The sequence below is a fragment of the Parageobacillus galactosidasius genome (assembly GCF_002217735.1).
GTDB lineage: Bacteria > Bacillota > Bacilli > Bacillales > Anoxybacillaceae > Parageobacillus_B > Parageobacillus_B toebii.
This window is the reverse complement of record NZ_NDYL01000002.1, coordinates 691,618-748,188: the sequence shown is the minus strand read 5'-3', so window position 1 is coordinate 748,188 and position 56,571 is coordinate 691,618. Positions and strand designations below refer to the sequence as shown.

Here is a 56,571-nt window from a genome sequence, read left to right as displayed (position 1 = left end):
TTGGCGAAGTTTGCTTAGAGCATGACATTTTGGTCGTTTCCGATGAAATTTATGAGAAATTGGTGTACGGAAACGCGAGACACGTATCGATCGCGCAATTGTCGCCGGAGTTAAAAGCGCAAACCGTCATCATTAATGGCTTGTCCAAATCGCATTCAATGACGGGATGGCGGATTGGATATGCGGCGGGAAATAAAGAAATTATCAAGGCGATGACCAATCTTGCCAGCCATAGCACATCCAACCCGACCTCGATTGCGCAATATGCGGCCATTGCCGCGTACAGCGGCCCACAAGAGCCGATGGAAGAAATGCGCAAAGCGTTTGAAGAACGATTAAATATTATTTACGAAAAACTGATCCAAATTCCAGGGTTTACTTGTGTGAAACCACAAGGGGCGTTTTATTTGTTCCCGAACGCTCGTGAAGCGGCGCAAATGGCTGGTTATGATACGGTGGACCAATTGGTTGAAGCACTGTTGGAAGAGGCAAACGTTGCGCTTGTACCAGGCTCTGGATTTGGCGCGCCAGACAATGTTCGTTTGTCTTATGCCACTTCGCTCGATGTATTGGAAAAAGCGGTGGAACGCATCAAACAGTTTATGGAACAAAAACTTCAGCGCTCATGATCAAAAAGCGGCTTTGCTTATTGGCAGAGCCGCTTTCCTAATGAGGCGGAGTTCCTTTTCTATTGCTTCTCTTTTTGTCGAAATGTATAATATTGAATGATTGTACATACATTGTGTTGGAACAGATGTTGGAGGGAAAATGTACGTGAAAACAACGATTGCAGAGGTAAAAAATTACGTAGGACAAGAAGTAACCATTGGCGCTTGGCTTGCCAACAAGCGTTCTAGCGGAAAAATAGCCTTTTTGCAACTACGTGATGGGACAGGCTTTATTCAGGGAGTTGTCGAAAAATCAAAAGTAGCGGAAGACGTTTTTAAGATTGCCAAATCCATCACGCAAGAAACATCGTTATACGTCACAGGAACGGTGCGTGTCGATGAACGTTCTCCATTCGGTTATGAACTTTCCGTAACAAACTTAGAAATTATCCATGAAGCGGTTGATTATCCGATTACTCCGAAAGAACACGGCGTAGAGTTTTTAATGGACCATCGCCATCTTTGGCTTCGGTCGCGCCGTCAGCACGCGATTATGAAAATTCGTAATGAAGTGATTCGCGCAACATATGAATTTTTCAACAATCATGGCTTTGTGAAAGTCGATCCGCCAATTTTGACTGGCAGTGCGCCGGAAGGAACGACGGAATTATTTCATACGAAATATTTTGATGAGGACGCCTATTTGTCACAAAGCGGCCAACTATACATGGAAGCAGCGGCAATGGCGCTCGGTAAAGTATTTTCGTTCGGCCCGACATTTCGTGCCGAAAAATCCAAAACGCGCCGCCATTTAATTGAATTTTGGATGATTGAACCAGAAATGGCATTTTACGAATTCGAAGATAACTTAAAACTTCAAGAGGAATACGTTTCGCATATCGTTCAATCTGTATTGAAAAATTGCCAACTAGAGTTAAAAACATTAGGACGTGACACGACGAAGCTCGAGCTTGTAAAACCGCCATTCCCGCGCATTACATACGATGAGGCGATCCAGCTTTTGCATGATAAAGGGTTTAACGACATTCAGTGGGGTGACGATTTTGGCGCACCTCATGAAACAGCGATTGCCGAAAGCTTTGATAAACCTGTATTTATTACGCATTATCCAACCACATTAAAACCATTTTATATGCAGCCGGACCCAAATCGTCCGGAAGTCGTGTTGTGTGCGGATTTAATTGCGCCAGAAGGCTACGGTGAAATTATTGGCGGCTCAGAGCGCATTCATGACTATGAACTATTAAAGCAACGCTTAGAAGAACATCATTTGCCGCTTGATGCGTATAAATGGTACTTAGAATTACGGCAATACGGTTCCGTGCCTCACTCTGGATTTGGACTTGGTCTAGAGCGTACCATTGCTTGGATTTGCGGCGTCGATCATGTTCGCGAAACGATTCCGTTTCCACGTTTGCTCAATCGTCTTTATCCGTAAGGAAATCCCCCGAAAAAGGGGGTTTTTTTATCCCGTTATGTTATACTATAGTTGAGGTGCATCCGTATGGATAAAAAGAAAATGGTCGAATGGCTGTCGCAAGGAAGTTTTGCCATTCCAAAATTATTGTTGAATCACTATAAACATCTCGGTTTGTCTGAAACAGAATTCGTGCTATTATTACATATGCATTCCTTTATCGAAGAAGGAATTTTATTTCCTACTCCAGCTGAGTTAGCCGAAAAAATGACGGTCACTCCTTCCGAGTGCATGGAAATGCTTCGTAAATTGCTGCAAAAAGGGTTTATTTCGATTGAAGAGCATATGGATGAGCGGGAGATTCGCAGTGAAAAATATTCGCTGCAGCCGCTTTGGGAAAAGCTTGTTCATTATTTATACGCCGAGTCGCTTAAAGAAGAAAAACAAGAGCGGCAAGAGGAAGAGGAAAGTTTGTATACGGTGTTTGAACAAGAATTTGGCCGTCCTCTCTCTCCGTTTGAATGTGAAACATTATCGATGTGGATTGACCAGGACGGGCATAGTCCGCTCATCATTAAAGCAGCGCTTCGTGAAGCGGTGTTATCAGGAAAATTGAATTTCCGCTATATTGATCGTATTTTATTTGAATGGAAAAAGAATGGAATTCGCACGATCGAGCAGGCGCAAAATTACGGAAGAAAATTCCGAAAACATCAGCAATCAACGAAGTCGATTCGTCCTGTGCAAAATGAATATAAACAAACGATCCCATTTTTTAATTGGCTGGACTCATAAGCGAGAGCATTGTCTCTCGTTTTTCTTTGCAAGGAGAAAGGAGAGGGTTTGATGCTTACGAAACAACAAATTCGCTATTGCTTGGATAAAATGGGAGAAATGTTTCCCGACGCACATTGTGAGTTAGTGCACCGGAATCCGTTTGAGTTATTAATTGCTGTCGTCTTATCCGCCCAATGTACGGACGCATTAGTCAATAAAGTAACAAAACATTTATTTGAAAAATACAAAACTCCAGAAGACTATGTATCTGTCCCTCTTGAAGAATTGCAGCAAGATATTCGCTCGATTGGTCTTTATCGCAACAAAGCGAAAAATATTCAAAAATTATGCGCGATATTAATGGAAAAATATAATGGAGAAGTGCCGAAAGATCGCGATGAGCTAATGAAATTACCGGGAGTTGGACGGAAAACGGCGAATGTGGTTGTTTCTGTCGCCTTTGGCATACCAGCCATTGCCGTGGATACGCATGTTGAGCGCGTTAGCAAACGGCTCGGTTTTTGCCGGTGGAATGATTCTGTGTTAGAAGTCGAGAAAACATTAATGAAAAAAATCCCAAAAGAGGAATGGTCCATTACACATCATCGCATGATTTTTTTTGGCCGTTATCATTGTAAAGCACAGTCTCCGCAATGTCACGTTTGTCCGCTTCTTGATTTATGCCGGGAAGGAAAAAAGCGAATGCGCAAAAGGGGGACAAATGATGCGCATACCAAATGAGTTTGTGCATCCATTGTTTTTTCGTGAAGGAGAAGTCATGAAAATAAAAGATGAGAAGTCTTTTCCGCATATGATGAAAATCGTTTATTTTTATTATGATATGATCGAACGCGAACCGTTTCCTTGGAGCAATATCGAACAATCGATTCCTGCAGTGCTTCAGTTGTGGAATGAGGAGAAAGAAATGTTAGAGGGCTGTTTTGCCAAGCGCGACCGGCGTTCTGCTCGCGCCCCAATGATTCGCGGGCTTTCTTATTTGCTTTCTTGTTTATTTTGGCTAAATGGAAGGCGAGTAAAAAACGTGCGTCATTGGCAAGAAGAAATACGTGCGCTGCCGCTGAAGCCGGTAAATTGTCCGGAACGACTTCAATTTGTTTTTGACCGTTGCGATATATATCATTCATTTATTCAGTTGAGCGAATTATTTGAGGAAACGGCAAAATTAGCGTACAAACAAATGGCAATAAACAAAAGGATGTCTCGATAGGCGAGACATCCTTTTGTTATTGTTTTTTAATTTTCACTTTCTTGTTTTATGACATTGGAACGATAAGGATTGGTTCCAATAGCGTTGTTATGCTGGGTATTATGAGTATTACCATTATTTGCCCCATTAGGAGGGGTATTGCCGTTATTTCCCCTGTTGTTAGGCGGGGTATTTCCATTGTTTCCTCCGCCATTGTTGTTATTATTTTGCGGCGGAGGAGTTGTCGGATTGGTAGATGGCGGCGTCGGGGAAGTAGTGCCATCAGAATTGCCATTATTATTGCTATTATCATTGTTATTGCTGTCCTCGTTAGTTCCATTATTATTATTTTCATTTGGTTGTTGTTCGATATTTTCACCTTGATTTGTTTGATCAGAAGGAGAAGTTTGATCTTGATTTTCCTCTCCTTGTTGGTTTTGTTCTTCCCCTGGCACTCGTACGCTAGTCAATGCTGGTCTGCTTTGGATTTCTCCATCTTTTGCGTAAACGGCGAATGTGTAAGTGCCTGGTGTTGGATTATTGACAGTAATCGCTTTTTCTCTTGTCGTAACGACATTTTGCTCGCCTTTGTCATTTTTTATACGAACTTCAAAGATGGCGTTGTCGTTGCTATAGTTCCATGAAACAGAAATGGAGTTTGTTTCCGCGTTATACGCCGCTTGCAAATTCGTTACTGATGGCAATGTTTCCGGTTCGTCTTTCGCTGTTTCTGTCGGTTCCGTTCCTCTGACGAAACATTCGTAACTAATTTCGCTTTCTGGCGTATATTTGCTTGCTAGTTTTGGCGGATTAGTGCCTTTTTTAATCGGCAGTTTTACAACGCTATTCGGCATTTTAAAATCGCTGCCGCCATCATCTACGTAGGAAATGACCTGTTTAAATAAAAGGCGTGAAATCTTCTGCTCATATTGTGATAAATCAGCGGTGCTGCTGCGTTTGCTGAATCCGGTCCAAACCGCTGCCGTATAGTTTGGTGTATAGCCGACAAACCAGCTGTCCGGTACGGCGCGTTCAGATAGACCGTATTTTCTCGCCACTTCGCTAGGATAGTTCGTCGTTCCCGTTTTGCCGGCAACATGAAGCCCTGGAACGTTCGCAAGCGTACCCGTTCCGTATTGGACAACCGATTTTAACATATCTGTAATCATGTACGCTGTATAATCTTTCATCACTTTTTTCGGTTTTGGTTTTAAGTTCATCTCTGTGCCGTCCGGAAAGACGATTTTCGTGACAGCGTGCGGCTTAATATATACCCCATTATTGCCAAAAGCGCTATAAGCTCCAGCCATTTGCAATGGAGAAACACGGTTTTCCAATCCGCCGATCGCATACGCTTCATGCACTTCGTCCAATCCCATGCCGAGTCTGTTAGCAAATTCTTTTGCACGCTCTTTTCCAACAGCTTGAAGCGCTTTTAACGCTGGAATGTTGCGGGATTTTGCCAAAGCATAGCGTATGGTCATCGGACCTAAATATTTTCTATCAGCATTTCGTATCGGCTTTCCGTTAGAGTAAGAGTATGGTTCATCGACGATTTGATGGGCAGTCGACCATTTTAAGTATTCAATTGCCGGACCGTAATCTAAAATTGGCTTAATGGATGATCCAGGCTGACCGACTGGTTGAATCGCATAGTTAAACCCAAACGTTACCTTTTCGCGATGGCGTCCGCCGCCAAGCGCGCGAATTTCGCCTGTTTTTGTATCAACTAGCGCGATTGCCGACTGCAAGTCTTTTTTATCTGTAAACAACGTATCGGAATTTAATAAATCCTCCACATGTTTTTGCGCATCTTGGTCTAGCGTCGTATAAATTTTTAATCCGTCTTCAAACACGTTAACATTCGCTTGATCGGTAACTTCTTTAATAACTTCATCGATAAACGAGTCATACGGAATAGAGTTATCATGTTTTTTTCGTTCAACCAGCATCGATTTGATCGGTACTTGCTTTGCTTTTTCCGCTTCCTCTTTTGTGATAAAGCCATGTTTTGCCATTAGCGATAACACAAGATCCCGGCGCTTTTTCGCTGCTTCCGGATGGTCATATGGGTTGTAGTTGTTTGGGCTTTGCGGCATTCCCGCAAGCAAAGCCGCTTCAGGAAGCGTCAAGTCTTTTAAATCCGTCTTTCCAAAATAATATTCCGCGGCTCTAGCCACGCCATAAATGCTGTCTGAGTAATAAACTTTATTTAAATACATTTCTAAAATTTCCTGTTTCGAATACTTTTGTTCCAAACGAAGGGAAAGCCATAATTCTTGCGCTTTTCGTTTTAACGTTTTTTCCTGTGATAAGAAAGTAAGTTTGGCGACTTGCTGAGTGATCGTGCTTCCGCCTTCGGCCCCAAACCCTTCTTTTATGTTAGCAACAACAGCGCCGGCAAGCCGGATAAAATCCACGCCGTGATGCTTGTAAAAGCGAACGTCTTCTGTCGCCAAAACAGCGTTTTCTAACACTTTTGGAATATCTTTATAAGAAATATAGGTTCGTTTGTAACCGCCGAGCTCCGCCACTTTACGGCCATTCATGTCATAAACAGTGGACGATAAAGGGTCTTTAATTTTTGCTTCATCAAACGGCGGCGCATCTTTAATGAAATAGGCAAATGTGGCAATTCCCCCCACCATTCCTATCATCATGAACAATAAGACAGCAACCGTTAATTTTTTAAAGAGCGATGTACCTTTTTGTTTTTTCGCTTTCTTTTGCTTTGCTCGCTTGGATGCTTGTTTTCGTTCCACACGAGAACGATATTCACCAGACATAAGCGAATCCTGCCTTTCTTATGAAATTTACATCTGTTAATGAGAAAAGTAGACTTTTTCTACTACACTAATATAATCAATTCTCGGTTGGTAGCCAAGTGCGATGTAATGGCCGTACCGTTCGATTTCTCGTTTCGGGATGGATTTTCTTCCTCCTGATCGTTGTTGTTCCCAAAACATAATCAAATGGTTCGCATCAAGAAGATAAACTTCATTCAGTGTAGTAAAACGCAAAATGACAAAACAAATTCCCCCGTGCCGCAATACTTGTTGCATATGATGAATTTGGTGTTCATGGAAATTTTTTAATGGAAACGATGTTTTATTTTTCGTTTCTTTTGCTTCAAAATCAATGTATTTCCCACGATATACACCGTTGTAGTCAGTGGTGGATGCTTGTTTAAAATATGCTTCTTTAATGACTGCGGCACTTCGTTTTGGGTAGTCGACACGAACGATTTGCACCGGCGTCGGTTTTTTATAAATGACGGCAATCCCGTGTTCGCGGTAATATTCGTTTGTTGCATTCAAATCTTCTTCTAGCGTCATTCCCCGATTTCCGTAGTTTGTCTGAAATGGATGAATCGGCTTGTTTATTTGTTTTGTTTCATACGTTTTGCCTCCAGGATATTTAAACATAATCTTCATCTCCTTTGAATGTTTTCTATTATACCATAGGAAATCGAGAAACGGGTGCAATAAGCATCTCAATTCATCCTTTCACATACATGATTACGCAGACAATTTTTTTTCTTGACCGTATTTTACATATGTCGAAATTGTTCGAAGTAATGATTGCGGACACTTTCTTTGCCGAAATAGTTCTAGTTTTGTCATATAGGAAGGGAGTCAAGGTTTTATCGCGAATTGATTATCATCATGAAGATGGGAGGAGATAACAGTGGATCAGCGGTGGGCCAAAAAAGAGGAAGTGGAAAAACAACTATATGAAATTTTCCAATTAATACAGCAAGTAGACGCCAAAATGGAAAAAGTGATCGAAGATATCATTGAGGAGCGTTATGAACAAAACCAAACACAGTTTGAGCGATTAGAGCAACAATTGGCGAATGTCGAAGAGCAATTAGATGATTTTGCGGAAGGAGAGGATCCATCACTTCCATTTGCTTCAAAGCTTTACTTTGTTTAAGTTTTTCCCTTCAGCGTAAAAGGTATGGTATAGTAAAAAAGGACGCTTGGAGGGAAATCGCCATGGAAAAGCAGTTAAAAGTGTTGACAGAAAAGTTATTGGACTACAATAAGCAATTGCTATACATTTCTCAGCAAGCTCAAGAGCAACAAAAGGAACCGGATTTTTTTGAAGAGGTAAAGCCATTTGCTGATCAAGTAAAACAAGTAGTAGACGAATGGAAACAAATGGCGCTTTTATGGGTGAAAAAAGTACGACCAAAGCATATTTACGAAGTACAAATTGAAACGGCAGGAGAAAATATCGAAAAAATATGTGTGGAAGCATTTTATCCATCGGTCCCACATCGGCGCATCAAGCAATTTTGCCGATCGATTGAATATACGTTGTTGCTTATCGAAGAATGCTTAGAAGAGAGCGTTCAGCAATGATAGACGGAAGCTGTCTTCGATGTAAAAGAAGACAGCTTTTTTATTATAAATCTTTTTTCACCTTTACAGAAACAGGACCGCTGTTTTCTGTTGCGACGGTTCCAATTTCATATTCGACGCGCTCTGTCGCTTTTGGCGAAACATTGTTTCCATGCTTCGGTTTCTCATGGTCATGGCCTTTTAGCTTATGTTGAAAATGGACGCCTCTACCCATTGCAAACACCCCCTTGTTATTACTTTGGCAAAAAAAAAAAGAGAAGTATACAAAAAAAGAAAGGGAAAAGCAACCCTCTCAGGATTTATAAGCCGATATATTCGTTTTTATTATCTGGTTTATAAGCACCAGCAAGTTCCAATTCACGAACAAGATCGCGGTACTGTGCAATCGTGATCTCTCCGCGCAAATACATTTGGCGCGCAAAACAAAGCAACTCATTCATATCAGTCGGTTCATAGTCTTTTACTGCGATAAATTTGTTTTTTAATTCCGCCATGTTCATCCTGCTTTCCCCCTTCCCCCTTTTATATATAAATAATAGTACCATAAGAAGATGGGATTTTTTTAAATTCGGAAAATTAAAACTTCCGACAATTCATGACATGTCCATCCTCACGTTCATCTGTTTTTGCACATATACTATGTCAGCCTAGAAATTGGGGGGAGTAGATGTATGTATCGATATCCACGTCCTTTATCCACGCCATTTTCTCCTTATGCGCCATATCACCATGCGTGGCATCCATATCAATATGCCCCGCCGTTTCCTAGCTATTTGCCGATCGGGCATCAACAACATACCGCTGTGTCTCCGTACCCTGCGCCATACCCAAAACCTGATCCTTTGTTAACACCGCCATCACCTGGTATTCAGTCGTTAATGGCACAGTTTAAAAAATCCGATGGCACATATGATATTAATAAAATGATGAACACCATGGGGCAAATGATTAATACCGTTAATCAAGTAAACGGGGTGCTTAAAGGATTAATTAACACATTTAAAAAGTAAACTCCTCCGCGGACGTTCGTGGAGGAGTTTGCTTTTTAAATGAGCAGCTCATACACTTCATTTAATTGATATACTCGCTCAAAATCGCGCTCATCCATCGCGTAGCGAATTTCATGAGGCAAAATGCGGTCTAAAAAAGCGGCTTCTTTTTGCGACAGGTCGCGGACGAATTCGCTTTCACTTTTGTATGGTTTGCTGAGCAGTTTTCTATAAATGCGGCGTGGGGTGTCATCATGGTATTCTGTATAGTTCGATAAAATTTCCCGCAAATAAGCAAGCGTCTTTTCCATTACGTTTCCTCCCCTTTAAAAAACATTTCAAATGTTTTGCTGACGGTTTGTTTTCCATGTGTGTACGGGTTTTCTTCGGTAACTTGCTTCGGATCCAGATTCGTTTTTATGACTACCATCGGTTCATCAGATGGTTCATTAATGAGCCGGTCGGTTAATCGATCAAAATCAGGCAATGACTTTTTCATCATCCGCACCTCCTATAAGTAGAGTGAGTTAACCGTGACAAAAGTATGTATGATGCATAGCGGTTAATAAAATAGGAAACAGCATAAACTAACGAAGACAGATCCGTTTTTATGGAGGTGACTGGATGTGACAAATCGCAATGACAATCGCGAACGAAAAAACAAATATCCAAACAATCGTGAAAAAATCGCGAAAGAATGGGATATTCAAAAAGACCCGACTCCTGAAATCAATAATAAATACGGAAGTAAATCACATAAAAATTCATAATATAAGAAAGGGCTGCCCATGTTTTGGACATGCCCTTTTTCTTATTCGATATCGATATATTTTCGCTTTTGCGGCAGCCGGATGATCAGTTTGCCGTTTTTCCATGACGCCTTTACTTCTTTTTCACTTACTGCGTAAGGCAATGGGATTACGCGAGCAATATGTTGATGCATTCGTCGTTGTTGATAAAAATGACTTTGTTCGTCTATTGATTCGATCATTTCATTATTTTGGATGATAAGCTGTAAATGATTATCGATAAATTCCAACTGAATTTGGTTTCGTTTTACATTAGGAAGATGAGCGATAATCGTATATTCATCTTTCGTTTCGCGAACATCAATTGGAATATAGGTGTGGGAAAGCGTTTTCTGGAAGTATTCATCGAGCGTTTCCATCATTTTTTTTAACGGTCGTTCATCAAAAAATTGGTCGACCATTTCCCATAAATGTTGGAGCGGGTTACTATTTCCCTCTTTTTTCATCGGCGGCTGAAAATGATCGCTCATTCCCCCATAGCCCTCCTTTCGCATGGCATTCCTTAGTTTAAATGTATGTGCAGTAATGGAAAAAAGTCACTCTTATTTTTACTTGATGAAACCGACAAAGAACGTTATATCCAAATAGTACGAGGCGCTGGATATGTGATGCGGTCATGAAACTTTTTTGATCGGAAAACGTCTCATTAAAATGGAAGCTTACTTTTCTTTCTGCAATCGCCATTTTTATTACTTATTTTGTTTTCACGTTTTTGCAATATCATGTGGTGAAGCAATGGTTGTTAAACGAAGAAGAAAAAGCGATGAAAAAAACGGTTGAAGAAATTGAAACTTATTATGCGGAAAAACGTAATCTATCATGGAAGGATATTCGTCAAAGCAAACAGCTGCTCGAAGAATTAAACGAAAAATACCAATTGATTCGGGTGCTTGATCGTAAAGGAAACGTTGTTGTCTCTGTTTCTAACGGCGCTTCCATTTCCTTATCGCCAAGCGGTGCTCCAAAAGAGTTGCAAATGGATTATCATTTTGTAAACGATGAACGTTTCATTATTTTACGGGAGCCTTTACATACTTCGACCTTGAATGGAACGATTGAAATTGCACGCCGCCTTGTGAAATTTCAACAAATGATGAATATACTGTTTTTCATCATGACTGTCATTGGGGTCGTGGCAATGATTATGAACGCTTTCATCGGCAGGCTTGTTGCCCAAAATTTTGTTGGACGTCTAAAAACGTTAACAAAAACAATGATGGATATTAAAAATAAAGGGATGAAAAAGCGCATCGACGTTCCAGCTTCTAATGATGAAATGTCGGAACTAATGATGATGTTCAATAAAATGATGGACGAGATTGAGCGATTGTTTGATCAACAAAAACAATTTTTCAATTTGTGATCAATGATTTATCGAGTAAAGCGGCGCGAATTCGGATAACGAAATATCATTTTGAACAATTGTTGTTAATTGTATTAGATAATGCGGTAAAATATTCGCAACAAGCAAAACAAGTGACCATTTCGATCAAAGAAGAAGAGCGGTTTGTTACGGTTCCGGTAAGAGACTACGGGATCGGAATACCACGGGATCAATTAGAAAAAGTATTTTTGCGGTTCTACCGTGTGGATAAAGCGAGAAGCCGCGAAAAGGGCGGCGTTGGTCTTGGATTAGCCATCACAAAAGAAATGATCGATAAATACGATGGACAAATTACGATTGACAGTGAGGTCGGCAAAGGAACAACCGTTGAGTTATCGATTCCTAGAGGAAAGTAAAGAAAGGTGAGATCAAATGGAACATCTTCACGAAAGTACGATGATGCAGAAAAAAAATATCCAGCACGTCGTAGAAAAATTTCGCAAACGAGGAGTAAAAATTGCGACTTGCAAACCGCGGACAATGATGTCATTATCTTGCATGGAAGAAATCGAGGCGGAAAAAAATAGAGCATGAAAAAGGTGGAAAACGATGGATATTCGTTGTCAGAAGATCATCCCTGCGATGAAAACGATGAAAGATTTTGAGAAATTTTTAAATAGCCGCTATATTTATGGAGTGTTATTAGAAGTGCATATTTCTCAACTGAAAAGCGTGTTTCATTACGCGCGGCAGCATGGAAAAAAACTGATCATTCATACGGATTTAGTTCAAGGGTTGAGCCACGATGAGCATGCGGCGGAATATTTATGCCAAGAATTTCATCCGTACGGGCTTATTTCTACGAGGGGAAATGTCATCACCAAGGCAAGACAAAAAAAGGTGCTTGCCATTCAGCGCATTTTCTTGCTCGATTCACATGCGCTTGAAAAAAGCTATCAATTGATTGAAAAAACAGAACCTGATTGCATTGAGGTGATCCCTGGGGCAATGCCTCATATTATTCGGGAAGTAAAGGAACGAACAGGCAAACCGATTTATGCCGGCGGCCTTATTCGCACCGTGGACGACGTTGAGCGCGCGTTAGAAGCAGGGGCGGTTTCCGTAACCACTTCGAATAAAGATTTATGGAAACACTATGAGTGTTTTTTGTAAGAAACATGAAAACAGTCATTTCAAAAAGATACCATATTTCACTAGCCAAACAAGCTGTTTTTCGCTATAATAAAAGTAAGTTAATAATAAGTCAGGAGATCAGGAGAGACCATGCATGCATGGTAAGCGGAAGCTTATCGTGTTTGCAATGGTCTCTTTTTGTCTTTTAACAATAAAGGAGGAATTTTTTCATGACAGCGACATTGTTTTCAAGCAAACAACGTCGTCAACGTTTGGAAGAAATGAGCAAAGAATATTACGATGTATTAGTGATAGGAGGAGGCATTACCGGCTGCGGTATTGCGTTAGACGCAGTCACGCGCGGCATGAAAACGGCGCTTGTGGAAATGCAAGATTTCGCGGCAGGTACTTCCAGCCGTTCGACCAAGCTCGTACACGGCGGACTTCGTTATTTGAAACAATTCGAAGTAAAAATGGTGGCCGAAGTGGGAAAAGAGCGGGCGATCGTTTATGAAAACGGTCCGCATGTCACTACGCCAGAGTGGATGCTTTTGCCGATTCATAAAGGGGGAACGTTCGGCAAATGGAGCACATCTATCGGCTTATGGGTATATGATCATTTAGCCGGGGTGAAAAAAAGCGAACGCCGAATCATGTTAAACGCCCAACAAACATTGCAAAAAGAGCCGTTGATTAAACAGGAAGGTCTTCTAGGAGGCGGCTATTATGTCGAATATCGTACGGATGATGCCCGTTTGACGATAGAAGTCATGAAAAAAGCGGCGGAATTCGGCGCTCATGCCGTAAACTATACGAAGGTGGAAGAATTTCTTTACAATGAAAGCGGCAAGGTGATCGGTGCGCGATGCCGCGATCAGCTAAGCGGCCGCACTTACGAAATACGCGCGAAAAAAGTGATCAACGCTGCCGGGCCATGGGTAGATACGCTGCGGGAAAAAGACCATTCAAAAACGGGGAAAATGCTGCAGCTGACAAAAGGAGTTCATATTGTCATCGATCAAAAACGATTTCCGTTGAAACAAGCGATTTATTTTGATACGCCGGACGGCCGCATGGTATTCGCGATTCCACGCGATGGAAAAACGTATGTCGGCACGACCGATACGTTTTACAACGGAGATATTGCCAACCCGACAATGACAAAAGAAGACCGCGATTATTTACTGCGTGCGATTCGCTATATGTTCCCATCCGTAAACATTACCGCGGATGATATTGAATCAAGCTGGGCGGGTGTTCGGCCGCTTATATATGAAGAAGGAAAAGACCCATCGGAAATTTCACGCAAGGACGAAATTTGGCAATCTCCAACAGGGCTGATTACGATTGCTGGCGGAAAACTAACCGGTTATCGGAAAATGGCAGAAACGGTCGTCGATTTAGTTGCGAAACTGTTGGAAAAAGAAGAAGGACGAACATTCCGTCCATGCCAAACAAAACATTTACCGATTTCCGGCGGAGATGTTGGCGGCTCACAGCAATTGCCAGCCTTTATCGCGAAAAAAGCCGAAGAAGCGGTGCGCTATGGTTTTACGAAAGAAGAAGGGGAACGATTAGCGAAAATATACGGCACCAACGTCGATCAATTATTTGAACTAAGTGAACAATACGATGATTCATGCGGCCTTTCCCGCGAGCAGTTTGTTCGCCTTGTATATGCCATTGACTATGAAATGACCGCAAAACCGATTGATTATTTCATCCGTCGTACTGGCGCGCTATTGTTTGATATCGCTTCTGTTCGCCGCTGGAAAGACCGCGTCACTGCCTTTATGGCCAACTATTTGCAATGGACGGAAGAGCAGACGGCAGCCTATGCAGAAGAACTGGAAAAAGCGTTGCATCAAGCGGTTGTTCCGAGTGAACATGATTAATAAGATAAGTAAAAGCGTTTCGGGAAGAGGCGAGGTCTCACTAAGACTATTTTAAAGGATGGTGCTCAATCCTATTTTCTTGAGCACCATTTTTTATGTATTATAGATAGCATGCAATTGTTTTTTACTGAATTTTTACTTAAAATAAATAAAAATAATGCAAGCGATTACATCTAATTATTGTTAAGTTGATGAAGAGGGGGATAAAGATGGGGATTACATATAATCCAATGACTAGGATGTTTCATATTCAAGCGAACGATATGAGTTACATGATGCAAATTGTCGGCCGCGGATATTTGGCTCATTTTTATTGGGGGAAAAAGATTAGAAATGGAGGTGGATCGAGAAAGTTTCGGTTTTTGGATCGCGCATTTTCACCTAATCCGGATTTGTCTAATCGTCGTTTTTCCTTAGACACATTGCCCCAGGAATATCCAGCGTATGGCAATACCGATTTTCGTGCACCGGCGTATCAAGTGCAATTAGAAAATGGGTCGACGATTTCAGATTTGCGCTACAAAACCCATCGAATTTATAAAGGAAAGCCGAAGTTAGAGGGGCTGCCAGCCACCTATGTAGAAAACGAAAACGAGGCAGAAACGTTGGAAATTTTCTTGGAAGATCAGCTTATCGGTTTGCGTGTTGCGCTGCTTTATACCGTATATGAAAAATGGAATGTGATTACGCGTTCCGTCCGTTTTGACAATAATGGTTCTGAACGCATTAAGCTGTTGCGGGCGCTAAGCATGAACGTAGATTTCCCTCATGCTGACTACGAATGGCTGCATTTGCCGGGAGCATGGGCAAGGGAACGGATGATAGAAAGACGGCCGCTTGTGTCTGGGACACAAGCGGTGGAAAGCCGACGCGGCGCCAGCAGCCATCAACATAATCCATTTATCGCTTTGCTTCAAAAAGGAGCAAACGAGGATTATGGGGAAGTATACAGTTTTAGTCTTGTATATAGCGGTAATTTTCTTGCGCAAATAGAAGTCGACCAGTTTCGTACGACGCGCGTATCAATGGGAATAAATCCGTTTGATTTTACTTGGCTGTTAGAACCAGGCGAGTCGTTTCAAACACCTGAAGTTGTCATGGTGTACTCAGATAAAGGGCTAAACGGGATGTCGCAAACATACCATCAGCTATATCGAACTCGTTTGGCGCGCGGAGTATATCGGGATCGCGAGAGACCAATTCTTATTAATAACTGGGAAGCGACGTATTTTAATTTTAATGAAGAAAAAATTTTGCGCCTTGCGAAAACAGCGGCGGAATTAGGGATTGAGCTATTTGTGCTAGACGATGGCTGGTTTGGCAAACGCGATAATGACCGCAGTTCGTTAGGAGATTGGTTCGTCAATAAACAGAAGCTGCCAAATGGACTAGAAGGGCTGGCAAAAAACATTAACCAAATGGGCATGCAGTTTGGTATATGGATGGAACCGGAAATGGTTTCGGTGGACAGCGAGCTGTATCGGAAGCATCCAGACTGGTGCCTTCATGTGCCGAATCGTCCGCGATCGGAAGGACGAAATCAGCTTGTGTTGGACTATTCCCGCAAAGAAGTGTGCGACTATATCATTCAAGCCATTTCCAACGTGTTAGCGAGCGCGCCGATTTCGTATGTGAAATGGGATATGAACCGCCATATGACAGAGATCGGCTCTGCCGCCCTGCCTCCGGAACGGCAGCGCGAAACGGTGCACCGTTACATGTTAGGGTTATATCGGGTGATGGAGGAAATCACTTCACGTTTTCCGCATATCTTATTTGAAAGTTGTTCCGGCGGCGGAGGACGGTTTGACCCGGGGATGCTATATTACATGCCGCAAACATGGACGAGTGATAATACCGACGCTGTTTCGCGTTTGAAAATCCAATACGGTACAAGTCTCGTTTATCCGATTAGCGCTATGGGCGCTCATGTGTCAGCTGTTCCGAATCATCAAGTTCATCGCATCACCTCGCTGGAAATGCGCGGGCATGTGGCGATGTCGGGAAACTTTGGCTATGAACTGGATTTGACAAAGTTAAGCGAAGAAGAAAAAGCCATTGTCAAGCAGCAAGTCGCATTTTATAAAGACATTCGCCGTCTTGTGCAGTTTGGAACGTTTTACAGAATACTAAGCCCATTTGAAGGAAATGAAACGGCATGGATGTTTGTAGCGGAAGACAAATCAGAAGCGTTTGTCGCCTATTTTCGCGTGCTGGCGGAAGCGAATGCACCGCTGTCGTTCTTGCGGCTTAAAGGGCTGGATCCAAATAAAGATTACGAAATCACCGGAAGCGGAGAAGTGTACGGCGGCGATGAACTGATGTATGTGGGACTGAATGTTCCGGAGCGCCGCGGCGATTTCATCAGCGTCATTTGGCATTTAAAAGAATCACATTAATAAAGTAAGACCGGTGTCTAGAATGCGGCTAGACACCGGTTTCTAGTTGAGAGAGTCTTTCTAAAATCCGCCGCTTCCGATACAGTATTTTCCCTGTTTCAGCGATATCTTTAATAAAAGCTCTATTAAACACCGCACCAAAAATAATGCCGACAATTGGAACAAATTGAAACAGCTTTTTCCAGCCGTATTGGTCACGGAATGTCATCATCACTTCGCGCCATCCTTGGATTTGGGAAAAAACTTGCCGATGCTCGTTGGAAAATGACGTAAGCTCGTCCAAAATCGCTTTTTTGCCGACAATATCAGCGGAAGTAAATTGTAAACATTTCACAATAAAAATACGTTCTTTTTTCTCTTTCGGGTTATAACCGTAAACAATGGCGATTTCCTGTAATGTTTTTAACGCAAGACCGAGCAATGCTGGAATGTCAATGGCAAGTGTCAGTATTCCGCCGACGCCTGTTGTTGCCCCTTGAATTTGAGCAAACGTCACGCGCGCGTCGATTAATTCATCACAAACGCGGTCCATTGTCGCAAGCGGCAGATGTGCGGCTTGTTGCACCGTTGTGACGTGGAGTTTCTCTAATATTTTTTCTTCATTGACAAGATATTGCCCGCCTGTTTGTATATAACTTCCCAGTTCGTCAAGCAATTGCCCGAGTTTTTTATGTACGATGCTCGGTGTCAGCTGATCAAGTACTTTAAACGGCAAGCGCCCAAGTTTTTCCCAAAACCATAAGTCTTTTTGGTCTTGTTCCCATTCTCTAATTTTTTGAAGTTCATTGTATAAAGAAAATGTGGTTTCCATATGATGGCACCTCTATTTTCATTGTTTTATTAATTGTAGTATGCCTTATTATTACGATTCGTAACAAAAAATGTTTCATGAAGTAAATAATGTTTTAATTTTATTAATTAAAAAAATATTGACTTTTCGTTATAATTTTACTAAAATTTCGTTAAAAAGTTTAGATAGATATGACAAATTTAGGGGGAGGAGATAAAGTGAGAAAGTATTGGAAATTATTTATGCTGACAGTTGTTTCTGTTTTATTTATGGTAGCTTGTAGCAACAATAATTCGGCTTCATCAAACAAAGAAGGGAAATCTAGGGAAAAAGTGACTCTTACGGCTTGGGCGTGGAATGTTAATGTTGGAGCACTAAATGAAGCGATGAAAGAATATCAGAAACGGCATCCTAACGTTGAGCTGAAAGTAGAAGATATCGGTCGCTTAGATGTGTATGATAAGTTGTCTACTGGTTTAGCGGCTGGGGGGAAGGGACTTCCTGATATTGTGCTTGTGGAGGATGATCGTATTCATGGATATGTTGAAGCGTTTCCAAAAGGGTTTTTAAACCTATCAGAAAAAGGATTTGATAAACATGCAAACTTATTCCCTCAGTTTAAAAAAGATTTAACAACTGTTAAAGGCAATTTTTATGCAATGCCGTTCGATGCAGGGCCAGTTGGAATGTTTTATCGCAAAGACCTTTTTGACAAAGCAGGAGTAAAACCAGAAGCCATTCAAACATGGGATGATTTCTTAGAGGCTGGTAAGAAAATAAAAGAAGCAACTGGTACGTATGCGATGCCTCTTGATAAATTCAAAGATGATCCAATTTTTCGGATGATGTTAAATCAGCAAGGGATTTATTACTTTGATAAAAACGGCAATATTGATTTGACCAATCCAAAGGCAGTTCGAGCGATGGAAATGTTAAAAAAATTTGATGATGCGAAATTAATTAAAAATGTAGACGGTTGGAATGGTGTAGTTTCTGCAACGGTTGATGGCTCTGTTGCAACTATACCATTTGGTGCATGGTATTATGGTACCATCATTGATCAAGCAAAAGATACAAAAGGAAAATGGGGAGTATTTTTGCTTCCGGCATTTGAAAAAGGAGGCAATCGTGCTGCTAACTTAGGCGGAAGTAGTTGGATGATTCCTGCCTCTTCAAAACATGCAGATGAGGCTTACAAATTCCTAGAGTTTTTCACAACGACCAAAGACATTCAATTAATGACTATGGAAAAATATGGATTATTCCCATCGTTATCATCAGCTTATGATTCTGAATTGTTTAAAAGCGGTGTTGAGTTTTTCGGGGGGCAAAAAATTTGGGAATTGTTTGCGAATGAAATGAAAGACATTCCAACGGCTTATTATACAAATGATTATTCTATTGCTTTGGATGAGGCTATTAAGGCACAAGCCGATGTATTCAATGGAAAAGATGCAACGAAAGCCTTAAAAGAAGCTGCGAAACGTATCAAGGATCGGACGAAGAGGGAAATAAATACTTACTAATTAGCTATTTGAAAGAAAATACAAAATGAGAGATTTAGAGTTGATGCTAAATCTCTCATTATTTTTCAAAATAGAATATAAGCAAAAGAGAGGGATTTTGCTTGAAACCGATGTTTGGAAAATTAAGATCTACGGTTCCTAACATTTCAACTCAAAATGCTAAACGCATTCGTTTAAAAACACTAACTCCTTATTTATTTATCGCGCCAGCTGTTATTTTGTTTGCCATCTTTATGGTCTATCCCATTGTTTATTCGTTCATACTCAGTTTTCAGACAAGTGGTGGTGGCGAGTTTGTTTTTGCTGGGTTTGATAACTATAAACGTTTGTTTCATGACGATATTTTTCTGAAAGCGTTGAAAAACACCTTTATTATTCTAGTTTTTCAAGTTCCAATCATGTTATTTTTGGCGCTCGTATTAGCGACATGTTTAAACTCTGCACTACTGAAATTAAAAGGATTTTTCCGAGTATCTTATTTTTTACCGGCTGTTACTTCCCTTGTCGCATATTCTATTATTTTTTCAATTATGATGATGGAAGACGGTATTATAAATCGAACATTAGAAATCGCAGGAATCAATTCTGTCCCTTGGTTATCGCATCCTGTATGGGCAAAAGTAGCGTTAATTTTGGCAATGACATGGCGTTGGGTTGGATATAATATGGTCATTTATCTCGCTGCGATGCAAAACATTTCAGAAGAATTATATGAAGCAGCAAGTATCGATGGTGCGAACAAGGTGCGACAATTTTTTTTCATTACAATTCCACAACTAAAACCGGTGATTTTATTTACTGCTATTTTATCCACAATTGGTACTTTGCAATTATTTGATGAGCCATATACATTAACCAAAGGAGGACCTAGTGACGCAACATTGACTATAGGAATGTATTTATATCAAACGGGTTTTCGATATTTTGACTTCGGTTATGCTTCTACAATTGCGTATGTCACAGTTATCTTAATTGCTATTTTAAGCTTCATTCAATTCAAAATCTCGGGTGATGAAAAATGAAGAAAACAAAGATGTTTCAAAAAATTGGGTTGTATGTAGTGCTTATAATAGGTGCTCTTATCTCTTTATTTCCGTTTTATTGGGCAGTGATTGGCGCTACAAATGAAAGCGGAAAAATGTTTAGCGCAACTCCAACCCTTACTCCTGGGAATAAACTTATTGACAATATTACACATTTAAATGAGTCGATTGGTATTGGACGAGTGATGTTTAACTCTCTATTTGTAGCAACAACTTATACTGTATTAAGTTTATTAATTTGTACGATGGCGGCTTATGCTTTTGCGAAATTTCGTTTTAAAGGCCGAAATATCATCTTTGCGATGTTTTTGATATCTATGATGATTCCATATCATGCAACAGTGATTCCGCTTTTTAAAATGATGGCAGCATTAGGTTGGTTAAATACTTATAAAGCTCTAATTCTACCTAATCTCGCATATCCGTTTGCTATCTTCCTCATGAGACAGAATATGTTGGCGTTTCCAGATGCGCTAATTGAAGCTGCACGAATTGACGGAGCAGGGGAATGGAGAATTTTCTTTCGAATTGTACTTCCATCTATGAAACCAGCACTTGCAGCAACAGCAATTTTTCTTTTTATGTATCAGTGGAATAGTTTTTTATGGCCGCTCATTGCTGTATCGTCTGAGGACATGTATACATTCCCAGTTGCGTTATCCAGTTTGTTTGGATTATCACGCATTGATTACGGGCAAGTAATGGCAGGAGTTACCCTTGCAACGGTACCTATTATTATTTTCTTTTTAGCATTACAACGGCATTTCATTTCTGGAATGTTAGGGAGTGCGATCAAATAAAAGTATTTCTTTTAGCTTGTGTAATTGATGAAAACTGAATAGAGAAAGGCGATCTTTACTATAAATTTGATTGTATAAACGTTTTTATTTAATTCTAGTACATTTAGAATGAGGGTTTTCGCATAGTCTATCAGCATAGAAAGTATTATCATTCCAGGAGGATTTTATTAAATGGAAGAATTAAAACGAGAGTTTACAAACATATTTGGCTTCGCAACACAAGATATTCGCACTTTCTTCGCCCCAGGCCGCGTGAATTTAATTGGCGAGCATACGGACTATAACGGCGGGCATGTGCTGCCGTGCGCTTTAGAAATTGGTACGTATGCGCTTGTGCGAAAAACAGCACATCCGTTTATCCGCTTTTACTCGAAAAATTTTCCGGAAACAGGGATCATTACCGTATCTTATGACGACCTATCCTATCAAGACAAGCACGGATGGGCAAATTATCCAAAGGGAGTTATTGCTGCGTTTCAATCGTTTTATCCGATCGAGACGGGACTTGATATTTTGTATTATGGAACGATCCCGAACGGTGCCGGGTTATCGTCTTCCGCTTCGATTGAATTAGTTACGGCGGTGATGATGAATGAGTTATTCGAGCAGCATATCGATATGCTCGAACTTGTGAAAATGAGCCAAAAAGTAGAAAATGAATATGTCGGCGTCAACTGCGGCATTATGGATCAATTTGCCGTCGGAATGGGAAAGCGAAATCATGCGATTCTCTTAAATTGCCAAACGCTGGCATACCGCTATATTCCTGTGGCGTTTAATCATTGTTCGATTGTCATCGCAAATACGAATAAAAAGCGCGGTTTGGCCGATTCAGCGTATAACGAACGAAGATCGACGTGTGAAGCTGCGCTTTTGAAATTAAAGGAGCATCTAAATATCGAATCGCTTGGCGAGCTGACAAGCGAGCAATTAGAACAGTATGATCACCTTCTTTCTCCAATCGAACAAAAGCGAGCACGCCATGCTGTGACGGAAAATGAACGAACGATAGAGGCGGCTACTGCGTTGGAAAAAGGAGATTTGGCGCGCTTTGGCGAGTTAATGAAACAATCCCACATTTCGCTGCGCGATGATTATGAAGTGACAGGATTAGAGCTCGATACGCTTGTTGAAGCGGCGTGGAACCACGAAGGGACGATCGGCGCCCGCATGACTGGAGCTGGTTTTGGCGGCTGTACCGTAAATATTGTAAAAGATGAGTTTATTCCTTCTTTTATTGAACAAGTAGGCAATGAATATATGAAAAAAATTGGCTATGAAGCTAGTTTTTATGTTGTGAAAATTGGTGATGGAGCGAAAGAAATAACGGGAGAAAAGGAGATGAGCGTATGATTCTTGTCTGCGGCGGCGCAGGCTATATCGGCAGCCATGCGGTATATCGCTTAATCGAAAAGGGAGAAAAGGTCATTGTTGTTGACAATTTGCAAACAGGGCATCGGGAGGCCGTCCATCCGGAAGCGATCTTTTACGAAGGCGATATTCGCGACCGCGCGTTTTTGCGCGATGTATTTCGTAAGCATGAGATCGATACGGTGATTCATTTCGCCGCCAACTCCCTTGTCGGCGAAAGTATGCAAGAGCCGCTTAAATATTACGACAATAACGTTTACGGTACGCAAGTATTGTTAGAAGTAATGAACGAGTTCGGAGTGAAACAAATCGTCTTTTCCTCGACGGCGGCGGTGTATGGGGAACCAAAACAAATTCCAATTGTGGAAACGGATCCAACGCTGCCAACCAACACATATGGAGAAACGAAATTGGCGATGGAAAAAATGATGAAATGGGTCGATCGTGCTTATGGGATTCGTTACATCTCTCTTCGTTATTTTAATGTCGCGGGGGCATACGGGACGATCATCGGCGAAGACCATAATCCGGAAACGCACTTAATCCCGTTAATTTTAAAAGTGCCGCTTGGGCAGCGGGAAGAGATTCATATTTTTGGAGATGATTACGATACGCCTGACGGTACATGCATCCGCGACTATATTCACGTTCTTGATTTAGTCGACGCCCATATTTTAGCTGTTGAAAAATTGCGAAGCGGTGCGGAAAGCAACGTTTATAATTTAGGAAACGGCAGCGGATTTACCGTAAAAGAAGTCATCGAAGCTGCCCGAAAAGTAACAGGCCATCCGATTCCGGCACGCGTCATGGCGCGGCGCCCGGGAGACCCGGCGAAGCTCGTCGCATCCTCGGAAAAAGCTAAACGTGAACTCGGCTGGGAGCCGAAATATACATCGATTATTGATATTGTCGCTTCCGCATGGGAGTGGCATCAAGCGAAACCGAACGGATATCGAGGTGTGTGACGGTGGCAGACATTTTTGAAGCGTTAGAACAGCTCATCCAATACGGGATCGCAAACGGACTGATTCATCGTGAAGATATCGTTTACACGCGCAATCGCCTGCTCGCGGCGCTGCAGTTAGAGGAGTGGAAACCAGTGGAGGTAAAGGATGTGTCCTTTTCCTCTCCTTCACCGATATTAGAGGCCATTTTAGATTGGGCGTACGAAAATGGCCGCATCAAGACGAATACGACGACAGAGCGGGATATATGGGACGCCAAGCTGATGAACTGTTTAATGCCGCGTCCATCCGAAGTGATCCGTGAATTTTATGCCAAATACAATAAAGACCCGAAACTAGCAACAGACTGGTTTTATGCTCTTAGCAAAGCCTCCAACTACATTCACACAGCGCGGATTGCGAAAAATAAACAATGGAAAACGAAAACAGAATACGGAGAGATTGATATTTCGATCAATTTATCCAAACCAGAGAAAGACCCGAAAGAAATCGCCAAATTAAAAGACGCGCCGGCATCTTCGTACCCAAAGTGCGTGCTATGCAAAGAAAATGAAGGATACGAAGGAACGTGGCATCATCCGGCGCGCTCTAATCATCGCGTCATTCCTCTTACGTTATTAGACGAGAAGTGGTATTTCCAATATTCTCCATATGTGTATTACAATGAACATTGTATCGTGTTCCATGCTGAACATGTTCCGATGAAAATGGAACGAAAAACATTCGCGCGCTTACTTGATTTCATCGAAAAATTTCCGCACTATTTCATCGGCTCGAACGCTGATCTGCCGATTGTCGGCGGCTCGATTTTAGCGCATGATCATTTTCAAGGTGGAAACTACATGTTTGCGATGGAAAAAGCTGAAATCGAAGAATATGTTTCTTTTTCTGCTTTTCCGTCACTCGCGGCAGGAATCGTCCGCTGGCCGATGTCAGTCATTCGTCTCCGCGGCAAAAAAGAGGAAGTGCTTGAAGCGGCTGATGTCATTTACCGAACGTGGCAAACGTATAGTGATCCGAGTGTCGATATTTATGCCAAAAGCGGCACTACTCCGCACAACACCGTCACGCCAATCGCCAGACGGCGCGCCGGTTTGTTTGAAATGGATATCGTTTTGCGCAATAATCGGACATCACGTGAACATCCATACGGGATTTTTCATCCTCATGAAGAATTGCATCATATTAAAAAAGAGAATATCGGTTTAATTGAAGTGATGGGGCTTGCCGTTTTACCTGGAAGACTTGCGAAAGAATTGGACATATTAGCACAATATCTTATTCAACATACGAAAAAAGAGGATTGGGACCCAGCGTTGTTAAAACATTGGGACTGGTATGAAGAAATTCGCAGCAGATATACAGACATTACGAAAGAAACCGTGTTGGATATTTTACAGCATGAGGTAGGGCAGCGATTTATTACCGTATTAGAACACGCTGGTGTTTTTAAACGAACCGAGAGAGGAAAACAAGCATTTCGTACTTTTTTACGGAAAGTGCAGGAGAAGTTGTCATGATTCGGGAAGGAACGTTCAAAGGACTAAAAAGCATCATTTTGGAAAACAATTATATAAGAGCCGTGTTTTTGCCGGAGTACGGCAGTAAACTCGCTTCGTTAATCGATAAAGAAACGAATAAAGAATGGTTGTTTCAAGCAAAAAGCGATACGCTCACCATACCGAGTTACGGCGCTGTTTTTAGCGACTATGATTCTAGTGGATTCGATGAAGTATTTCCAAGCATCGATGCTTGTTTTGATCCTGTAACGGGAAAGCCGATTCCTGATCACGGAGAAGTATGGGCGCTTCCGTGGGAATATCGTTTGGAAGGGGAGACGGTTGTTTTTACTGTCAAAAGTCCTGTTTTCCCATATACGATGACAAAGCGAGTTTGGTTAGAAATGAATCGACTCTGTTTTGATTATGCGGTCACCAATGATGGCGACACACGATTTTACTTTATTTGGACCCCTCATGCGCTTTTGCGATGTGACGAATATACAAAAATCATCGTTCCTGACAGTTTGACCAGCGTAATGACCGTCGAACATCAGACGGAACATCTTGGCGAATGGGGAACGATTCATCCGTATCCCGTTACGATTTCGCGAAAAACCGGGAAACCGTTGGATTTATCAAAAATGGAGCCGCCATCTGCGAACAACTGTGAGAAATTTTATTTTACCGAGCGCGTCCCGAAAGGAATGTGCGGAATCGTTCAAGAAAATACAGGACGCAAACTAATGTACCACTATCCAGCGGAAAAAATTCCGTATTTAGGAGTTTGGAAAACACAAGGTGGCTATCGCGGCGACTATAATTTGGCGCTCGAACCATGCACCGGAGTGTACGATAATTTGTCTGTCGCTTATGCCATTCGGAAAGTTTCATTTGTGGAAGCAAAAGGTGTATTTACATGGTGGTTCCAAATAGAAATAGGGAGGAATAACGATGTACTTAGGTGTGGCTTATTATCCGGAACATTGGCCAAAGGAAATGTTGGAAGAAGATATACAAGGGATTAAAGAGCTCGGAGCAAACATCGTACGAATTGGCGAGTTTGCTTGGCACTTAATGGAGCCAAGAGAAGGAGAATTTGACTTTTCCTTTTTTGATCATGTTATCGCGAAGCTTAAAGAAAACGGACTTTCAGTCATGTTCGGGACACCGACAGCAACATTTCCAGCATGGCTTGCTAAAAAACACCCTGATATTTTATCAAAAGATGAAAATGGGAATGTTCGTGTATTTGGCGGACGACGTCAATATTGTTTTAATTCTGATGTATACCGTAAATACAGCGCGCGCATTACAAGGAAATTAGTAGAGCATTATCGCGAGGAACAAGCGATTGTTGCTTGGCAAATTGATAACGAATTTGGACATGAAGGAAGTGATATGTGCTATTGTGAACAATGTCATGAGAAGTTTCAACAGTTTTTGAAAGACAAATATAAGACAATAGATGCATTAAACGAAGCGTATGGCACGATTTTTTGGGGACAAACATACAACGATTTTTCTGAAATTCCAATTCCAAAAAAGACGATTACAACTCATAATCCATCGTTGCAATTGGATTGGGCGCGATTCCGCTCTTATTCTATCAATCGTTATGCTCATGAAATGACACAAATCGTTCGCCAACATAAAGGAAAGCACCAGCTTGTTACCACGAACGTATCTGGCGGTTTTTTTAATAAATGGTTTGACCATGAAGAGAACGTGAAATACATGGATTTTGTATCGTATGACAATTACCCGGTATGGGGTGGGCTAATGGAACCAATTTCTCCTGCGGCTATTGCCATGACCCACGATTTTAACCGTGGATTGTTAGGAAAAAACTATTGGATTGTTGAAGAGTTAATGGGAGCGCAAGGGCATGATGTCATTGGTTATTTACCTCGTCCGAACCAGGCAAAAATGTGGTCATATCAAGCATTTGCGCATGGATGTACGAATATGCTCTATTTCCGTTGGCGCGGAATGAACAAAGGAGCAGAGCAATTTTGCTATGGCATTGTTGATCATAGCAATCAACGCGGACGTAAGTACCAAGAAGTTCAATCATTTTTTGCTGATATTGTACAATATGAACATGTCGTGCAGTCTGACATCAAAGCTGATATTGCCGTATTATATGATTACGATAATATTTGGTCATGGCGCTTTCAACGGCAAAGTGAAGGGTTTGATTTTACAAATGAACTGCTACGTTTATATACGCCGTTTTATCGATTGAATACACATATTGATGTGATTCCAGTAACGAGAGATTTTTCTAATTATAAAGTGTTGCTTGTACCGGTATTACAGATTATAGATGAAGAGCTGGGTAAACGGTTTGAAGAATTTGTAAAAAAAGGAGGGACGATTATTTTCTCATTCCGTACAGGGTTAAAAGATAAGAACAATAACATTCATTTTAAAAAGGTACTACCTGGATATGTGAAGGAAATAACAGGAATTGAAATTCATGAAGTCGAGTCTCTTTCATCAACACAAAGTGTCAAAATCGTTGGTGAAGGAAAATTTGCAGGAAAAATATCGAAATGTTCCGTTTGGCGCGATTTGTTGACACCAGTTACAGCAGAAGTTCTTTATCGTTACGATGATCAATTTTATCCACAAGCAGCTGTTACAAAAAATCAGTACGGGAATGGTAAGGTTTACTACATTGGTGGTGGGATTGCGCAAGATGTGTTACAAGAGATTGCCAAAGATGTTGTATCGTCTTATGGTATTTGGCATATACAAAGTGAAGAAGGGGTAGAGGTATACAAAAGGACATGGAAAAATGAGACATATTTATTTATTATGAATCACACTTCGGAGGAAAAAGAATTGAAAGGAATTCATTTACAGCCATATGAGAGCAAAATAATAAAACAAAAAAACATATAATAGAGGAAGGGATATATTTTCACCAATGGCGACGTTAAAAGAAATTGCGGAAAAAGTCGGCGTATCTGTTGCCACTGTATCACGCGTTCTTAATTATGATACAACCTTATCGGTATCGGATGAAACGAGAAAACGCATTTTCGAAGTAGCTCAACAATTGAATTATAAAACATTGCGGGAACGCAGCCAACAAACGAAAGAACGATTTCGATTTGGGCTGGTTCATTGGTATTCGGAACGGCAAGAACTTGATGATCCGTATTACATGGCGATTCGCTTAGGGGTAGAAAAAGAATGTTTTGAACGGCAAATCGAGCTGGTAAAGTTGTTTAAACAAAATGGTTCCTATCCAGAGGAGCGGATGGAAAATTTAGACGGAATTATTGCGGTTGGAAAGTTTGGGCCAAAAGATGTCAGTGCGTTTGCGGCAAGCACTGAGCATATCGTGTTTGTAGATTGTTCGCCAGATGAGCAAAAATTTGACTCCGTTGTCATTGATTTAAGGAAATCAACGATTACCGTGTTAGACTATCTTCTTCGACTCGGCCACAAAAAAATCGGCTATATTGGCGGGCGCGAATATGTAGACGGACAAACGCTTCTTCATGATGAGCGCGAAGCGACGTTTTACGAATATTTATACTTGAAAGGAATATATGATTCGCGATATGTATGGACAGGAAGTTTTACCGCTGAAGACGGCTATCGATTAATGAAACAAGCAATCTCTGCAAAAGACATTCCAACCGCGTTTTTTATCGCCAGTGATTCGATGGCGATTGGGGCGCTGCGCGCGCTTCATGAAGCGCAAATTCCAGTTCCTGATGATATATCTATCGTCGGATTTAATGATATTCCGACCGCCAAATTTATCCACCCGCCATTAACAACGGTAAAAGTGTATACAGAGTTTATGGGAGAGACGGCGGTAGAATTGTTAGTAGAGAGACTAACGACGAAGCGAACCATTTGCAAAAAAGTGGTTGTGCCAACAAAACTCATTGTTCGAGAAAGCAGTCAAGTTTGTTCAAAAGGGAGCTGTTCAATGTAGCAGCTCCCTTTACTGCATTAGTGAAATTCGATATCAACGCGCTTTTTCGGACTAGATGTTGTTTTTGGAATATGGATATCGAGCACACCATTTTTATATGTTGCTTTAATGTTATCTGTTGCTGCATCCGATGGCAGCGTAATGGAACGTTGAAAACGGCCGAAAAAGCGTTCGCGGCGATGCATTTGTTCTTCTTTAATGTTTTGGTCTCGCTGGATGGTGCCGCTAATCGTTAAAATATTGTTGTGTACGTCGATGTGCACGTCTTCTTTTTTCTCTAGACCAGGGAGATCGCACGATACGACATATTCGTTTTCCGTTTCATGCATATCCATGCGCGGCATCCCGATATGGTCATCCATATGGGTGAAAAGAGAAGGGAAATCGGTTGAAAAAAATCGGCTAAGGTCCTTGCGCATTGTTTCTAAATGGCGAAATGGATCATAAGGGATTAAAGACATAAACAGCGCCCTCCTTTGGATCGTTAATATATTTGTCATCAAATAGTTTGTTTTAGGCAGCGCTGTTTTATACAAAGATTTTGTGAAAGGTTATTGTATAAAGAATGGGACTCCCAAATACGGAAGCCCCTTTACGCTTTTTATATAACCGACTCGCCCATTCGTTTTATTAGGACTAAATGTTTTATCTTAAACGAAATGACCTTACTATAAAAAAGCCCATCGAACCGAAAAGGACTATAAGAAATAGAGCTAAATCCCAAGTCCCGAAAGCTATATCGTGTCCATATGCTATTTTTACATCTTTCCAAATGCTGTAAGATATATAAATTAGTATTTCATTTTTTACAACGTTAATCATGATACGTCCATTTTTGTATTGTCGTTCTATGTTTTCTTCTGTTAAACTGACAATATAATTATAAGCGTGAGGGAATTTTTCAAGAATAGTAGGGCCAATCCATAAAACAGCTCCCATAATCGGATGTAAAAAAATTATTCCTTTGCTTCCCCATTTATCTACTTCTCCGAAAAAGTTATAATGCATTGGCACTCGATTTGGCAAGGAAGGCCATTCCATTAATAAGTACAAAACACTTCCAATGAAAAGTAGTAATGAAATGATATTTAGAGCAATTTCTAACGGTGTCTTTTCTATTTTCAATACTGGGCGGTTTTGAATTTCGATTTTTCTCACCTCCTCCTTTTTTCTCATTATCCATTATTATAAATACGGGTAATATATTGTGTTCTCAACAAACAAGAAGCGGGAAGTGAATCTTATGCACAAAGCATTTAAGTTTCGGATCTATCCAACGAAAGAACAAGTGTTACTCAATTAACAAATCGATTGGCTGCAGTCGTTTCGTTTTTAATTACTTCTTAGCCAAGTGGAATGAAGCCTATGAACAAACAGGTAAAGGTCTAACCTATAACATTTGTGCCAATCAGTTAAACCAATTGAAAAAGGAATTGGAATGGTTAAAAGAGGTCGATTCTACCGCACTTCAAAATGCGCTAAAACATCTGGACGATTTTCAAAAAACAGAATAACGTCCACGCTTCAAAAGCAAAAAAATCCTGTTTACAACTTTGCTCTAACTAATTGTGGATATCAAAACAAAGAAGTCAAAAACCTAACCTTGCGGGTGTGGACATGTTCGAATTGTAGAACACATCATGACCGAGATGTAAACGCCGCAAGAAATATCTTACAAGAAGGTATGAGATTAATCACTGCTGGACCGGCGGATTGAGCTCGGTCCATTTCTCTTCGGTAGAAGGGATTACCCAAGAATCCTCTGCCTTTAGGCACGGGGAGTGGTCAATTGTTCCATCACATTTATATGAATATGAATTAAAGATAATTTTTCTTGTTCAGATAGATTTGAGTTTATAATCCTTTTGATTGCATAATAAAATTTTATTTCAGGAGACTGACGTGTACGAGGATGAGACATTTCATCACGTAGTTCTTTTGCGATCGTTTCATAAAGAAGTGATTGGCTTTCTTGTTCATTCAGTTTTTCTGTTGTTAGGGAGCGATTTTTCCATAGGCTTTGATATGCTTCTAACAATACGGAAAATGAATGTTCCATTATATATTACTCCTTCCTTCGAATAAATGAATGTATATACACATTGTTTGCAAAGATGTTTCGATGATTATTTATTATATACTAATGTTGAAAGCGGTTGGCAAAAATTACACGAAATTTTCTTCCAAAAAATATATTGACAAAGTATAAATAAATTTATAGAATATAATCCGTCGTTTAAATCGATGTTTTTAATTGTTCAAATAAATAAACAAAAAATATTGACAACATATGATGGCGTGAATATAATCATTAATTGCTCGAAACAACAAAACTATAAAATATGAATATGAATTAGAAAAGTAAATATTTATTGACAATCTTGGATATTTAATTATAATATGTTGACAGGTAATGTTCTTTGAAAACTGAACAAAACGAAGCGTCCACAACGAAAAGCTGAAGTGCCGCGATTAGCTCTCGGAGCCAAATGTTCTTCACCCCGCTGAAGTGCTTGCACTTCGAGGGGGAAGGTTATTTGGCACAAGAGAGCTAGGCACTGAAGCTAGACAATACGAAAAGCGAAGGCGGCTTGACACCTTCGGTGTCAGTGCCGAATTAAATAAGCCAATCAACTTTCTTTTTGGAGAGTTTGATCCTGGCTCAGGACGAACGCTGGCGGCGTGCCTAATACATGCAAGTCGAGCGGACCGAATGGGAGCTTGCTTCTGTTCGGTTAGCGGCGGACGGGTGAGTAACACGTGGGTAACCTGCCCGTAAGACCGGGATAACTCCGGGAAACCGGGGCTAATACCGGATAACACCAAAGACCGCATGGTCTTTGGTTGAAAGGTGGCTTTTGCTACCACTTACGGATGGGCCCGCGGCGCATTAGCTAGTTGGTGAGGTAACGGCTCACCAAGGCGACGATGCGTAGCCGGCCTGAGAGGGTGATGGAAAAGGAGCGGAATTCTGCATGAAACGTCTCAAAATCACCAACGATCACGGATGGACACCTCGGACACTTCGCAAACAGGAACGGAAAATCAAAAACACCCTTCTTCGCCAACGGGTGATGGCGGTTCGCCTGGTCATGGAAGGCTATTTGGGCAAAGAGGTGGCCTCCATGGTCAACGTGTGCCGACAAACCGTTTCCCATTATGTGTCGCTGTTCAACGAAGGCGGTCTGGAACTCTTGCTTCATCGGGATTTCGCCCCCGGGCGGGAGCCGTTTCTCACCGAAGAACAGCAGGAAGAGATCAAACAGCTTGTGTTGACCACCACTCCCGTAGAACTGGGCTGGGACGTCGCTTCGGCGTGGAACACCAAACTCCTGCAATCCTATGTCGAAAAGCACTTCGGTGTTTGCATTTCCCGCGAAGCGTTGCGAAAACTCCTGCACCGCAAAGGGCTGTCGTGGACACGGCCGACCTACACATTGGCGAAAGGCGATCCGGATCGACAAAAGAATTTTGAGAAACAGATCGACTTCATAAAAAAAACTTAATGGATCCTGATTCGGTCTTGTTGTACCTTGATGAAACACATATCCGCTCTTACCATGTCTTGCGGTCCACATGGTCGGCAGTCGGCCGCCAAAAACAAGTGCCGACGTTCGGCCATCATGCCCACGTATCGCTGTTTGGCGCGGTCAACATCCACGATGGCGAAACGGTGCTTCATCAAACGACCGCTGCCAATGCCGCGACGTTCTTGGATTTCTTGAGAATGCTCAAAGAGTGCTATCCGGACCGTCTCATGGTCTTGGTGTTGGATAACGCCCGCATTCACCATGCCAAAATGGTCAAGGAGTTTTTGCGGGAAGAAGGGCAGTGTTTTCACTTTATTTACCTTCCTCCCTATTCGCCACAGCTGAACCCGATCGAACGCTTATGGAAATGGCTGAAAGATACGGTGATTGCCAATGTATTTCACAAGGATCGCAACGATATCATTCAAGCCATTACTCGGTTTGTCAACTACATCCACGAACGTCCGGAGGAAGTGCTGCAGCGCTTAGGGTGTGCAGGATGACTGAGAAGTTAACTCTTCATGTTGCATGTATATAGATAGGGATCAGTTTTGTTGTCGAGCTTGTGGGTACGCTGCCCCTGCCGACAACGTGGCTGCGGAAAACATCCGCAGGGCTGCTGTCAACCAGCCGAACGCGGCAGCCAATTAGGCTAGCTGCAAGCCCATGGCTTTAGCCGTTGGGTAGTTGACGTCTTAAATAGCTTCGTATGGTTTGTGTTTGGCGAGTATAACGGAAAAACAGGAGATTTATCTTAATTAGGCGAGAAGACTCCCACTTCAACGAAGCGAAGCGGAGTAAGTGGGAGATGAATCGCCTTAACTATATTTTGCTGAAAATAGGATAGATTCAGTAAAATATAGTATCATATAGTTCTGATTGACTGTGATCCATCAAACGCTAAAAAGGAGTCAAGCAAAAACGTGTAACGGTTTTGTTCTCGGTCTAAATAGTAGTTTCGCTCAAAGGTGACTTCGCCAAACAGGGTTTGAATCGTGGTGCATCGTTTGTCTTTCAAGTGGTACCGGCGCTTGTCCCGAGTTTCCGCCAATTGTCGGTCGATGTCCTCCAACAGAGCCGTAAACAGCTCAGCGAAGGTGTTTTGCAAGGCTCGAAACAAATCAAGTTCGATCTCTTTCCATGTCAACGAATTTGTGGTAAGATGTTGTTGAATATTCATAGGACTCTCTCCTCCTGTTTGATGGTGTGGCTGATTGACTGCGATCCATCAAACGCTAAAAAGGAGTCAAGCAAAAACGTGTAACGGTTTTGTTCTCGGTCTAAATAGTAGTTTCGCTCAAAGGTGACTTCGCCAAACAGGGTTTGAATCGTGGTGCGTCGTTTGTCTTTCAAGTGGTATCGGCGCTTATCTCGATTCTCTGCCAGATGAGATTTCCCATCGCGTCAAGCGAGTAAGATCCCTCGAAGATGACGAGGTCGATAGGTCCGAGGTGGAAGCGTGGCGACACGTGGAGCTGACGGATACTAATCGATCGAGGACTTAACCAAGCGGAAAAGCGGAGGCGAGCGCTTAGCGCCAAAAGGAAAATGTTCTTCCGACGAGACATGCTTGCATGTCGACGGAGGAAGGTTATTTTCCGCAAGGCGCTGTGAGCCGGAGCTGGACAAAGCGAAAAGCGGAGGACGCTAGGAGCTAGACAACGGAAAAGCGTAGGCCGCCTACGCAAAACGGCTTCTTCCAAACAGACGGTTATCTAGTTTTGAAGGAATGAACATATATAAAATAGAAGTAATTTAGTGATAAAACGCCGTTTTGCCAAGATAGGAATCATGAATTTTAAGTTCCGTCTTTCGCTTCATAAAGTAATGTGCGCTCGTAGCTCAACTGGATAGAGCGTCTGACTACGGATCAGAAGGTTAGGGGTTCGAGTCCTCTCGAGCGCGCCATTTCGGGAAGTAGCTCAGCTTGGTAGAGCACATGGTTTGGGACCATGGGGTCGCAGGTTCGAATCCTGTCTTCCCGACCATGAGAAGAGTTTACATACATATACATAACTTTTATACATAATGTATATTAGAGTAAATACAAAAACTCTTGGCTTTAGTCATGTAGAGTTTTAAATTCCATTAGAACGGCAAGTTAAGTATTTCAGTTTATTTGGGATAGATAGGGAAGTGGATAGACTTGGAGGAGTGTAAATCCGCTCCCTTTGGATTTAGCGGTTTGAATGATATGATATAGGGGCATAGTTTAATGGTAGAACAGAGGTCTCCAAAACCTCCGGTGTGGGTTCGATTCCTACTGCCCCTGTATAAACCTTAAAATGAAGTTTAGCAAGCGATGAAATGATGATACATTGGGCTATAGCCAAGTGGTAAGGCAACGGACTTTGACTCCGTGATGCGCTGGTTCGAATCCAGCTAGCCCAGCCAATTGCGGAAGTAGTTCAGTGGTAGAACACCACCTTGCCAAGGTGGGGGTCGCGGGTTCGAGTCCCGTCTTCCGCTTTTCTTGGCGGCATAGCCAAGTGGTAAGGCAGAGGTCTGCAAAACCTTCATCCCCGGTTCGAATCCGGGTGCCGCCTCCAATTGTGCGGGTGTAGTTTAGTGGTAAAACTTCAGCTTCCCAAGCTGACGTCGTGGGTTCGATTCCCATCACCCGCTTTTTTTTTCTTACTTCTAGTTGTCGCAATATCATTAAAAACTGTTAGAACATTGCCTCGATGCATCTGGCTTCCCTTGAGCCAGCTGGTAGAGGAAGAGGCAGCCGTTGAAAAAATAGGAGTGTAAATAATTCTATGTCCCAGTAGCTCAGCTGGATAGAGCAACGAGCATTACATCTATGAATCCACTGCAAGTTGTCTCGACGCATCCCGCTTCCTTGAGTTAGCTAGTAGAGGAAGAGACAGCCAGCTAAAAATATAAGTATAATAACACCATGTCCCAGTAGCTCAGCTGGATAGAGCAGCGGCCTTCTAAGCCGTCGGTCGGGAGTTCGAATCTCTCCTGGGACGCTATGCAAAAAGCCAGCCGTTAAGGCTGGCTTTTTGTTGTAATTGCAAGCGATAAAGTGATAAGAAGACAACCCGGATAGTGGGGGCAATGAAAAAGCGGTCAATAGCCGCTTCTTTTTTTATCTTTTTTACCAAGAAGCCCCCACTTCTAAGCGAAGCATAGGCAATGAAATGATGATGTAATGCCGGATGAGCGCACCGCTTACTTTGGAGACGATGGTGAATATACAGCGCTGTTTATGTATGTGGCTGATAAACCGCGTGATTTGTCAGCCGACACCTTATATGCGGCGAAATTTATGCAAACAAGCGCAGAAAACGGCGGGGCCGGCAAGTTAGAATGGATTAAACTTGGATATGCTGCGGATAAAGAAATTAAACGCATGATTGATAAAGGCATTAAATTTTTCATAGAAGCGAATATTAGGGGTAAACAAGATCATTAGTTCACGTAACAGTTCTAGGAAAGAAAGATCCACTAATCCTTCCAGTGAAAGAAGTACTTTGATCATGTCGATGGCGCCTGCAGATAACCTAACTCCAAACGGGTTGTATCTCAAATAAGCGTCCATCGAATATTTATCCAATTCTTTTGTGAGCTGACAAAAAGATGGCTTACTGTCATCTTATTCAGCAGGAAAGTGCAGTTATGCAAAAATGGAGCAGCATACATGCTGCTTCTTTCGGTTCTGGTGCAAGAAATCTATAAAAATCGGACATACTGATGCTACTAAAATAGAATTGATGATGGAAAAACAGCTGTCAGTATTCTCAGGAGGATTATGCAGCTTTTTACATTTCAATCCAATTAATAACATAATTTAGCTGAAATTTTACACCATGATAAAAATCTGTATTGTAAATGAAAACAATTTGAAACTTTATTGCAAAAGTAAGTTTGCTAGAATATCTAAGGATAGAAACAGGAAAGTTTTAATAACTATATAATACGGTATGTAAAATATATAGGTCGGGGGATAAACATGACGTTAGAGAATCAACTGATCAAAAAAACATTTTATGAAACATTGATGGAAGCGAATGAGAAAAATCCTGTCCGTGTGCTCGGAGAAGCTTTTCTTGCCGGGCATAAAGATCAGACAGCTGACATCTCCACCATCCGTTTTGCCCAGGGAGAAGTATATTTTCATCACAAAGATTATGAAGCAGCTATTTTCAAATGGGAAAACGTTCATAATGATTTAGAACCGTGGGCGAAGAAAAATATAGCGGATTGTTACCATGAAATCGGGCAATTATCAACAGCAGAAGAGATTTATAAATCCATTGATACGGAAAGCAGTGTCTTGCAATCAGAAGTTGCACTGCAATTATTTTCGCTTTATATAGACCAAGGCAAGCTTGAAAAAGCTGACCAAGTGATTAAAAAAGCAGTATCCTTTAATCCGGACTACCCGAATGTGACTGATATTGCTCGCGCCTTTTTCGAAAAACACAAGGATTGGAAGAGCGCAATTGAACTGGCAGTAAATGAAGCGGTCCGAACAGAATCAGATCATTGGTTTGATATTTTAAAAACATACGCAGAGCAAGGACTAACAAAAATCTTTGAACCGCATTATTTTTCCAAATGCTTAGTCGTGTTATACAGAGTGGATCAGGCAAGATTTGAACAGATTGTTCAGGCATTATGGAATAGCTATAAAAACGGGCACTCTTATTTTTCATGGCTCAGGGAATTTAACCACCTTTTCTTCAATCTGGATGCAAGCCGGGAGCAGTCTTGGAAAGAACTGTCAGAACTTTATCAGGAAACTTATTTTGAATTGATCGATGGAAAGTATTTAATTAGAGAACTGGATGAGATTATTCCGAACATCTTAACGAACTGGCTCAAAATAGCCGATGATTCTCATGCTTTATTTGCTTCTGCAGCGGTACTGGCATGGAGCGAGAAATTTCCATCCAGCATTAGTTCAGAGGTGGTCAATGCTGCCGAAAATCTTATTTTCCATTCCCGCAATGAGACAGATGGTTTGGAATACAGCCTTACATTATTCGATTCCATCGTAAAATGGGCGGAAGCGCAGCATGTTGATCCAGGTCACCGTTTCAGATGGATCATCCGAGAACTGGTTGATTTTGAAGCACATCATTTAGTTGTTGCTGGAACTTCCGGAAATGGGAAGTCTGCTTTTATCAATTCGGTCCTCGGAGAAAATATCCAAACTGCTCCGACATCTTCCGCTATTGTATTTAAGGGGGATGATGAGACGGAGATTAGAAAAATATCCGATGAAGAATTAACCACATTTTCAAGTTTCCATGAATTCCAGGAGGCAGTAGATAGACGGCTGAATAAGGATTTTGACAATACGATTGTGGAGTTTTCTCTTCCATCGCCAATTTTGCAGGAAAACAGGCTAGTTCTTATGGATACGCCGTGATTTAGCGACCGTAATGATATGGAAGAAGCGCTAAAATATCTGCATTTTGCCGACAGTTTATTATTTGTGCTTGATGCGAACGATCCTTTTACCGAACAAGAACAAGAGATCCTAATGCTGATTCGGGAATATGCCCCTAATCTTTCAATTCATTTTCTACTCAATAAAATCGATGAAATTTATGATGAACAAGAGGCTTCTGAAATTATTGAAGACACTCGTTCGAGAGTTCGGGCATATGTTCCGCAGGCTCGGGTGTTTGCCTATTCATCACGTTTAAGAAGTAGAAAACAACAAAATGATCTAGCCGAGTTCTTGAAAAATTTGAGCAGACCAATTGCGGAAGACGATCGAATTGAAAAAATATTAATCTTTATTCGTCAATTAATCAGTCATTTATTGGATAAACGGGCAGAAATGGAAAACAGCCTGGCTGATTCGATTAAATGGAATGAAGAGATGGTCACAAAGCTAGGTGGTGCAATCCATCAATTAACGGATTTGAAAGAAGAAAAAGCGCGAATTATCAAGAGAACGTTCCATAAAGTCTTGGAGGAAATCAGATCGGATCTATCAGAAAATATTCCGAAAATTTTACGAGAAAGTTCTGATCTGATTCGAGAAGACAGTGATTTTCGTAAAATTCACCTTGAACTAAATGATGAGATGAACTGGAGAGTACATGCTTATGTAAATGATAAGGTCTTGCCTAAGCTTTATCATTCTCTTCAGGAATGGATTTTAACGGCAAATGATGAACTTCATCACTGTCAATCTTTCCTGGATGAAATATGCGATGGGTTTAATGCGATGTATGGGGAAGAGCGGCTTAAGCTGAATTGCGACTTTAAAGTGCTTGATGACTGGCGCCGGGATGCAGACCGGATGACGAGCGGCGCGCAAATTGAGAAGGTGAATATTTTTCTCCGCCGCACACCGTATCAAATTTTATTGAAAAGTGCCGGCAAGCTGTTTGGAGCATTCCAGCAAAACAATGCGATGTTATATAACAAATACAAGCAGTTTGTTGAAAATCAGGATTATTTAGACGTTACCGAATCTATTGTGAACAAGCTGCTTCTGCAATTCGAATTGTTTGAGAAAGCATTGGAACGAGATATTTCGATCTTCTTCCGAAACCCGTTTGACGTATTGAATCAAACTGTAGAAGAAGCGAAAAAAGAAATCAATGAAAAAGAAGAAGAGCTGGAGAAAATGAGATCGAATCCGGAAACGTACCGCGATCCGCTAACATTGTTCGAAGTGAAACTCCGCCAATACGAGTGGATTGCCATTTCCGCAAAAAGAGTTCTTCAAGTATAGCGAGATTTAACGAAAAAATCGGTCCATGGGGCCGATTTTTTCGTTGTAAAAATGTTTTTTTAAAAACAGTGAGGTGAGTAATTTTGTTACATATAAGAAACTTAGAAGAAAATGATTTTGAATTTTTATTGGATATGATGTATGAAGCTATTTATATTCCGAAAAATAAGCCACCCAAAGAGGAACTGCTAAATTCACCACATATTAAAAAATATCATGAAGGATGGGGGAGAAAAGGGGATAGAGCTTTAATTGCTTTTCACGATAATCAGCCTGTTGGTGCTGCATGGTATCGCTTATTCAAAGAAAACCAAAAAGGATATGGATATGTTGATGATCATACTCCAGAACTCGGGATAGCTGTTATTGATGCTGAAAGAGGTAAAGGTATAGGCACTCTACTTATGAAAAAGTTATTTGAACAAGCTTTGAAAGATGGCTATACATCCTTATCTTTAAGTGTTGACCCAAATAACATGAAGGCTGTACAACTTTATAAGAAACTCGGATTTAAACAATGTGGTTCATCGGGAACATCTTGGACAATGGTATATAACATTAAATAAAAAAGGTTCAAGAGAAGTTTTTATCGAAATAAAAAAGGGGGGAGGGAATTTATATGAAAAATGATCAAGTAAGAACAGTATATGTAATATCAGGACCCGCTGGGATTGGTAAGTCAACAATTTCAAAAGAACTGGCAAATAAATTAAGTCATAGTGCTTATATTTCTGGCGATTACATCAGTCATATGCACATTAATGGGCGGAAAAAACCTTGGGAAAGTAAAGAAGAACTCTCATTAATTTGGGATAATATTTTAAGCCTTGTTAGAAATTTTGTGAAATATGGGAATAATGTCGTGGTGGATTATGTTACCTTTCCTCAAGAAGCAATTTGGCTTTATGAAAATCTAAAGGATTTAAACGTAAGTGTTGTTTATGTAGTTTTATGGGCTGATAATGAAACGTTAATCAAAAGGGACGAAATGAGAAAACCAGAGCATAGAATGGGTGAACGCTGCTTAATTTTAGCTGATGAATTTAATGAATGTGGATTAGATAAAAAATATATTTTCGATACCAGTGAAAAAACTACTGATGATATTGATAATATCATTTATGAAATTATGAACAATCAAAAGTTTAAAATTAGTTAAACTCCCATGGAAGAACGAATCAACTTCCATCATCTGTGGTGAAGCTTGCTTCATGGTTGGATAACGGTGCTTTAATTCAAAAAGGAGTAAAGTTGTTCAACTAACAGGGCAAGTCAGGTGAAAAAGGGGCTATTTTCCTGTGACACATTAGGATATTAACCATAATCAAAACAACAATTTGCAAGCGTCATAATGGGCAAGAATCTATACCTCTTTGAATATGGACGCATACACTATTTTAAAAACAGTTAAGGGGAGATATAAAATGGAAAGACAATTCATTGGAAGTTACGATAGTTATCCTGGTCACGGTTATCATCATGGCCACGGTGGGTATTATCCTGGCCATGGCTATCATCATGGCCACGGTGGGTATTATCCTGGTCATGGCTATCATCATGGTCATGGCGGATATTATCCTGGTCATGGCTATCACCATGGCCATGGTGGGTATTATCCTGGGCATGGCTATCACCACGGTCATGGTGGGTATTATCCTGGTCATGGCTATCATCATGGTCACGGCGGGTATTATCCTGGGCATGACAGCTTCCAACGTTAAACTATCGTAGTACCAAAGGAATGGAATTAAATTTTAAGTCAGAAAATAATGCTGGCTTTCTCTATGTATAGGAATAAATGTTAAAGCCGATGATAAAATGGCCTTGACAGTTATTTGGAATTGTAAATCTACTACTAGGGGCAATATTAGGTCTAAAATGTTTGGTTAGTACCTGCTTTCCATGTGGAAGCAGGGTTTTTGTTTTTGTAACAGGCGGCGATCATTTTACAATATTTGTATATTGTTATAATAGTTTAACTTGTGGGAAAATTTTTGAGTTAGTGAAATAAATGAAGGAGTAGTCATTGATGGATATTAAAAAAGCATAAACTCTTCGAAAAGTGTTCGTTTGGTAGTAATCAGTCTCTTTTATACAATAATTGGATTCCTATTGGTTAAAGTCACTATAACATCCCATTTTAGTTCGTACTTTACTTTTTCCATAATGTCTGCTGGACAGAGGCTCAGTTAATTTTGTGTTTGCTATATTAGACTTAGATAACAATAGATTATACATCGTAAGAGAGGACTCGTAATGAAATGCCCTGCTATCCGCAGAATTTTTTGTTTTTATCACTTCCACTCTCACACCTCTACCTTGAAATAACTGTGGATAGCTTTTACTGTTATTTTATCCATCGACACAGGTGACTGTTAAAGAATGTTGTTGATCCGTTGATCCATGGAAAAATAAAATTTCTTCCATCATCTGTGGTGAAGCTCGCTTCATGGGTGGCTGTGGGTGCGATGCTTCAATGTAAATTAGCACATTATTTCAGAATCCCTTTTTCAAATTATTTCAGGCGGATTCGGAAATAATGTGCTAATTTACACCCAAAGCTTTTGTTGGAGGTGAGGATAATCGGGGCATGCTCGTACCGCCGGGCGATCACTTGAAATAAGTAATGAGCGCTGTTCGGGTCCAGTTTTAGATACCCCATTTCATCAATAATGAGAACGGTTGGCTTCACAAAGACACGAAGCTTTTTCTCCAACTTTCCTTCCTGGTCGGCTCTTCTTAACTGATTGACCAAATCGTGAGCGGTAATAAAATACGTTTTATATCCTCTTGCGATCGCCTCCATTCCAATCGAAATTGCCAGATGTGTCTTCCCAATCCCCGGTGGACCGAGAAAGAGGATATTTTCTTTCCGGTCAATAAAGGACAACGTAAGCAGTTCTCGAATCCGGCGCTCATCCACCGAAGGCTGCGCGGTAAAATCAAACGTATCGATCGTCTTGCGATACGGCAGTTTGGACAGCTTGATGAGCGTTTGGATCGATCGTGCCTGTTTTTCGACGATTTCTGCCTCTAATAAGCGGAATAAAAACTCTGAATATGATATATTATGAGTAGAGGCGTATTCTGCCATGGCGGACCATCGCTCCGCCATGACAGGCAAATGGAGTTGGTGGCAATACTCGTGTATTCGTTCTTTCATGAGCTTTCCCCTCGCAGGAATGCGTCATAAACGGACAATGGACGAGTATCCACTTCCACCGAAACAGGCGAAATGGTGGCGGCCATTTCCGTCTGTTTCTTTTTTATTTTTTCGGCGAATGAAATCACTTTTTTCTGTTGGTCCACGTGAGAAATCTCCTCCCCTCGAAAGTACAATCGAATATCTCCATTTAATCGCTCCTTCACCAGAATTTCTTTGCCCGCATACTCCGCCGATAAGAGCCATTGTTCCCCTTTGTAGGAGAAACTGCCATCCCAATGCACCTTCCGATAGGAAAGATAGCTCGTATCGTAATCTTTCAACGGAAGAGGCTTGAGTGACTCCTCAGCCCAACGCTCTTGCGGAGAAATACCGGTAGTGGCGTTTGGCTTCCGATTCGCCACTTGATCGAGCCAACGATGTAAAAGGAAATTTAATTCTTCGATGCTTTCAAACGATGTTCCTACATAGAAGTGATCCATAATATACTGAATGGCTCGTTCGACTTTTCCCTTTGTCTGGGCCCGGTAAGGCCGGCATACTTTTGGAATAAATCCGTAGTAACTCGCAAATTCGGAAAATCGTTGATTCCATTTCACCACTCCTTGTTCTCGCCCGTCTGTAACGGTCTTCATATTGTCAAATAACACCTTCTTCGGAACCCCGCCAAAGTACTTGAAGCTCTGAATCAGGCATTCCATTAAGTGTTCCTGATCCTGGCTGACCGTAAATACCGCGTATTTCATCCGCGAATAGCCTAACACAGCCACAAATAGCGATAACTTGACTTTTCTCCCTTCGATCACGACCTCCCCGACTTCTTTCCAATCGACTTGCATTTGTTCGCCAGGAAGCGTTTCATAACGAACGGTGTATTTCTTTTTCGCCGTCTCTCGGAAAGGTTTCATATAGTCTTTTAAAATCGTCTTTCCTCCCGTATAGCCCTGTTGTCGAATTTCGAAAAACAACTTTTCGCTATTAAACACCCCATCTTCTAACATCCGTTTTTGAAGATACGGTTTAAATGGATCTAACTTGCTTTTTCTTTGTTTTCGCTTGGATTTGGAAGGAGGATTGGGAGAGTGAATATATTTTCGGACTGTTTTTCGATCAATCCCCAACTCCCTCGCAATATCGGAAATACTCATTCCCCTTTCATACATCTCTTTGATCATAAAAAATTCCCCTCTCGTAATCATGAACCATAGCTCCTCTCATTGACACTATGGTTCTATTGTAAGTGGGGAATTTTATTCCGGCTATATTGGGGATTTTATCATCGGCTTTAACATTTACTTATAAAGTCAAAACTCGGTTCCAACTCAAACTTGTATTTTACATTTATCAAATGATACACAGCATCAATCATTCCAAAGAACCTTGTGTAGTAACTTTCCATATAGAAACCAAACCAGTAAAGATGTATATAATGTTTTTCTTCAAAGTGAGGAAAATATTGAACGCTTTGACCATCTTTACCCGGTGATATATACCACTCTTCATCCGGTATCCCAGCATTATAGTAAGACATCAACATTACATAATTGTTAACTAAATCAAACGCTCTGTTATTGAACTCTTGCAGAACATAGTTTAATTGTATTCCATAATAACCTTCATCGAAGTCCAGGATATTGAATTTGTTCTTTACGACTTCAAGTTGAATCTTATCTATATACATGCAACATGAAGAGTTAACTTCTCAGTCATCCTGCACACCCTAAGCGCTGCAGCACTTCCTCCGGACGTTCGTGGATGTAGTTGACAAACCGAGTAATGGCTTGAATGATATCGTTAAGAGCGTGCAAACGTTCCGAAAGAATGTGCAAAATCCGGAACAATCCGCAAAAATTTTGCACATTATTTCCGAATCCGCCTGAAATAATTTGAAAAAGGGATTCTGAAATAATGTGCTAATTTACAATTTGGCTAGACCAAAAGAAAAAGGTAGGGTATTCTCTGATTTGGCCAAAAATCTTAGAGAAAGGAGAACCCTACCTATGTCTAAAAGTATACCGAATTTAGACTGGCTCAATCAACTGGAAAACGCCATTCGTCAGTTTGTAAAGGAAAAATTAGAGTTGATCATGAAGGAAGAAATTCAGAGTTTCCTCGAAATTGAACAGAAGGGAACGTCGAATAGAAGAAACGGCTATTACCATCGAAACCTAGATACGCAGTATGGTCGTATCGAAGGCCTTTCTGTTCCAAGAGACCGAAACGGGGAATTTCAAACGCAGTTGTTCACCCCTTACCAACGCCATACCGGCTGGCTCGAGGAAGCCATCATCAAGATGTATCAAAGTGGCATGAGTACGCGTGAAATTGGCAAGTTTATCGAACGAATTTTAGGAAATGCCTACTCACCAACAACGATTAGCCATATCACGGATGTGGTAAGGGAAGACATCGAGAAATGGCATAATCGCCCCCTACCCAAGCGTTATTCGGTCTTATATTTGGATGGGTTGTACGTGAAACTTCGTCGAGATACGGTAGAAAAAGAGGTCATTTATGTCGTGTTAGGTGTAAACGAAGAAGGGTATCGTGAAATTCTCGACTTCTTCGTAGGAGGACAAGAAAGTGCCTATGGGTGGCAAGAGATTCTCCACAATCTCTACAAGAGAGGATTACAGGAAGTACTTCTTGGTGTATTCGATGGCCTTCCGGGACTGGAGGAAGCCTTTAAAGCCGTTTATCCGAAAGCCGATGTGCAGCGCTGTGTCGTTCACAAAGTACGTAATACCTTAAATCGTGTTCGGAAAAAAGATCAATTTGAAGTGGCAGAGGATCTCAAACTGATTTATCGCGCACCGAATAAGGAGATTGCGTTACAGATGTTTCAACAGTTTGAGTCGAAATGGTCCAGCAAGTATCCGAGAGAAGTTCAATCTTGGGCCAATGAGTTGGATGTCCTCCTTACATTTATGGATTATCCAAGCAGTATTCGAAGTGTGATTTACACGACCAATGCCATTGAACGAACGATCAAAGAGATTCGGAAACGTCTAAAGCCGATGAACAGTTTGAGTAGTTTAGAAGCCGCTGAAAAAGTCGTGTATTTGACCATCCAAGATTTTAATGAGAAATGGGCAGGGCGAAAGTTGCGAGGATTTGCCGAAGCACATGAAGCCCTTCAACGAATGTTTGAAGAACGTTATAATTAACCAAATAATGTAAATCAATGAGATAAGGGGGATTCTCTCTTTCCACACAGGAGACTGAATATTCAGTCTCCTGTGTGAAGGAAACCGGTTCCCTATCCATTCCAAATCCATTTCTGAGATACCCTATCTATCTTACATTACACAAAATTCTTGACGGTACCGATGCATTAGAAATGTATAAAAATCATTTGCCAGAATATTTATAATTGTTAAGTTGACGGATGCGATAGTTAAACAAGGCAGTCTAGGGTGACGGAAGTTATTCGTCACCTTTGCCATGTCTTTCTGATTACTTAGGTGTACGGGGTGTTTTTGTTCTTTTTAGAAAAGGGATAATAGCATGGATTGTTGAATTCTGTAAGATAGGGGATGGATATATGTTGCAAAAGTTGTTGCTGACAGGAAAAAGAGTATCTCTGCGGACACCAACACACGATGATCTGCCAATTCTGTATAACCTGATATACGGTGTGGAGAATCCAGAATGGAAAAAGTACGATGCTCCTTATTATCCACTTGAATTTTGTACCTTTGAAGAGTTTTCTAAGAGAATGGAAGAAAAAATGAATGTTACGGATGTACCAAGTTAAATGATTATTGAACATCAAGGTCAAATTATAGGTATGGTTAGCTATTACTGGGAGGATGAACGTACACGATGGCTTGAAATGGGAATCGTCATATATTCTCCCGAACATTGGAATGGTGGATTTGGAACGGAAGCATTATCTTTATGGATTGACTATCTCTTTGAAAATTTAACCATCGAGAGAGTGGGGCTGACGACTTGGTCTGGAAATCCACGCATGATCAGATGCGCGGAAAAATTGGGAATGCGATTAGAAGGTAGAATGAGAAAATGCCGCTACTATAATGGCGAATACGATGATTCCATTCGGATGGGTATTCTTCGTGAGGAATGGGATGAGTTTAAAAAGAATAATCCTTTATTCAACTAAGAACGATTAGGACATTCTTCTATACACAGCATGTTAAATCAATATAGCCACGTCCTCCCAAGTATGCAGAAAGACGTGGCTAGTAAGTTATATAACTTATTTGAAGCGCAAATTTTCAGTTTTATGATCAACGTGTGGTAAACACATCACTTCCATTATTTCCATTCAAACGCCCAATTTCCGTTGCGGAAAATTGGTTCGCGCTTGCCGTCTTTCGTAACGCCATCGATGTTTAATTCGGCAGAGCCGATCATAAAATCTTCATGGATGAGGCTATCGTTGACCCCATGTTTGTCGAGTTCCTCTTTGGACATGGAGGTGCCGTTTTGAATGTTCGTTGGGTATGCTTTTCCGAGCGCTAGGTGACATGCGGCGTTTTCATCGAACAACGTGTTATAGAAAATTAAATTCGATGTGGAAATCGGTGATTGATGTGGAACGAGTGCCACTTCTCCTAACCGGCGCGCTCCTTCGTCCGTATCCAATAAATGCTTTAATATTTCATATCCTTTTTCAGCAGTGAAGTCAACGACTTTTCCATTTTTAAACGTAAGGGTAAATCCATCTATCAGGTTGCCGTTATAATTAAGCGGCTTTGTATTGCGCACTATTCCGTTTACTCCGTCTTTATGCGGCATCGTAAACACTTCTTCTGTCGGGATGTTCGGGTTGAAACGAACGCCTTTCTCGCTGACGGCTGCACCGCCATGCCATACATGGTTTTCTACAAGTTCGATCGTTAAGTTTGTTCCAGGCGCTTCATAGATGAGTTGTTGATATTGTTTATTGTTTAAGTAATCAACGATTTTGGCGAGTTGGTCGTTATGTTGCTGCCACGCTTGGATAGGGTCGTCCTGGTCGACGCGGGTAATGCGGAATATCGCTTCCCATAGCTTGTCGATCGCTTCTTCTTCACTGAGGTCTGGAAATATTTTTTTCGCCCACGCCGGCGTAGGAACGGAGATCAATGACCAACAGTTTTTATCCGCCATTAAGGCACTGCGATAATTGCGCAATGCTTGAGATGCGGTTTTATTTGCCGTTGCGATCCGTTTCGGATCAATGTCTTTCAATAAATCCGGGTTTGGCGAATAGATGGATAAAAACGCCGCACCTTCTTCCGCAAGCTGTTCCATTCCTTTCGCACGCCACATTGGATATTCCAAAAACGCTTCATCTGGAGCATACTTGAATTTAATGTATGTAAGATCTTCGTCATTCCATTCGACATAGACATGTTTGGCGCCAACTTCGTATGCTTTTTTCGCGATTTTCCGTACAAGCGGAGCAGCCACAAGCGGCGCGTTTACAAAGAGCGTTTGCCCTTTTTGGACGTTGACGCCGACTTGTACGGCGAGCGCGGCATATTTTTCTAAATTTTGTTCCCAGTCGCTCACTTTTTTCACCCCTTGATTTTCGTATTATGTAGGATTCTATTATATACGAGGAACTCGGAACATTCAAATATTTGGATGAATTGGTATTGTTAAAAAGGCGGGAAACAATTGGTCAGAAAGTATAAGACGAAGTTAACGTTTTTCTCAAGAAGTTTATCACCTCAAGATGGAATGTAGGTCGAAGAGGTTCATTCAATGGATTTCAACGCGAATATTATTTTGCTTTCTATCCATCATCCTCTAAAACGGTTACGGTTGGCCGAAATAACGAATCAATTAGCATCCTTATAGTCGTTTCTAATATGCCAAGCTCTTATTTTGTTTATGAAAGACGCATAATGATTGTAGATGCGGAATAATTTGAATAATAACCATGTCTCGTTGGAGAAAAGGAAATCGAAATACTGTGTAGTCTATTTGCATCGTCTTTACCGATGATGCGTTCAGTAGACATCAGCCAGTATCGTCATTGTGTGTGATGGTTTATACTGGCTTTTTGTTTTGCCGTGATGAGTTTCGTTTACGAAAGGAGGAGCATCGTCGCGAGTTATTTTTATTGTTGAAGGGCGTGCAACGAATGAGTGGAAGCAATGATAGGCAGACAGGGCTGTATGTCTATGGAGGGAGGAGAATTTGGATGAAAACAGCGGATATTATCATTGTCGGCGGAGGAGTAATGGGATCGAGTGTAGCTTTCCATCTTCGGAAAATTGGCTTTGATGGCAGAATCGTTGTTTTTGAAAAAGACCCTTTGTACGAGTTCTCGTCTACGCCAAGAAGCGCGGGAGGAATTCGACAGTTATACACGACGCCGATCAACATTCAATTAAGTCGATATAGCCTGCAAATATATAAACAATTTCCTCAAACGATGGCTATTGATGGAGAACCGGCGGAGATTCATTTTCGTCAAAACGGATATCTCTTTTTGGCTACGAAAGAAATGCTTCCATCGTTGAAAAAACATTGCTCGCTGCAAAACCAATACGGCGTTCCGTCGCAAGTATTATCAGCCCAAGAGTTGCTGAACATCATTCCCGAACTAAATATCGATGATTTAGCGGGCGGGCTTTATTGCCATGAAGATGGCTATTTAGATCCTTATTCGGTGATGCAAGGATATAAGAAAAATGCCCAGCGATTAGGAGTGGAATATATTTATAAAGAAGTAGAGACAATTACAACCAATGAAAACAAAGTGAGCGGAGTTCGGCTTGTAGATGGCACCGTGTATCACGCTTCGATCGTGATCAACTGCGCTGGGGCGTGGGGGGTATATCTTAGCGAAAAAATCGGTATTCCGTTGCCGGTTCATCCGTTAAAACGGCAAATTTTCCAATTTGATGTAGCAACACCGTTAAAAAAGGAATTGCCGCTGACCATTGATCCAACCGGCGTGTATTTCCGCCATGAAGGAAGTAAAATTTTATCGGGCTTTTCCGAAGATACAAAGCCGGGAATTGATTTCACCGTGACACGTTCCTTATTTTATGAACAAATGTGGCCGATTTTGGCGCAGCGCATTCCAAACTTTGAAGCGGTGAAGGTAACAGCGGCGTGGGCAGGACTGTATAGCTTTAATACGGCAGACCATAACGCCATTATCGGAAAACATCCGTCACTGCATGGGTATTATATGGCGCTCGGATTTAGCGGGCATGGCATGCAGCAGGCTCCGGGAGTCGGTATAGGACTGGCTGAATTAATTTATTACGGAAAATATAAAACGATTGATCTCACTCCTTTGCGTTTTGAGCGGTTTGCGGAAAACGATTTAGTGTTGGAAGATGCTGTTGTGTAAATGCTGTAAGACAAGAGAAAGGTAAATTTCTATAAAAAGGAAAGGAGGATACGCAATGTTAGTGCTTGATGAAAAAGCAATGCTCGAAACCGCTTCGATGAAAGATGTCATGGAAGCGATGGAGCGGGCATACTGTCTCTATGAAAATGAACAGTACGAAATGCCGCTAAGAACTCAGCTCCAAGACAATGAAAATACGTTTTTGCTAATGCCTTCGATTGCTCATCAATCGTTTAGTTTGAAAATTGTAAGCGTTTTCCCTAATAATCGACAGCATCCTGTAACGCAAGGAATGGTTATATTAATAGACCGTCAAACCGGAAGCGCAAAAGCGTTGTTCAAATGGTTGCTTTTTCTAAAGTCGTCACAAACAAGGTGAATCATACTTTTCAAGCAGATTGTCCGACTATCTTCAAGTCTACTGGCATGGCGCTGTTTGATCTTGTTGTTGCGGAAATGATGTATGAAAGAGCAATTGCAAAGCAGACGGGCGTGTACGTCCATTTGTAAACCAGCCAAAAGGAGTGGGCCCATTGCATACGATCATTATGGTCGAATTTATTCTATATTGCTTATTTATGTTAGTCATTGGTTATTTGTATAGTAAAAAAGATATTAACCATTCCGATTTTCTTTTAGGCGGGAAAAAGCTGCCAGGATGGGCTTTAGCATTTTCGGAAAGAGCTACCGGCGAGTCTGCTTGGCTGCTGCTAGGATATACGGGATTTGTGTTTGCGACTGGTTTATCGGGAATTTGGGTAGCAATCGGAATTTCACTAGGAATTATCTTTTCATGGCTGTTTTTAGCGAAGAAGTTTATGAAAGAAACAAATGAATATAAAGTGCTGACATTGCCGGGTTATTTAGCTAAGCGGTTTGGAGCGCACGGAAAAATAATTTTATGGATTTCTACAATTCTTATTCTTAGCTTTATGATGTTTTATTTTGGTGCACAAATTGCAGGAGCGGGAAAAACCCTTTTCACTGTTTTTCGTATTGATCCTGTGATTGGAATGATTGTAAGCACCATCATTGTGGTTATTTTATCGTATGTAGGAGGATTTATAAGTGTTGTATGGACAGATATGGTTCAAAGCTTAATCATGCTTGCGACGCTGGTAGTGCTTCCGATTGTCGCTTTGTTTCATATTTATAGCGGAGATTTATCCATCAGCCAGGCGCTGCAAGCCGCTGAGCCAGGGATTGATTCGTGGACTGGCGGAGTGACTGGATTTGCCTTAGGATTACTGCTGTTTAACAACTTTGCTTGGTTTTTTGGCTTTCTTGGCGGCCAGCCGCAATTAAGCGTGCGTTTTATGGCGCTGAAGAATGGCAAAGAGGCAAAAACCGCCAGCATCATGGCGATTGTATGGACGCTTTTAGCTTATAGTGGCGCGTTTTTAATCGGAATTACCGCCATTACGTTGTATCAAGGACATCATTTTGCTGATGTAGAAACGGTTTTACCGTATATGATGTTAGACCTTTTGCCGCCATGGATTGCGGGAATATTGCTATCTGGCATTCTCGCTGCCATTATTTCCACAGCAGACTCCCAACTCCTCGTTGTCACTAGCTCCATTAGTGAAGATATTATTCGAAACGCGTTAGGAATGAAATTAACGGAAAAACAATTGGTGAAAATTTCAAGAATCGTTGTCATTATTGCGGGAATAGCAGGGCTAATCATTGCGTTAACCTCTGAATCGTTAGTCTATCTTGTTGTCAGCTGGGCGTGGGCTGGAGTCGGATGTACGCTGTCGCCGGCGATTATTTTGACATTCATTTGGAAGCGATATTCCGGTATTGGTGTGATTGCGACGATTATTGCTGGATTTGCCAGCACGATTATTTGGATTTCCTCACCTCTTGAAGCAATCATCAGCTCACGTTTTACGACTTTCTTTATTGCCATGCTCGCTGGGGTTCTATTTAGTCTCCTTTTCCCAGATAAAGAAGAAATGAAAGAAATTCCGACTGAAACAACCATATAATATTTCATAATTGTTAAAAGGAAACATCTCCATTCATCGTTGAGGAGGTGTTTCCTTTACGCAAACATTCAACACAGACAAGCGATTTATGTTATAACGAAATTAATGCTGGAAACCAATATAGAAAAGAGATTACAATAAAATTACCACTATTTATACAATAAAAATGTTATGTTAACAATACCCGGAAGGAGAAAACAACCATGACGCAAAAGAGCCAAAAGTTGCTGCTTATTGACGGGATGGCGCTCTTATTTCGATCGTTTTATGCGACCGCGCTTTATGGGAATTTTATGTTTACAAGCGATGGGATTCCGACAAACGCAGTTTATGGGTTTGTCAAACACTTGATCGCTTCCGTCCATCATATAAAGCCAACGCATGTTGTTTGCTGCTGGGATATGGGAAGCGCGACGTTTCGAACGGAAATGTTTCCGATGTATAAGGCAAACCGAGGTGAGCCGCCATTAGAGCTTATCCCGCAGTTTGAACTAGCAAAGCACATTGTTTCCGCGTTTGATATTCCGAACATTGGCGTACTGGGAGCGGAGGCAGATGATTGTATTGGCACGCTCACAAAGCAGTGGAAAGACGAAATGGATATTGCCATTTTGACAGGGGATCGAGATTTGTTGCAGCTTCTTTCCGAAACGGTAACGGTATATCTGCTGGACAAAGGAATTGGAAATTATCATATCTATACGCTCGAGCGGTTTCGAAAGGAGATGGAAATACTGCCATCGCAATGGGTCGATGTCAAAGCATTAATGGGCGATGCAAGCGACAATTATCCGGGGGTACGCGGCATCGGCGAAAAAACGGCGCTAAAATTAGTGCGCCAGTATGGTTCGATAGAAGGAATCCTCGAACATCTTCCTCTTTTGACAAAGTCGCAGCGGCAAAAGTTGCAAGAGCATGAAGAGATGCTGCATCTTTCTAGAAAACTAGCGAAAATTTATTGTGATCTTCCGATAGCGCTGCGAATCGAGGAGGCGAAGTGGGACGTAGACAAAGAAAAAGTGGAGCAGGCTTTCCTCGCTTTAGAATTCAAAGGGGGGGACCGTTTGTTGACATATACTTGACACTCCACACGACTCAAGTCGTGGGATTCTTGGGTCGTTAGCGTCCGCATCCATTTCTGGTTTGGACAACGCTCAAGTTCAGGGTTGTGCCATCAGCCCGTCCTACGGCAGAGCCTATAGCTCCGTAGGCTGGCAGACTATCGCTTACGCTACACCATCTGCCACAGGTGGCTCTCTTACATGTTTTTACGTCTTTTTCTTGACGGACTCCATCGGTTTTACGCTTGAAAAGTCTACCTTTTCGTTCAAGCAACCCCATACCGATGCGGTTAGAAACATCCACCTGTTTTCATTATACCAAAGCGATTCTATGTCGAGCAATTGAACTGCCCATAGGCAGTCCTTGCACGAAGCCGATTCGTCCCATAGCTAAAGTCGATGGGCTTTCTCGGCTAGATTCTATAATCGCTATCATTCAGCATCAACCCATGTTTGGGCCCACTCTTCAATCGCTTCAATTACCGTTTGCAAAGCACGCCCTTTTTCGGTCAACGTATATTCAATACGCACTGGCACTTCCGGATATACGTTGCGGTTTACAATTCCTTCTTCCTCTAACTCTTTTAATCGTTCTGAAAGCAGGCGCCCGCTGATTGGAATCGACGCTTCGATTTCGGAAAAGCGCGTTTTTCCTTCTAACAATTGACTAATAATAAGGCCGACCCATCGTTTGCTTAATAATTTCATTGCGGCTTCGAATTTAGGGCATAAATTCGATGGGGAACAGGACGTTTGTATCGTTTTTTTTCTCATATTTCCCACCTTTAAGAATATATTGAATACGTTCGCCATTCTTATAGTTCTATTTTACGATATATTAAAAAAAAGGAAAAGACGGAAAATGCTATATGGATGTAACCGCTTGCGCACGATTTCATCCTTCCCGTTTCGTTGCGAAGTTGTCAAAACTTTATTAAGAAATTGTGAAATAGTGAACAAAATCATTTTCATTCCTATAAAAAATAGTACGATATAAGTGTAAGGAACAAAAAAATGGGAGGGGATGAAACATGTTTGTAAAATGGCTGCGCGAACATGCAAGCTCTGCTGCAATACTAACATTGTTTCGCTTATATCTCGGATATGCTTGGATCACGGCAGGATGGCATAAAATAGTGGATGGATTTGACGCAACAGGATTTTTAAAAGGCGCGCTCGCAAAAGCATCTGGTGAGCATCCAGCCGTACAAAGTTGGTGGGCTGCTTTTATCGAACATATTGCCTTGCCAAACGTCGGGGTGTTCAATGTGTTAGTGCCTTGGGGTGAATTATTAGTAGGTATTGCACTTATTCTTGGTCTTTTTACAACGTTTGCCGCATTGATGGGAGCAGTCATGAACTTCGCATTCATGTTCTCTGGAACAACTAGCACCAATCCACAAATGATTTTACTAACTATGTTCATCCTTGTTGCAGGTGCGAACGCAGGAAGATATGGTCTCGATCGTTGGGCGGTTTCTTACATTCGTAAATTTATGAACAAAACGCCTCGTCCACATCGCCCAGTCGCGTTTCATAGATAGATGGATGATCAACGGCCGTGCACTTACGGTTTTAGAAAGTGCTCGGCCTATTTTTTTATTCCTGCGTATAAGCGAAATCTCCCTGAAATATATATAAAGGTAAAATTGGATGTTTCGTGTGTTGGCAGAACAAATACATGCAACGATATTTTCCGTACTTTTACATTATTATCAATTTGTTTTTAACATCGTCTTTTTGCTAGTTTAAGAGTGCGAAATACTCGCTCTTTTTTTCCTTTGATGGTATTATAAGGATGGAAAAGTAGATATCAACAGTTTAGGATGAGGAATCTAAAAAGCTAGGGGAACGAAACGAACGAATGAATGTACAAGGATTTAGCCATGTGACCATTAATGTGAAGAATTTGGCTCGTTCGCTTCGTTTTTATGTAGACATATTAAACATGAAGCTTGTTCATCGCGGACGAAAGGATGCATATTTAGAATGGGGAAGCGCATGGATTTGTTTGCAGGAGCGTCCGGACATGGAAGATCAGTGTCCGCAGATTGGCGTGGATCATGTTGCATTTTTCATCGATGAGCAGCATTTTTGGGAAGCGGTACAGCATTTAAAAGCAAATCATGTGCCGATTGTCCGGGAACCGACTCAGCGCGGCCGCGGCCTTTCGGTCAACTTTCTTGATCCGGATGGCACTCAATTAGAATTGCATACATCCACATTGGCGGAGCGAATGAAGGTATGGAAATAAATACGAGAGGGTAAATGCGATGATAAACACAGCGATAATTGCGGGTATGGTTACCCAGCTAGTCATTTCACTTTTTGTGCCGATTGGCTTGCTTTTATATTTTCGAAAAAAGAAATGGCTTTCGTGGAAGCCGTTTGGCATCGGCGTCCTTATTTTTGTTCTATTTTCGCAAGTGCTAGAAAAAGCGCTGCATGTTGTGATGATTGACCCGAGCGGCACCTCATTAAAATGGACGGATAGCGTAGCGTTGTTTGTCCTGTATGCGACATTGGCCGCGGGAATTTTTGAAGAAGTCGGCCGTTATATTGGTTTTCGATGGATGTTAAAAAAGCACCGCGATTATAAAGACGGGCTGTCGTTTGGATTAGGGCACGGCGGCATCGAAGCGATTTTGATCGGCGTGCTTGGCGCCGTTAACGCGATCGTTCTCGCAAGCTTGATTCAATCCGGCGCGTTCGACAAGATGATTGCACCGACGCTTCCGAAAGAACAAGCGGCGTTCTTAAAAGATATGGTGCTGCACACCCCGTTTTCTATGTATGTGTTAGGTGGTCTTGAGCGAGTGTTTGCGATTGCGTTCCACATTGCGATGTCACTTGTTGTATTGCTTGGCGTGCGCGAACGGAAATTTCGCTATGTCATCTATGCGATTTTGCTGCACGCGCTAGTGGATACTGCGCCTGCGTTATACCAAGCGGGCGTTGTCGCGAATGTTTGGCTGATCGAAGCGGTGGTCTTTTTATTCGCGGTCACGGCATTTTTGTTTACACGTGAAATAAGGAAAAAATTTGAGAGCGGGGGAGAAGGATGAAGATTCACGTCAAACGATTAGATCATGTGCAAATTTGTATTCCAGTGGGAGCCGAAGATGAAGCGCGCGCGTTTTATACGGATTTGCTCGGTTTTACGGAAATTGAAAAGCCGGAAGCGTTAAAAGCGAATGGCGGACTTTGGTACAAAGTCGGCGATATCGAGCTCCATATCGGAGTAGAACAGCGCGATGGCTATAATAGTAAAAGCCACCCAGCGTTTGAAGTCGAAAATATCGATGAAGTGCGCCGCTACTTGGAGGAAAATGGCGTTCCGACCAAAGATGAAAAACCGATTCCAGGGGTGAAGCGGTTTTCGTTTCGCGATCCGTTCCATAATCGGATTGAGTTTTTGTCGAAAAGATAAGTTCAAGGTAGTTCGACACGGAATTTCCATTAAAGAAGCGTTGCTGCTGAAAAATAAGGTTCATCACGCAAGACGTTGAAGCATTGACTTCTTCCCCTGCTTGCCTTTGATTGAAGTGGGGGCTTTTCATTCGGTTATGATTAATAGAACGTTTGCCGAAGCGATTTTGCCGAAATCAAATCTATATGTTCATCCACTAATAGAAACATGAATCAGAAACGGACGATGGGGTTTTACGCCTCCTCGTCTTTTTTTGTTGCACAACAGTTTATTTGTCTATTAATTTTTTGTTTTTTCCGTTTTCCGTGATTTTCAACCTAAGTGTGTTGCACATATCTATCAACATTTTTCTCATTCATTATCCAACGCGGTGATGAGCTAATTTTTTCATTATAGTTATCTATCATATATGAATAATAGTGGATTTTTCCAAAATTGTGCGGATGGAGCGGTGCGGGCTT

57 protein-coding genes, 8 tRNA genes, 9 pseudogenes and 2 other annotated features (1 of these 76 only partly in view) are annotated in these 56,571 nt (G+C 41.4%); of the genes and pseudogenes, 53 read left to right on the top strand and 21 right to left on the bottom strand.

Going from position 1 to position 56,571, the window contains the following annotated elements; genetic code table 11:
- The 5 genes from B9L23_RS13220 to B9L23_RS13200 all read left to right on the top strand — a co-directional run.
- A protein-coding gene (locus B9L23_RS13220) for a pyridoxal phosphate-dependent aminotransferase (protein ID WP_089097839.1) crosses the window boundary here: on the top strand, positions 1 to 629 show its 3' portion. The gene continues 562 nt to the left of window position 1, outside the view; only the last 629 of its 1,191 coding nucleotides appear in the window; the start codon falls outside the window, past its left edge; its stop codon occupies positions 627 to 629.
- Between the two features lie 145 nt (positions 630 to 774).
- Complete coding sequence (asnS, locus tag B9L23_RS13215) at positions 775 to 2,067, top strand: asparagine--tRNA ligase (protein ID WP_062753186.1); 1,293 nt, start codon at positions 775 to 777, stop codon at positions 2,065 to 2,067.
- A gap of 66 nt (positions 2,068 to 2,133) precedes the next feature.
- Positions 2,134 to 2,841, top strand: a complete 708-nt coding sequence (locus B9L23_RS13210) for a DnaD domain-containing protein (protein ID WP_089097838.1) — start codon at positions 2,134 to 2,136, stop codon at positions 2,839 to 2,841.
- A gap of 51 nt (positions 2,842 to 2,892) precedes the next feature.
- Entirely contained in the window at positions 2,893 to 3,564 is a 672-nt protein-coding gene (gene nth, locus B9L23_RS13205; protein ID WP_062752690.1) for an endonuclease III, read from the top strand.
- Positions 3,548 to 4,051, top strand: a complete 504-nt coding sequence (locus B9L23_RS13200; RefSeq protein ID WP_089097837.1) for a YpoC family protein — start codon at positions 3,548 to 3,550, stop codon at positions 4,049 to 4,051. The genes nth and B9L23_RS13200 overlap by 17 nt, the downstream gene beginning before the upstream one ends.
- Positions 4,052 to 4,077: 26 nt before the next feature.
- On the opposite strand, the gene B9L23_RS13195 is transcribed toward B9L23_RS13200, so the two are convergent.
- Both B9L23_RS13195 and recU read right to left on the bottom strand, forming a co-directional pair.
- Positions 4,078 to 6,816, bottom strand: a complete 2,739-nt coding sequence (locus tag B9L23_RS13195; RefSeq protein ID WP_089097836.1) for a penicillin-binding protein 1A — start codon at positions 6,814 to 6,816, stop codon at positions 4,078 to 4,080.
- 36 nt (positions 6,817 to 6,852) lie between these two features.
- Positions 6,853 to 7,458: a Holliday junction resolvase RecU gene (gene recU, locus B9L23_RS13190; protein WP_081189457.1), complete on the bottom strand. Its 606-nt coding sequence runs from the start codon at positions 7,456 to 7,458 to the stop codon at positions 6,853 to 6,855.
- A gap of 259 nt (positions 7,459 to 7,717) precedes the next feature.
- Here recU and B9L23_RS13185 point away from each other — a divergent pair, with 259 nt between their 5' ends.
- On the top strand, positions 7,718 to 7,966 hold the full coding sequence (locus tag B9L23_RS13185; RefSeq protein ID WP_015864240.1) for a hypothetical protein: 249 nt from the start codon (positions 7,718 to 7,720) through the stop codon (positions 7,964 to 7,966).
- 62 nt (positions 7,967 to 8,028) lie between these two features.
- Complete coding sequence (locus B9L23_RS13180) at positions 8,029 to 8,397, top strand: YppE family protein (RefSeq protein ID WP_062752686.1); 369 nt, start codon at positions 8,029 to 8,031, stop codon at positions 8,395 to 8,397.
- 43 nt (positions 8,398 to 8,440) lie between these two features.
- Here the strand turns inward: B9L23_RS13180 and B9L23_RS20545 are convergent, their stop codons facing one another.
- Positions 8,441 to 8,611 carry a hypothetical protein gene (locus B9L23_RS20545; protein ID WP_162839696.1) on the bottom strand — a complete coding sequence of 57 codons (171 nt, stop codon included), beginning with the start codon at positions 8,609 to 8,611 and terminating at the stop codon, positions 8,441 to 8,443.
- Between the two features lie 85 nt (positions 8,612 to 8,696).
- Complete coding sequence (locus B9L23_RS13175; RefSeq protein ID WP_062752685.1) at positions 8,697 to 8,897, bottom strand: YppF family protein; 201 nt, start codon at positions 8,895 to 8,897, stop codon at positions 8,697 to 8,699.
- A gap of 171 nt (positions 8,898 to 9,068) precedes the next feature.
- On the opposite strand from B9L23_RS13175, the gene B9L23_RS13170 reads away from it, so the two are divergent.
- The gene (locus tag B9L23_RS13170) at positions 9,069 to 9,407 is read left to right on the top strand and encodes a YppG family protein (RefSeq protein ID WP_089097835.1); all 339 of its coding nucleotides are present in this window, start codon (positions 9,069 to 9,071) and stop codon (positions 9,405 to 9,407) included.
- Positions 9,408 to 9,442: 35 nt separating this feature from the next.
- Here the strand turns inward: B9L23_RS13170 and B9L23_RS13165 are convergent, their stop codons facing one another.
- Positions 9,443 to 9,697, bottom strand: a complete 255-nt coding sequence (locus tag B9L23_RS13165; protein WP_089097834.1) for a sigma-G-dependent sporulation-specific acid-soluble spore protein CsgA — start codon at positions 9,695 to 9,697, stop codon at positions 9,443 to 9,445.
- A complete protein-coding gene (locus B9L23_RS13160; protein ID WP_081189452.1) occupies positions 9,697 to 9,885 on the bottom strand; it encodes a hypothetical protein in 189 nt (62 codons plus the stop codon). Before B9L23_RS13160 ends, B9L23_RS13165 begins: the two co-directional genes overlap by 1 nt.
- A gap of 127 nt (positions 9,886 to 10,012) precedes the next feature.
- Here B9L23_RS13160 and B9L23_RS20540 point away from each other — a divergent pair, with 127 nt between their 5' ends.
- The gene (locus B9L23_RS20540) at positions 10,013 to 10,156 is read left to right on the top strand and encodes a hypothetical protein (protein ID WP_162839695.1); all 144 of its coding nucleotides are present in this window, start codon (positions 10,013 to 10,015) and stop codon (positions 10,154 to 10,156) included.
- A gap of 41 nt (positions 10,157 to 10,197) precedes the next feature.
- Here the strand turns inward: B9L23_RS20540 and B9L23_RS13155 are convergent, their stop codons facing one another.
- Complete coding sequence (locus B9L23_RS13155; protein WP_089097833.1) at positions 10,198 to 10,665, bottom strand: Hsp20/alpha crystallin family protein; 468 nt, start codon at positions 10,663 to 10,665, stop codon at positions 10,198 to 10,200.
- Positions 10,666 to 10,934: 269 nt separating this feature from the next.
- Here B9L23_RS13155 and B9L23_RS21155 point away from each other — a divergent pair, with 269 nt between their 5' ends.
- The 6 genes from B9L23_RS21155 to B9L23_RS13135 all read left to right on the top strand — a co-directional run bounded on the left by B9L23_RS21155 (position 10,935) and on the right by B9L23_RS13135 (position 16,947).
- Positions 10,935 to 11,558, top strand: a complete 624-nt coding sequence (locus B9L23_RS21155) for a HAMP domain-containing protein (RefSeq protein WP_245842420.1) — start codon at positions 10,935 to 10,937, stop codon at positions 11,556 to 11,558.
- Entirely contained in the window at positions 11,555 to 11,935 is a 381-nt protein-coding gene (locus B9L23_RS21150) for a sensor histidine kinase (protein WP_245842417.1), read from the top strand. Before B9L23_RS21155 ends, B9L23_RS21150 begins: the two co-directional genes overlap by 4 nt.
- Positions 11,936 to 11,951: 16 nt before the next feature.
- On the top strand, positions 11,952 to 12,113 hold the full coding sequence (locus B9L23_RS20535) for a hypothetical protein (RefSeq protein WP_162839694.1): 162 nt from the start codon (positions 11,952 to 11,954) through the stop codon (positions 12,111 to 12,113).
- A gap of 15 nt (positions 12,114 to 12,128) precedes the next feature.
- Positions 12,129 to 12,692, top strand: coding sequence for a glycerol-3-phosphate responsive antiterminator (locus B9L23_RS13145; RefSeq protein WP_081189453.1), 564 nt, complete (start codon positions 12,129 to 12,131; stop codon positions 12,690 to 12,692).
- Positions 12,693 to 12,883: 191 nt separating this feature from the next.
- Positions 12,884 to 14,548, top strand: a complete 1,665-nt coding sequence (locus tag B9L23_RS13140) for a glycerol-3-phosphate dehydrogenase/oxidase (protein WP_089097832.1) — start codon at positions 12,884 to 12,886, stop codon at positions 14,546 to 14,548.
- Between the two features lie 209 nt (positions 14,549 to 14,757).
- Entirely contained in the window at positions 14,758 to 16,947 is a 2,190-nt protein-coding gene (locus B9L23_RS13135; RefSeq protein ID WP_089097831.1) for an alpha-galactosidase, read from the top strand.
- A gap of 28 nt (positions 16,948 to 16,975) precedes the next feature.
- Here B9L23_RS13135 and B9L23_RS13130 read toward each other — a convergent pair whose 3' ends face one another.
- The gene (locus B9L23_RS13130) at positions 16,976 to 17,758 is read right to left on the bottom strand and encodes an EcsC family protein (RefSeq protein WP_089097830.1); all 783 of its coding nucleotides are present in this window, start codon (positions 17,756 to 17,758) and stop codon (positions 16,976 to 16,978) included.
- A gap of 197 nt (positions 17,759 to 17,955) precedes the next feature.
- On the opposite strand from B9L23_RS13130, the gene B9L23_RS13125 reads away from it, so the two are divergent.
- From B9L23_RS13125 to B9L23_RS13085, 9 genes are all read left to right on the top strand, one after another.
- Positions 17,956 to 19,263, top strand: a complete 1,308-nt coding sequence (locus B9L23_RS13125) for an ABC transporter substrate-binding protein (protein ID WP_223812198.1) — start codon at positions 17,956 to 17,958, stop codon at positions 19,261 to 19,263.
- A 110-nt stretch (positions 19,264 to 19,373) separates the two neighbouring features.
- Entirely contained in the window at positions 19,374 to 20,285 is a 912-nt protein-coding gene (locus B9L23_RS13120) for a carbohydrate ABC transporter permease (RefSeq protein WP_081189760.1), read from the top strand.
- Positions 20,282 to 21,106, top strand: coding sequence for a carbohydrate ABC transporter permease (locus B9L23_RS13115; protein WP_081189753.1), 825 nt, complete (start codon positions 20,282 to 20,284; stop codon positions 21,104 to 21,106). The genes B9L23_RS13120 and B9L23_RS13115 overlap by 4 nt, the downstream gene beginning before the upstream one ends.
- Positions 21,107 to 21,277: 171 nt before the next feature.
- Positions 21,278 to 22,459, top strand: a complete 1,182-nt coding sequence (locus B9L23_RS13110) for a galactokinase (RefSeq protein WP_089097829.1) — start codon at positions 21,278 to 21,280, stop codon at positions 22,457 to 22,459.
- Positions 22,456 to 23,442: a UDP-glucose 4-epimerase GalE gene (gene galE / locus B9L23_RS13105; RefSeq protein ID WP_089097828.1), complete on the top strand. Its 987-nt coding sequence runs from the start codon at positions 22,456 to 22,458 to the stop codon at positions 23,440 to 23,442. Before B9L23_RS13110 ends, galE begins: the two co-directional genes overlap by 4 nt.
- 2 nt (positions 23,443 to 23,444) lie before the next feature.
- Entirely contained in the window at positions 23,445 to 24,962 is a 1,518-nt protein-coding gene (galT, locus tag B9L23_RS13100; protein ID WP_089097827.1) for a UDP-glucose--hexose-1-phosphate uridylyltransferase, read from the top strand.
- On the top strand, positions 24,959 to 25,969 hold the full coding sequence (locus tag B9L23_RS13095; protein ID WP_223812197.1) for an aldose epimerase family protein: 1,011 nt from the start codon (positions 24,959 to 24,961) through the stop codon (positions 25,967 to 25,969). Before galT ends, B9L23_RS13095 begins: the two co-directional genes overlap by 4 nt.
- Positions 25,896 to 27,851 carry a beta-galactosidase gene (locus B9L23_RS13090; RefSeq protein WP_081189757.1) on the top strand — a complete coding sequence of 652 codons (1,956 nt, stop codon included), beginning with the start codon at positions 25,896 to 25,898 and terminating at the stop codon, positions 27,849 to 27,851. The genes B9L23_RS13095 and B9L23_RS13090 overlap by 74 nt, the downstream gene beginning before the upstream one ends.
- Positions 27,852 to 27,876: 25 nt before the next feature.
- Positions 27,877 to 28,902 (top strand): LacI family DNA-binding transcriptional regulator, encoded by a 1,026-nt coding sequence (locus tag B9L23_RS13085; protein ID WP_089097826.1) that lies wholly within the window; start codon positions 27,877 to 27,879, stop codon positions 28,900 to 28,902.
- Positions 28,903 to 28,919: 17 nt separating this feature from the next.
- On the opposite strand, the gene B9L23_RS13080 is transcribed toward B9L23_RS13085, so the two are convergent.
- Positions 28,920 to 29,363: an Hsp20/alpha crystallin family protein gene (locus tag B9L23_RS13080; RefSeq protein WP_062752630.1), complete on the bottom strand. Its 444-nt coding sequence runs from the start codon at positions 29,361 to 29,363 to the stop codon at positions 28,920 to 28,922.
- 184 nt (positions 29,364 to 29,547) lie between these two features.
- Complete coding sequence (locus tag B9L23_RS13075) at positions 29,548 to 30,060, bottom strand: DUF1648 domain-containing protein (RefSeq protein ID WP_158082876.1); 513 nt, start codon at positions 30,058 to 30,060, stop codon at positions 29,548 to 29,550.
- Positions 30,061 to 30,145: 85 nt separating this feature from the next.
- Between B9L23_RS13075 and B9L23_RS13070 the strand changes: the two are divergent.
- Positions 30,146 to 30,413: pseudogene (locus B9L23_RS13070) on the top strand (helix-turn-helix domain-containing protein); the annotation flags it as partial.
- On the top strand, positions 30,341 to 30,619 hold the full coding sequence (locus B9L23_RS21800; protein ID WP_081189759.1) for a zinc ribbon domain-containing protein: 279 nt from the start codon (positions 30,341 to 30,343) through the stop codon (positions 30,617 to 30,619). The pseudogene B9L23_RS13070 and the gene B9L23_RS21800, both read left to right, overlap by 73 nt.
- Positions 30,620 to 30,670: 51 nt before the next feature.
- Here the strand turns inward: B9L23_RS21800 and B9L23_RS13060 are convergent, their stop codons facing one another.
- Positions 30,671 to 30,961, bottom strand: coding sequence for a hypothetical protein (locus B9L23_RS13060; protein ID WP_015864218.1), 291 nt, complete (start codon positions 30,959 to 30,961; stop codon positions 30,671 to 30,673).
- A 632-nt stretch (positions 30,962 to 31,593) separates the two neighbouring features.
- Positions 31,594 to 31,984, top strand: a sequence feature (16S ribosomal RNA rRNA prediction is too short).
- Here B9L23_RS13060 and B9L23_RS21450 point away from each other — a divergent pair.
- From B9L23_RS21450 to B9L23_RS21560, 3 genes and pseudogenes are all read left to right on the top strand, one after another.
- The gene (locus tag B9L23_RS21450; RefSeq protein WP_211278815.1) at positions 31,977 to 32,408 is read left to right on the top strand and encodes an IS630 family transposase; all 432 of its coding nucleotides are present in this window, start codon (positions 31,977 to 31,979) and stop codon (positions 32,406 to 32,408) included. It overlaps the preceding feature by 8 nt.
- Entirely contained in the window at positions 32,408 to 32,935 is a 528-nt protein-coding gene (locus B9L23_RS21445) for an IS630 family transposase (protein WP_141103870.1), read from the top strand. Before B9L23_RS21450 ends, B9L23_RS21445 begins: the two co-directional genes overlap by 1 nt.
- Before the next feature lie 37 nt (positions 32,936 to 32,972).
- A pseudogene (locus B9L23_RS21560) lies at positions 32,973 to 33,083 on the top strand (RNA-guided endonuclease TnpB family protein); the annotation flags it as partial.
- Between the two features lie 226 nt (positions 33,084 to 33,309).
- Here B9L23_RS21560 and B9L23_RS13045 read toward each other — a convergent pair.
- A pseudogene (locus tag B9L23_RS13045) lies at positions 33,310 to 33,612 on the bottom strand (UPF0236 family transposase-like protein); the annotation flags it as partial.
- Positions 33,613 to 33,626: 14 nt separating this feature from the next.
- Positions 33,627 to 33,818: pseudogene (locus B9L23_RS13040) on the bottom strand (UPF0236 family transposase-like protein); the annotation flags it as partial.
- 11 nt (positions 33,819 to 33,829) lie between these two features.
- Positions 33,830 to 33,929, top strand: a sequence feature (23S ribosomal RNA rRNA prediction is too short).
- 334 nt (positions 33,930 to 34,263) lie between these two features.
- Here B9L23_RS13040 and B9L23_RS13035 point away from each other — a divergent pair.
- From B9L23_RS13035 to B9L23_RS13000, 8 genes are all read left to right on the top strand, one after another.
- Positions 34,264 to 34,340: transfer RNA gene (locus B9L23_RS13035), tRNA-Arg, on the top strand.
- A 3-nt stretch (positions 34,341 to 34,343) separates the two neighbouring features.
- A tRNA-Pro gene (locus B9L23_RS13030) sits at positions 34,344 to 34,420 on the top strand.
- 213 nt (positions 34,421 to 34,633) lie between these two features.
- A tRNA-Trp gene (locus B9L23_RS13025) sits at positions 34,634 to 34,704 on the top strand.
- Between the two features lie 47 nt (positions 34,705 to 34,751).
- Positions 34,752 to 34,826: transfer RNA gene (locus B9L23_RS13020), tRNA-Gln, on the top strand.
- 3 nt (positions 34,827 to 34,829) lie between these two features.
- Positions 34,830 to 34,901, top strand: a tRNA-Gly gene (locus B9L23_RS13015).
- A gap of 6 nt (positions 34,902 to 34,907) precedes the next feature.
- A tRNA-Cys gene (locus tag B9L23_RS13010) sits at positions 34,908 to 34,981 on the top strand.
- Between the two features lie 5 nt (positions 34,982 to 34,986).
- A tRNA-Gly gene (locus tag B9L23_RS13005) sits at positions 34,987 to 35,057 on the top strand.
- A 276-nt stretch (positions 35,058 to 35,333) separates the two neighbouring features.
- A tRNA-Arg gene (locus B9L23_RS13000) sits at positions 35,334 to 35,407 on the top strand.
- Here B9L23_RS13000 and B9L23_RS21440 read toward each other — a convergent pair.
- A complete protein-coding gene (locus B9L23_RS21440; RefSeq protein ID WP_281255494.1) occupies positions 35,408 to 35,542 on the bottom strand; it encodes a hypothetical protein in 135 nt (44 codons plus the stop codon). It lies immediately after the preceding tRNA gene.
- A gap of 44 nt (positions 35,543 to 35,586) precedes the next feature.
- Between B9L23_RS21440 and B9L23_RS12995 the strand changes: the two are divergent.
- Positions 35,587 to 35,814, top strand: a pseudogene (locus tag B9L23_RS12995) (alkaline phosphatase); the annotation flags it as partial.
- On the opposite strand, the pseudogene B9L23_RS21140 reads toward B9L23_RS12995, so the two are convergent.
- Positions 35,815 to 36,000 (bottom strand): annotated as a pseudogene (locus tag B9L23_RS21140) (amine oxidase); the annotation flags it as partial.
- Between the two features lie 390 nt (positions 36,001 to 36,390).
- Between B9L23_RS21140 and B9L23_RS12985 the strand changes: the two are divergent.
- From B9L23_RS12985 to B9L23_RS12970, 4 genes and pseudogenes are all read left to right on the top strand, one after another.
- Positions 36,391 to 39,138, top strand: a pseudogene (locus tag B9L23_RS12985) (dynamin family protein).
- 83 nt (positions 39,139 to 39,221) lie between these two features.
- Positions 39,222 to 39,704, top strand: coding sequence for a GNAT family N-acetyltransferase (locus B9L23_RS12980; RefSeq protein ID WP_089097825.1), 483 nt, complete (start codon positions 39,222 to 39,224; stop codon positions 39,702 to 39,704).
- Between the two features lie 47 nt (positions 39,705 to 39,751).
- Positions 39,752 to 40,297, top strand: a complete 546-nt coding sequence (locus B9L23_RS12975) for an AAA family ATPase (protein ID WP_171699516.1) — start codon at positions 39,752 to 39,754, stop codon at positions 40,295 to 40,297.
- Between the two features lie 281 nt (positions 40,298 to 40,578).
- Entirely contained in the window at positions 40,579 to 40,869 is a 291-nt protein-coding gene (locus B9L23_RS12970) for a hypothetical protein (protein WP_169712569.1), read from the top strand.
- A gap of 823 nt (positions 40,870 to 41,692) precedes the next feature.
- Here the strand turns inward: B9L23_RS12970 and istB are convergent.
- The 4 genes and pseudogenes from istB to B9L23_RS20525 all read right to left on the bottom strand — a co-directional run.
- Positions 41,693 to 42,301 (bottom strand): annotated as a pseudogene (gene istB / locus B9L23_RS12965) (IS21-like element IS5376 family helper ATPase IstB); the annotation flags it as partial.
- Positions 42,298 to 43,500, bottom strand: a complete 1,203-nt coding sequence (istA, locus tag B9L23_RS12960; RefSeq protein ID WP_081133373.1) for an IS21-like element IS5376 family transposase — start codon at positions 43,498 to 43,500, stop codon at positions 42,298 to 42,300. The pseudogene istB and the gene istA, both read right to left, overlap by 4 nt.
- Positions 43,501 to 43,586: 86 nt before the next feature.
- Positions 43,587 to 43,832, bottom strand: coding sequence for a Cthe_2314 family HEPN domain-containing protein (locus tag B9L23_RS21795; RefSeq protein WP_245842415.1), 246 nt, complete (start codon positions 43,830 to 43,832; stop codon positions 43,587 to 43,589).
- A gap of 175 nt (positions 43,833 to 44,007) precedes the next feature.
- Positions 44,008 to 44,160 carry a hypothetical protein gene (locus B9L23_RS20525; RefSeq protein WP_169712547.1) on the bottom strand — a complete coding sequence of 51 codons (153 nt, stop codon included), beginning with the start codon at positions 44,158 to 44,160 and terminating at the stop codon, positions 44,008 to 44,010.
- 141 nt (positions 44,161 to 44,301) lie between these two features.
- On the opposite strand from B9L23_RS20525, the gene B9L23_RS12945 reads away from it, so the two are divergent.
- The gene (locus tag B9L23_RS12945; protein ID WP_089097823.1) at positions 44,302 to 45,468 is read left to right on the top strand and encodes an IS256 family transposase; all 1,167 of its coding nucleotides are present in this window, start codon (positions 44,302 to 44,304) and stop codon (positions 45,466 to 45,468) included.
- A gap of 377 nt (positions 45,469 to 45,845) precedes the next feature.
- A pseudogene (locus tag B9L23_RS12940) lies at positions 45,846 to 46,427 on the top strand (GNAT family N-acetyltransferase).
- 155 nt (positions 46,428 to 46,582) lie between these two features.
- Here the strand turns inward: B9L23_RS12940 and B9L23_RS12935 are convergent.
- A complete protein-coding gene (locus B9L23_RS12935; protein ID WP_089097822.1) occupies positions 46,583 to 47,824 on the bottom strand; it encodes an aminopeptidase in 1,242 nt (413 codons plus the stop codon).
- A 637-nt stretch (positions 47,825 to 48,461) separates the two neighbouring features.
- On the opposite strand from B9L23_RS12935, the gene B9L23_RS12930 reads away from it, so the two are divergent.
- From B9L23_RS12930 to B9L23_RS12915, 5 genes are all read left to right on the top strand, one after another.
- Complete coding sequence (locus B9L23_RS12930) at positions 48,462 to 49,625, top strand: NAD(P)/FAD-dependent oxidoreductase (protein WP_089097821.1); 1,164 nt, start codon at positions 48,462 to 48,464, stop codon at positions 49,623 to 49,625.
- A gap of 55 nt (positions 49,626 to 49,680) precedes the next feature.
- Complete coding sequence (locus tag B9L23_RS12925; protein ID WP_089097820.1) at positions 49,681 to 50,004, top strand: hypothetical protein; 324 nt, start codon at positions 49,681 to 49,683, stop codon at positions 50,002 to 50,004.
- The gene (locus B9L23_RS21430; RefSeq protein WP_281255493.1) at positions 50,001 to 50,135 is read left to right on the top strand and encodes a hypothetical protein; all 135 of its coding nucleotides are present in this window, start codon (positions 50,001 to 50,003) and stop codon (positions 50,133 to 50,135) included. The genes B9L23_RS12925 and B9L23_RS21430 overlap by 4 nt, the downstream gene beginning before the upstream one ends.
- A 38-nt stretch (positions 50,136 to 50,173) precedes the next feature.
- Positions 50,174 to 51,619 (top strand): sodium/proline symporter, encoded by a 1,446-nt coding sequence (locus B9L23_RS12920; protein ID WP_425439794.1) that lies wholly within the window; start codon positions 50,174 to 50,176, stop codon positions 51,617 to 51,619.
- Positions 51,620 to 51,822: 203 nt separating this feature from the next.
- Positions 51,823 to 52,701, top strand: a complete 879-nt coding sequence (locus B9L23_RS12915) for a 5'-3' exonuclease (protein WP_089097818.1) — start codon at positions 51,823 to 51,825, stop codon at positions 52,699 to 52,701.
- Positions 52,702 to 53,112: 411 nt separating this feature from the next.
- Here the strand turns inward: B9L23_RS12915 and B9L23_RS12910 are convergent, their stop codons facing one another.
- Positions 53,113 to 53,454, bottom strand: a complete 342-nt coding sequence (locus B9L23_RS12910) for a winged helix-turn-helix transcriptional regulator (protein WP_089097817.1) — start codon at positions 53,452 to 53,454, stop codon at positions 53,113 to 53,115.
- A gap of 257 nt (positions 53,455 to 53,711) precedes the next feature.
- Here B9L23_RS12910 and B9L23_RS12905 point away from each other — a divergent pair, with 257 nt between their 5' ends.
- The 4 genes from B9L23_RS12905 to B9L23_RS12890 all read left to right on the top strand — a co-directional run bounded on the left by B9L23_RS12905 (position 53,712) and on the right by B9L23_RS12890 (position 56,110).
- Positions 53,712 to 54,224, top strand: a complete 513-nt coding sequence (locus tag B9L23_RS12905; RefSeq protein ID WP_089097816.1) for a DoxX family protein — start codon at positions 53,712 to 53,714, stop codon at positions 54,222 to 54,224.
- Between the two features lie 320 nt (positions 54,225 to 54,544).
- Positions 54,545 to 54,934, top strand: coding sequence for a VOC family protein (locus B9L23_RS12900; RefSeq protein ID WP_062756201.1), 390 nt, complete (start codon positions 54,545 to 54,547; stop codon positions 54,932 to 54,934).
- A 19-nt stretch (positions 54,935 to 54,953) separates the two neighbouring features.
- Positions 54,954 to 55,745 carry a YhfC family intramembrane metalloprotease gene (locus B9L23_RS12895; RefSeq protein WP_089097815.1) on the top strand — a complete coding sequence of 264 codons (792 nt, stop codon included), beginning with the start codon at positions 54,954 to 54,956 and terminating at the stop codon, positions 55,743 to 55,745.
- Positions 55,742 to 56,110, top strand: coding sequence for a VOC family protein (locus B9L23_RS12890; RefSeq protein ID WP_089097814.1), 369 nt, complete (start codon positions 55,742 to 55,744; stop codon positions 56,108 to 56,110). The genes B9L23_RS12895 and B9L23_RS12890 overlap by 4 nt, the downstream gene beginning before the upstream one ends.
- The last annotated feature ends 461 nt before the right edge of the window (positions 56,111 to 56,571 follow it).

Bases quoted from the DNA above. Each gene is read 5' to 3' on its own strand.
- istA (WP_081133373.1), bottom strand. From the start codon at position 43,500: ATGATTACGAGAGGGGAATTTTTTATGATCAAAGAGATGTATGAAAGG.
- B9L23_RS12920 (WP_425439794.1), top strand. From the start codon at position 50,174: ATGGTCGAATTTATTCTATATTGCTTATTTATGTTAGTCATTGGTTAT.
- B9L23_RS12930 (WP_089097821.1), top strand. From the start codon at position 48,462: ATGAAAACAGCGGATATTATCATTGTCGGCGGAGGAGTAATGGGATCG.
- B9L23_RS13165 (WP_089097834.1), bottom strand. From the start codon at position 9,697: ATGGAAAAGACGCTTGCTTATTTGCGGGAAATTTTATCGAACTATACA.
- B9L23_RS12910 (WP_089097817.1), bottom strand. From the start codon at position 53,454: ATGAGAAAAAAAACGATACAAACGTCCTGTTCCCCATCGAATTTATGC.
- B9L23_RS12890 (WP_089097814.1), top strand. From the start codon at position 55,742: ATGAAGATTCACGTCAAACGATTAGATCATGTGCAAATTTGTATTCCA.
- B9L23_RS13175 (WP_062752685.1), bottom strand. From the start codon at position 8,897: ATGAACATGGCGGAATTAAAAAACAAATTTATCGCAGTAAAAGACTAT.
- B9L23_RS13120 (WP_081189760.1), top strand. From the start codon at position 19,374: ATGTTTGGAAAATTAAGATCTACGGTTCCTAACATTTCAACTCAAAAT.
- B9L23_RS13085 (WP_089097826.1), top strand. From the start codon at position 27,877: ATGGCGACGTTAAAAGAAATTGCGGAAAAAGTCGGCGTATCTGTTGCC.
- B9L23_RS13095 (WP_223812197.1), top strand. From the start codon at position 24,959: ATGATTCGGGAAGGAACGTTCAAAGGACTAAAAAGCATCATTTTGGAA.
- B9L23_RS13080 (WP_062752630.1), bottom strand. From the start codon at position 29,363: ATGTCTTTAATCCCTTATGATCCATTTCGCCATTTAGAAACAATGCGC.
- B9L23_RS13060 (WP_015864218.1), bottom strand. From the start codon at position 30,961: ATGGAACATTCATTTTCCGTATTGTTAGAAGCATATCAAAGCCTATGG.
- B9L23_RS12915 (WP_089097818.1), top strand. From the start codon at position 51,823: ATGACGCAAAAGAGCCAAAAGTTGCTGCTTATTGACGGGATGGCGCTC.
- B9L23_RS13155 (WP_089097833.1), bottom strand. From the start codon at position 10,665: ATGAGCGATCATTTTCAGCCGCCGATGAAAAAAGAGGGAAATAGTAAC.
- B9L23_RS13130 (WP_089097830.1), bottom strand. From the start codon at position 17,758: ATGGAAACCACATTTTCTTTATACAATGAACTTCAAAAAATTAGAGAA.
- nth (WP_062752690.1), top strand. From the start codon at position 2,893: ATGCTTACGAAACAACAAATTCGCTATTGCTTGGATAAAATGGGAGAA.
- B9L23_RS21445 (WP_141103870.1), top strand. From the start codon at position 32,408: ATGGATCCTGATTCGGTCTTGTTGTACCTTGATGAAACACATATCCGC.
- B9L23_RS13210 (WP_089097838.1), top strand. From the start codon at position 2,134: ATGGATAAAAAGAAAATGGTCGAATGGCTGTCGCAAGGAAGTTTTGCC.
- B9L23_RS12945 (WP_089097823.1), top strand. From the start codon at position 44,302: ATGTCTAAAAGTATACCGAATTTAGACTGGCTCAATCAACTGGAAAAC.
- B9L23_RS13140 (WP_089097832.1), top strand. From the start codon at position 12,884: ATGACAGCGACATTGTTTTCAAGCAAACAACGTCGTCAACGTTTGGAA.
- B9L23_RS13170 (WP_089097835.1), top strand. From the start codon at position 9,069: ATGTATCGATATCCACGTCCTTTATCCACGCCATTTTCTCCTTATGCG.
- B9L23_RS13195 (WP_089097836.1), bottom strand. From the start codon at position 6,816: ATGTCTGGTGAATATCGTTCTCGTGTGGAACGAAAACAAGCATCCAAG.
- galE (WP_089097828.1), top strand. From the start codon at position 22,456: ATGATTCTTGTCTGCGGCGGCGCAGGCTATATCGGCAGCCATGCGGTA.
- B9L23_RS13160 (WP_081189452.1), bottom strand. From the start codon at position 9,885: ATGAAAAAGTCATTGCCTGATTTTGATCGATTAACCGACCGGCTCATT.
- B9L23_RS21450 (WP_211278815.1), top strand. From the start codon at position 31,977: ATGGCGGTTCGCCTGGTCATGGAAGGCTATTTGGGCAAAGAGGTGGCC.
- B9L23_RS21795 (WP_245842415.1), bottom strand. From the start codon at position 43,832: ATGTCTTACTATAATGCTGGGATACCGGATGAAGAGTGGTATATATCA.
- B9L23_RS12895 (WP_089097815.1), top strand. From the start codon at position 54,954: ATGATAAACACAGCGATAATTGCGGGTATGGTTACCCAGCTAGTCATT.
- B9L23_RS12905 (WP_089097816.1), top strand. From the start codon at position 53,712: ATGTTTGTAAAATGGCTGCGCGAACATGCAAGCTCTGCTGCAATACTA.
- B9L23_RS13145 (WP_081189453.1), top strand. From the start codon at position 12,129: ATGGATATTCGTTGTCAGAAGATCATCCCTGCGATGAAAACGATGAAA.
- B9L23_RS13090 (WP_081189757.1), top strand. From the start codon at position 25,896: ATGTACTTAGGTGTGGCTTATTATCCGGAACATTGGCCAAAGGAAATG.
- B9L23_RS13115 (WP_081189753.1), top strand. From the start codon at position 20,282: ATGAAGAAAACAAAGATGTTTCAAAAAATTGGGTTGTATGTAGTGCTT.
- B9L23_RS13180 (WP_062752686.1), top strand. From the start codon at position 8,029: ATGGAAAAGCAGTTAAAAGTGTTGACAGAAAAGTTATTGGACTACAAT.
- B9L23_RS12900 (WP_062756201.1), top strand. From the start codon at position 54,545: ATGAATGTACAAGGATTTAGCCATGTGACCATTAATGTGAAGAATTTG.
- B9L23_RS13135 (WP_089097831.1), top strand. From the start codon at position 14,758: ATGGGGATTACATATAATCCAATGACTAGGATGTTTCATATTCAAGCG.
- B9L23_RS12925 (WP_089097820.1), top strand. From the start codon at position 49,681: ATGTTAGTGCTTGATGAAAAAGCAATGCTCGAAACCGCTTCGATGAAA.
- B9L23_RS20535 (WP_162839694.1), top strand. From the start codon at position 11,952: ATGGAACATCTTCACGAAAGTACGATGATGCAGAAAAAAAATATCCAG.
- B9L23_RS13110 (WP_089097829.1), top strand. From the start codon at position 21,278: ATGGAAGAATTAAAACGAGAGTTTACAAACATATTTGGCTTCGCAACA.
- B9L23_RS20545 (WP_162839696.1), bottom strand. From the start codon at position 8,611: ATGGGTAGAGGCGTCCATTTTCAACATAAGCTAAAAGGCCATGACCAT.
- B9L23_RS21800 (WP_081189759.1), top strand. From the start codon at position 30,341: ATGGTTAAAAGAGGTCGATTCTACCGCACTTCAAAATGCGCTAAAACA.
- B9L23_RS13200 (WP_089097837.1), top strand. From the start codon at position 3,548: ATGCGCATACCAAATGAGTTTGTGCATCCATTGTTTTTTCGTGAAGGA.